The organism is Nocardia sp. NPDC057663, from assembly GCF_042799895.1.
GTDB lineage: Bacteria > Actinomycetota > Actinomycetes > Mycobacteriales > Mycobacteriaceae > Nocardia.
In genome coordinates this window covers 114,330-170,508 of record NZ_JBHVHX010000008.1, presented here as the reverse complement: position 1 = coordinate 170,508, position 56,179 = coordinate 114,330, and the positions used below count along the sequence as shown (strand labels likewise).

Here is a 56,179-nt window from a genome sequence, read left to right as displayed (position 1 = left end):
GCAGGTCATACAGCGGCGGCTTCTCGACACTGCCCGTGGCGAACAACAACTGCGCGACCGGCGAACAGATCAACGCCGTCTCCGACGACCCCGACCCACCCTTCGACGAACCGGTGCCGCCTTGCGCGGAGCCGGATTCGGCGACCGGTGCGGGCGCGACAGGAGCTGCGGAGGCGACGGCGGGCGCCGACAGCAGCGCACACGACAGAACGGCGACAGTAGCGATCTTCTTCATGCGCCAAGGGAACACGACAGAGGCCGTCCATAAGAGTGAAATCCAAATATTTCACCTACCTTCCGGCAGGCCGCTCGCCAACCGACGAGATTTGTCCTTCCCGAAACACGCGAAGGCACGGACTCCCTCGCGGAAGTCCGTGCCTTCGTTCGTTATTCGCCTAGGTGGCAGCGCTCACGAGGAGCGCGGGCTCACCAGGAGCTCTTGTGCACGCCCGGGAGCTCGCCACGGTGGGCCATCTCACGCAGGCACACGCGGCACAGGCCGAACTTGCGGTACACCGCGTGGGGGCGGCCGCAACGCTGGCAGCGGGTGTAGGCGCGGACCGCGAACTTCGGCTTGGCGTTGGCCTTGTTGACCAGTGCTTTCTTGGCCATGTGCTCAGTTCTCCTTGAACGGGAAGCCGAGGTGCTTGAGCAGCGCACGGCCTTCTTCGTTGTTGGTCGCAGTGGTCACCACGGTGATGTCCATACCGCGCGGGCGGTCGATGGAATCCACGTCGATCTCGTGGAACATCGACTGCTCGCTCAGGCCGAACGTGTAGTTGCCGTTGCCGTCGAACTGCTTCGGCGACAGACCGCGGAAGTCGCGGATACGCGGCAGCGCGATGGAGACCAGGCGGTCCAGGAACTCCCACATGCGGTCGCCACGGAGGGTGACCTTCGCGCCGATCGGCATGCCCTCACGGAGCTTGAACTGCGCGATCGACTTGGTGGCCTTGCGGATCTCCGGCTTCTGGCCGGTGATCAGCTCGAGGTCCTTGACGGCACCGTTGATCAGCTTCGCGTCGCGGGCGGCGTCACCGACACCCATGTTGACGACGACCTTGACGACGCCCGGGATCTGCATCACGTTGGCGTACTCGAACTCGCTGTTCAGCGCGTCCTTGATCTCGGCGCGGTAGCGCGCCTTCAGCCGGGGCTGAGTCTGCTCAGAGGTGGTCATGTCAGATGTCCTTCCCGTTCTTACGGGAGATCCGAACCCGCTTGCCGGTCTCTTCGTCGGTGCGGTAGCCGACGCGAGTCGGGTTACCGTCGGAGTCGACGACCATCACGTTGGAAACCTGGATGGGGGCTTCCTGGGTAACGATGCCACCCGAGGAGGCGCCACGCTGGTTCGCGGAATCCGCGACGTGCTTCTTGATGCGGTTCACGCCTTCGACGAGAACCTTGCCGGTCGCCGGGTAGGCCTGAATGACCTTGCCCTTGGCGCCCTTGTCCTTGCCCGAGATGACGAGGACGGTGTCACCCTTGTGCACCTTCATGGTCAGAGCACCTCCGGGGCCAGCGAAACGATCTTCATGAAGCGCTTGTCGCGCAGCTCACGGCCGACCGGGCCGAAGATGCGAGTGCCGCGAGGATCGTTGTCCGGCTTGATCAGCACGGCAGCGTTCTCGTCGAACTTGATGTAGGAACCGTCCGGACGGCGGCGCTCCTTGACGGTGCGCACGACGACAGCCTTGACGACGTCGCCCTTCTTGACGTTCGCGCCGGGGATGGCGTCCTTGACGGTGGCGACGATGATGTCACCGATACCGGCATAGCGACGCGACGAGCCACCGAGCACGCGGATGCAAAGGATTTCCTTCGCCCCGGTGTTGTCGGCGACGCGCAGTCGCGACTCCTGCTGAATCACTTCAGCACCTCCTGGACCTGGATGTATACGTACGCCGGATTGCCGACCCGACGCACATGGTCAGTCACCCACCGGACGCGCGCCTGCCAGCGGAAATACCTACCACTGGGGGTTCACTGCCGGATTGCGGGCGCAGAGCTCCCGCAGGCAACCGGTCTAGTGTAGGTGAATCCCCAGGTCGACCCAAATCGGGGTCGCTCCCACAAATCTGAAGCAGATATGTTTCAAACCTCTGTGGTCGCGGTCATGCCGTTGCTACGGTCCCGCGCATGAAGCTCTCCCAGCCGGCCACCCGCCGCCTCGCGACCACCACGAGCGCCTTCGCCGCCGTACTCGCGCTCGCCATGCCGCACGCCACCGCGGGCCCGATCATCGACATGCTCACCGACACCCTCACGGTCGGCTGCACCTCCAAGATCGACGTCGTCGGCCTCGACGACTATGTCGGCGCCCAGGTGGACTTCGTCGCCAACGGCAAGTTCTTCGCCAGCGACACCGTCGACCTGGAAATAACCGCAGGCGGCGTCACCGTGGCCAAGGCTACCGCCTACTACCACGTCGAAACCGAGGTCGAGGTGCAGCTCTCGCTGCTCCTGCACGCCACCGGCACCCCGCTGGTCACCAAGCGGGTCCCGACCGTCATGAAGATCGTGGACGCGGGCAGCGGACTGGCCTGCGACCTGGCGACCGGCAGCTCCGGAATCTCCGCCGACTGACCGGCCCCGATCGGCCGGTACCCCACCGACTCGGCGTCGCGCCGGTAGCCTGTGCGAGCTGGTTCGCAACGAGCACGGGTGCGGCTCCGCCGCATCGGGGAAGGAAAACCTGTGACATCGTCCGGTCGTCCGTCGGTCGTGGATCGCCGCGCATTCCTGATCGCCATGGGCCTGGTCCCCGTGGCGGCCGCGCTGGCCTCGTGCACGTCCGACACCACCGAAGTGCAGCTCACCGGCGTGGACATGGGCGGCGGCGACCCGGCGATCCGCCCACAGGACGACCTCTACCGCCACGTCAACGGCGCCTGGCTGCGCGACTACCAGCTGCCGCCGGACAAGGCCTCGGTCGGCGCGATCACCGACGCCAACGACCGCACGCTCGAGCAGCTGCGCGCGATCATCACGGGCATCAAGGACCCGAAGCAGGGATCCGAGGCCCAGCAGATCAAGGATCTCTACGACGCCAGGATGGACCTCGACGAGATCGAACGCCTCGGCATCACACCGCTGACCGGCCTGTTCACCGCGATCGACAACGCCGCGGGCAAGCCGGAACTGGCGAAGGTCATGGCCGAGGCGCCGATCGCCGGGTTGATCGGGATGGGCATCGGCATCGACCGCAAGAACTCCGAGGCCTATATCCCCAGCGTCAGCCAGGCTGGGCTCACCCTGGGCGAGCAGTACTACCGCAAGCCCGAGTTCGCGGCGCAGCTCGCCGGCTACCTGACCTACCTCGAGCAGCTGTCCAAGGGACTCGGTCTGCCCGACCCCGCCGGGGTGGCGCAGCGGATGCTGGACCTGGAGAAGCGGATCGCCGCGGCGCACTGGGACAGCGTGCGCCTGCGCAACACCGACGCCACCTACAACCTGATGAGCTGGCAGGAACTGACCGCGCTCGGCCCGCAGTTCGACTGGGAGCCGTGGCTGGCGGGCATGACCGACCGGCCCAAGTCGTTGTTCGACAAGATGGTGGTGGGTCAGCCGTCGTTCATCACCGCGGCCGCGCAGCTGTGGAGCGAGGTCGACATCGCCCAGTGGCGCGACTACCTCAAGCTGCACGTGGCCAACGCCTACGCGCGCTTCCTGCCCAAGGCCATCGCCGATGCCCGCTTCGACTTCTTCGGCAAGTTGCTGGCCGGACTGGAGGTGAAGCCGGAGATGTGGCGCTCCGCGGTGGGCGTGGTCGACGACAATCTCGGCGAACCGCTGGGAAAGCTGTACGTGGACAAGCACTTCCCGCCCGTGGCCAAGGAACGCGCGCTCGTGATGGTCGACGACCTGTTCGCCGCCTACCGCGACAACTTCACCAACTCGACCTGGATGTCGCAGCCGACCCGCGAGGCCTCGATCGCCAAGCTGGACAAGATCGTCACCCAGATCGGCTACCCCGACAAGTGGGTCGACTATTCCTCGGTGCAGATCACCCGCGGCAAGTTGATCGAATCCCTGCTGGCCATCAACACCTTCGAGTCCAAGCGCGCGTTCGCCCGTCTGGGCACCGAGGTGGACAAGTCGGAGTGGGGCATGTCGCCGCAGACGGTGAACGCCTACTACAGCGCGACCGCCAACCAGATCGTCTTCCCCGCGGCCTACTTGCAGCCGCCGTTCTTCGACAAGGACGCCCAGGCCGCGGTCAACTACGGCGCGGTCGGCTCGACCATCGGTCACGAGATCGGGCACGGCTTCGACGACCAGGGCTCCAAGTACGACGGTGACGGCAACCGCCGGGACTGGTGGACGCCCGAGGACCGCGCCGCCTTCGACGCCAAGACTCAGCAGATCATCGCGCAGTACGACGTGCTGGTGCCCGAGGGCGCGCCGGAGGGCCAGCATGTGAACGGCGCGCTCACCGTCGGCGAGAATCTGGCCGACCTGCGCGGGCTGCAGATCGCGCTGGCCGCGTACCAGAAGGTCGCGCAGCGCTCGGGCGAGCAGCCCGATTTCCAGACGATGTTCAAGTCATGGGCCCGGCAGTGGCGGGACAAGCAGACCGAGGAAGCGACCCTGCAGAGCTTGCAGGACACGCACTCCCCCAACGAGTTCCGCTGCAATCAGGTCGTCCGCAATATCGCCGAGTTCTACACGACCTTCGGCGTGCAGGAGGGCGACAAGCTGTTCATGCCGCAGGATCAGCGGGTCACTCTCTAGGGATGACTCCCCCTCCGAAACCGACGTAGGTTAGCCTAGGCTGACTTACGCTGGAACCGGCTCGACGAGCCGATCGAGGACCTTCCTCGATGAAGGAGGATGCAACGATGACGTCTGTTCGGACTTCGCGCGGTTGGCGGCGCGCGGCGGTGGCCGCACTCGCCGGCGCGCTCGCCTTCGGCGTCGCCGCCTGCGGTTCCACCGACGATGCCGCCGGCTCGGGCGAGCCGGTGTCCATCACCCACGCGCGCGGCGAGACCACCGTGACCGGAACGCCCGCGAAGATCGTCACCCTGGGCAACCAGTGGCTCGACACCTCGCTGGCGCTGGGCGTGGTCCCCGTCGGCTACATCGACAATGTGTCCGCGGTGTCGAAGAGCACCCCGCCGTGGCAGCCGGAGAGCCTGAAGTCGGCCAAGGCGCTCAACACCACCGGCAATATCGCCGAGCAGGTCGCCGCGCTGGAACCGGATCTGATCCTGGCCGACCCGTTCATCGCCGACCAGAAGACCTACGACGAGCTGTCCAAGATCGCGCCGACGCTGCCCGCGCTGACCAAGGACGCCGTCACCCCGTGGCAGGACCAGGTCACCGCGCTGGGCAAGGTGCTGCACAAGGAATCCGACGCGACCGCGGTGATCAAGAAGGTCGACGACAAGGTCTCGGCGATCACCACCGCCAACCCCGGCCTGAAGGGCAAGACCTTCGCCAGCACCTGGCTGGCCAGCCCCGCGCAGCTGATGGTGCTGACCGACCCCAACGACGGGTCGGCCAAGGTCTTCACCCAGCTCGGCATGGGCATTCCGGCCAACCTCACCGCGCAGCCGTCCAACCAGGGCCGCTTGGCGCTCTCGCCGGAGCGCGTCGACGAACTGACCGCCGACCTGCTGCTGGCCGGCTACTCCCCCGGCCTGGACGAGAAGTACCGCCAGCTGCCCGGCTACAGCGAGCTGCCGTCGGTGCGCAAGGGTTCGGTCGTCTTCCTGACCACCCAGGAGATCAGCGCCATCAACCAGCCCTCCGCGCTGTCGGTGCCCTACATCCTGGACAAGCTGGAGCCGTCCTTCGCCGCAGCGGCGAAATAGCCTCCGCATCATCGACGTTCGACCCGGCAAGGAACTCGCTGTGCTCGCCTCCCCGTACCCCGCCCAGACCCGATTCGCGCTGCGCGCCGGTGTCACCTGCCTCACCACCCCCGCGGGGGCGGTGCTGCTGAACCCGCCGCGCAATGTGAAATTGACCGGCCTGGGCGCCGGTGCGCTGCAGGCGCTGAAGACGCTCAACCAGGGCCCAGCGACGGCGGCCGAGATGTCGACCGCCGCCGCCGGTGACGACATCACGGCACTGATGCGCAAGCTCACCGACGGCGGCTGGCTGGCGGTGACGGTGCGCGACGGCGGCCGCGATCTCTACAGCATCCGCCCGTTCGCCGAGCCCGCGCCGCGTCCCGAGGTGGCCCTGCCGACCTGGTCGGCGACGCTGTCGAAGTTCGCTGTGCTGCACCGCGATGCCCAGGGTTTCGTGCTCGAGCATCCGCGGGCGTGGTGCGATCTGCGCATCCACGATCCGCGCCTGCTCGCCCTGCTCGACGGTCCGATGGCCGCCGATTCGCCGGTACCCGCCGCGGTGAAGTCGCAGTTCATGGCGGATCTGCAGTGGTGCGGGTTCCTGGTCGACGGTGACGAGGAGGAGCACGAGTTCGCCACCCGCTCCTGGAACGCCCCCGACCTGTGGTTCCACCGCCGCAGCACCCTCGGCGCCCGCACGGTGACCTGGGACGATTTCGGCCCGACCCGCTGGGCCGACGGCCGCTTCCCCGAATTGCCCGCCCGCCGTACGCCGTTCGCGGCCGACCCGATCGCGCTGGCCCGCCCCGACCTCGCCGGACTGCGCGACGCCGACCCCAGCCTCACCGCCACCCTCGAGGATCGCGTGTCGACCCGCGCGTTCGACGACGCGGCGCCGATCACCGCCGCCCAGCTGGGCGAGCTGCTGTTCCGCAGCGCCCGCACCCGCGAGGACGGCTCCCGCCCGTACCCGTCGGGCGGCGGCGCCTACGAACTCGAGGTCTACCCGGTCATCCGCAATGTCGCAGGCCTGGACAACGGCATGTACCACTACGACTCGACCGACCACGCCCTGCGCCTGGTCGCCCCCGCCGACGCCCCCGCCGTCCAGAAGCTGCTCAAAGCCACCTCGGCCACCCTGGCCGGCGGCGCGGAACCCCAAGTCCTGCTCCTGGTCTCGGCCCGCGCGGGCCGCGTCATGTGGAGCTACGAACAGGTCGCCTACGCCAACATCCTCAAGCACGTCGGCGTCTTCATGCAGACCGTCTACCTGGCCGCCACCGCCATGCACCTCGGCGTCGTCGCCCAGGGCTTCAGCGACACCTCCGCCTTCGCCGCCGCCACCGGCATCGACGAACTCGAGGAATGCAACGTGGGTAGCATCATCGTGGGCTCTCGAACCGCCTGATCCTCGGCGTGGACGAGATCCACGTCACCTCGATGGAACCTCCGGCGGGTTTCGCGCGTCCAATCGTTAGACGTGCTTCCTATCGGATCGGGGACTCATGAACGACTGGTCGGCGCCGACGCGGGCTGCCAATGACGCCTTGCGCGCGCAGATCGACTCGATGCTGGACTCGTTCACCGCCGAGAAGTCGGCACTGCTGGACGCACAGTCGCGGGCCACCGAGCAGGTGAGCGTGTGGTCGGCGGACAACCTGGTGCGTGTTTCCGGCACGATCGCAGGGATCTCGGAGGTGCACATCGCGCCGGAGGCCTTCAAACGCGCCACGCCGGAGTCGCTGGGCCGATCGGTCACCGAGGCCATCGCGAGCCTGGCGGCCGAGACGGCTCGTGTACGCGAGGACGCACTGGCACCGCTGACCTCGGGAATGCCCGACCTGCCCGACCTGATTCCGGGCGCTCCCAGCATGAAAGATCTGATCGCCCAGCTCATTCCGCCCCCTCCCCCCGAGCCGGAACCGGTCCCCGAACCGCGCCGCCTCGTCGAGGACACCGACGACGAAGAGGGCGAATACTTCCGCAACCGCGGATACCTGCGATGAGCTCACTGAACGTCGACCCCGCCGCGCTGCGGGGGACCCAGCCGTCGTTCGACTCCGTCGCGAACACGATCACCACCGGCGCCCAGGCGCTGGCCGCGGTGATCGCGGCAGAAGGTGAATGCTGGAGCAAAGACGAGGTCGGTGAGGCCTTCGCAAAGAACTACACGGAGCCACGCCGCACTCGGCGCACCCGTCTCCGTCATACGGATCGGTATCCACCTCACCGGCGCGGCGAACCTCGACGTAGGCTTGGGATCCCGCTCAGCGCAGCCCAGGTCGAGTTCGAAGCGCCGCGATGAGGGGGGATTAGGGATGGATTACTGGACCGGGATCGTTCAACGGATCTTCTACCGTATCCGGTTCGAACCAGAGTTGAGCCCGAAGCTGGCGGCTCGGATTGCTACCGCGCTGTTGGTCGAACCGATCGAGTATCTGACAGCGGCAGACGAATATCGATCGCTCGCCGACGGTTTGCGTCGCCGGGCACCGTTGCCAACCCCCGTTCAGATGCGCCAGCCGGAGGACGAGCTACGACACTTCCTGGCGCAAGTCGTCGAGAACATGGATTCGATGCGTCCATGGCCGACAATTCCCTACACCCCCTTGCCCGCCGACTACCTGAGCGAATTCGGGAATGCCCGACCGATAGCCAGACTCGCGCTCACGGTCAACCAGGTGGAGGGACGCCTTGCTCGCGGATTCAATCGCGACAGCGAGGATGGACCATTCCTGCTGCTGAGAATGAGTTCCGGAACGATCGTCGGATTCTTCTCTCCATACTGGAACGGAAGCGATGACGTCATCGTCTATGCCGCCGACCCAGCTCTTGACCCGGGCGAAGTTATCCGAGAATTGACCGACACCGGAAGAGTGAAACTGGGACGGATTTTCCAACTCGACGAACCAGGCATTCAGCCGAGCGCGACCCGCTATGAGACGACGCCAATACTTCCCACATTTCAAGGAGAACACCTTCCCGGGAACTCTGCATGGGATGGGAAACAGGTCCAATATCTGAACGATACAGCGCGGCAAGCTTTCCGCCTGCACAGCTACGACGGCCTCCTGCACGACCACAAGGGCGAGTTGTTCGACACCACGGCCGCACAGACGCTCTGGACTCCGCAGGGTGGGCGAGCAATCTTCATCATGGATCACGATGGATATTTCTACTCCGCGCCGTTTCATATTCTGGGCGAGTTTCATCATTCAAGTCTATCGGCAGGAGCACCGGTTGCGGGGGCCGGGGAAATTCAGGCGGCGGCCGGACAAGTTCTCCTCGTGAGCGATCAGAGTAGCCACTACCGGCCGACCCGAAAATATACACACCAAGTGGTGGGCAGCCTCCGACGGCAAGGAATAAGCATCGACGATAGCCAGATCGAGTACCACTCTGCCGAATGAAGACCCGATACCGCGGGCATCCGGGAACAACTATTTTCAGCCGAATGAAGGCGAGTGACGTGAGCTACTGGCGGCCTGTCGTGAATGCGATCCTGTACTCGGTGCAGTTCGAGAAGGAGCTCGACGACCATGTCGTCGGCAGGATCGCGTACTCGCTCCTGACAGAGCCGCTTACCACGCTGACCCCGGAGGGGCAGTATCAGGCACTCTCCGACGGCCTCGCGACGGGGGCACCCCTTCCAACACTCGTGCAGATGCCTCAGGATCCGGCAGAACTGCGGGAATTCTTGAGTCGAGTAGTTGCACGCATGGACGATATGCGCCCATGGCCGACGTTGCCTTATCTTCGATTGCCCAAAGAAAGCGTCTCAACTTTCAAGAATGCCATGCCGATCGCACGCATATCGGCACGTGTCGACGATATCCAGGCCCGGATATCCCGTGGATTCTATTGGGGAACCGAATACGGAATCTTCATCCCCTTGAAGATGAGCTCCGGGAGAATTATCGGCATGTTCACTCCGTTCTGGGACGGCAGCGACGATATTGTTCTCGTCGATGCGACACACGACACCGAACCGGGTGCCGTCATCGATGAATTGCTGTCCGCCACGCGAATCGATCCAGGAACGGTCACCCGCCTTACCGCGGAAGACCTGGAGCGGTTCACCGAAGAATATGCGACGACTCCGATTCAAGACAATTTTCGCGGCGAGCATGCACCCGGAAATCCCGTATGGGGCGGGAGTCAAGTCCCGAACCTGACGGGCGTAACGAGCCGAAATGATCCGGTTCGACTGACACACGGATTGACGATAATCGCTGCAGGCACCGATGAGGGGGCACCGATGACCAAGAATTGGGATGAAGTTGTCAGCGCGATCTACAACCGCATACAGTTCGAGCGAGTCCTGAGCGATAAGGTTGTCGATTGGATCACTCTCGCGCTGGTGCACAACCTGTGCAGGAACCTGACTCCGCCACAGGTGTATGACACCATCGCCCGCGGAGTACTGTTCAACGAACCTTTCCCGACGCCGATCCCTACGCGACACACTGCCGAGGCACTACGAAAATTTCTTTCGAGAGTCGTGCGCCGGATGGATGAATTGAGGCCGTGGCCAGAGCTTGCCGTCTCATCGGTACCCGATAGCGAACTCCCCCGGTTCTCGAGTATATCGCCGGCCGCACGGATAGAAACCACAGTTGATGAATTTCAATCACGGCTTTCCACCGTTTTCAGGAACCATCCCAAGGGCGGAACCTACCTGCTGCTCGATCTGCGAACCGGCGCCTTGCTGGGACTGTTCGCACCACCGGACCGTCAGCCCGTGTACGTGATGGTGACCGGCACCTACGGGAGCGATGAGCCCCATGTCCGCGAACTAGTATCGGCGGCAAACCTCGCTCCGAGTCGCGTGACGCGTCTGAATCCCACCGGCCACACAAAGGCGACTATCTCTGCGTGTTGGAGGGCCGGGACCCGCAACAGCCTCCGGCGCCTCCGTGGCTGGCAGAAGTGAACGATTCCATATCAGCAGCATCGGACCCCCGACTGCAGCGTGCGCCCGTGACGGCGCGAGAAGAAGCACAAGCGCTGTTGGAGAACGTGTTCGAGCGTGGCCGGGAATTTCAGGTGATGGAATGCAAACATGGGTGGGTCGCCCAGGCGATCTTGACGGATGAAGAAATCTCGCAGGGCGCCGGGCTGGGGCTCGGGCACTACGTGCTCAACAAGAGGACCGGTGCGGTGACGGCTCATGCGAGCCTGTCGTCGACGACGATCGGCGAGCAGTTCGATGCGGCGATCGAGGCCGGTGAACGGGTGGCCGGATATCAGGTCTACCCCCCGCTCCGGCGAATCCACTTGCAACGAGCGGCGGAAGACTCACGAAGCATCAGCTACCGCGTCGAGGTTGCCCGGTTGGACCGGCCTGGCGAGCGGATGACCACTCAACAGGTCAAGATCGTCAAAAGCCCCCTCGGCTACAACCCGACGGACAGCATCTCACGCTTCGTGGCAGCCTGGGCGGAGATGCGACACCGGACGACCGGGATCTGGCCTATGGAAGGAACGTTCGACCATTAGCGATCCCTAACCACCACACAACCTGACCGGAGGGTCGGTCGGCTTGTGGTCGATTCCCATCGACCCCCAAGGAGCGACACATGCCGGGCCCACCGCTACTCAGCAAGGAACAAGCGCGGGACTACCTGGCGGAAGCGTTCCCGACCCAGACATTCACACTGACCGAGTTCCAGCACGGGTGGGTGTGCCGACCAACGCTGACATCGGAGCAGACAGCGTCAGGCCAAGCCCTGGGACAGACCAGCTACGTGCTGAACAAGCAGACCGGAATAGTGACGGTTCACGACAGCCTGCATCCGTGGACGATCGGGGAGAACTACGACCGGGCTATCGAAGCGGGCCAACCGCCCCAAGGTCACCAGATCTATCCGAGACGCCGCAGGGCGACATTCCACCGCACGGCCGAGACGTCAGCGACGATCACCTACCAGGTAACAGCGACGTCGCTGGAGAACCCGGCGGAACCACCCCAGACCTACCCACTGACGTTCGACAAGCAGACCCTCAAACGGAACCAACGCGGACCGATGGACTCACTGGTGGTCTCGAAGGCGAAGTGGCTCAGCCGTCAGGGCCGGAGCTGGCCGGCGGAAGGGATGATCGAGGAGTAGACGACTCGGCTGGCTCAACCACAGCCGAGCAGAGCGCCCTCGATGACGATGGCCTTGAACGTGGACGACAGTTCCGACGACGACTCGACCGAACTGAGCAGCACCGACCCGACGGCGACCAACCCGGCCGCCACGACACCGACCGGGACCGGCCAGCCGACGGGTGACCAGCCCGCCGGAACCGGTGGTGGCTCCCCTGGTTCCGGCTCGCCCGGCGGCGGTATCGCCGGGGGCCCGACCGCGCCCGGTGCGGGTCGTAGCGTGCCGGGTTCACCGGTCGGCGCGAACCCGGCCGGGTCGGGCGCCCGCGCGGCGGCGGGCGGTGCCGCGGGTGGGCGTGGCATGAGCGGGATGCCCGGCATGATGGGCGGTGGACGGGGCGGCAACGGCAAAGACGACGAGAACGAGCACACCACTCCCGATTACCTCATCCAGGATCGGGAGAGCGAGCTCATCGGGCAGCTGCCACCGACACTTCCGCCGGGCGGGGTGATCGGCGGGTGAACTGGAACCAAGCACTGTCGGACGGCGAAACCGCGCAGCGCAGGCAAGTGCCTGTCGGCCGCTGGGTGCTCGACCCGCACGCGTTCGCCATCGGGCTCGAAGCGCATGGCCGGGACCGGCTGCCCTACCCGCTGACCTTTCAGCCCGAGTTCGCGGAAACCATCGAGATCCATAATGAGCGGCGCGAGGCCGCCGGACGCAGACTGCGGCAGATCTACGACCAGGGTCTGCACAAGGTGTTCGGGGCGCTGCTCGAACCTCAGGTTCGCGTCGAGATCGAGGGCCTGCACGGGCCCGGTCACACCGAGGTCGTGCGCGTGTTCGCCGGAATCATCGAAGACCACGCGGCATTGGCGGTTCAGGCTCCTGGCCCCACCCGCGAACAAGGCGGCGACGTCACCTCGAGCATTGTGCCGCTGGCCGACCTCGCCGCCGAGATCGTCGCGAAACTCCCGCACGCAGCGGGCGGAACCACGCCGCGCTTCCAAGGACGCCGCAGCGATCTCGACGCCGCCACATACGCCCGGCACCCCACCCGCCTGTCCCCCGTCGAACAGACGCAGCGATTCTTCCGCCGGCCACGCATCGGGACCGGTGAGATCACCGTCTACCCCGGATACCAGCTCGACGCCCGTCCCACCGATAACGGCAAGGCATTCCTCTGGCTGGACTATCCCGACGACGGGCGGTACCTGCTCCAGCATCACGACGCCGACAATTTCACCGTCATCCCCGGCCCACCCGCCGAACTGACGCATCGGCTCGCCAAGCACATCGCGATGTTCACCGACCGGCCGGCCCGAACGATTTGATGGCCATCTACCTGGTCTTCCGGCTGCGTTCGGAGACCGAGGACGAAGTCGTCTACGAGTACGCCGGTGTGGATCATCAGTTCGATCAGGTGGTCCTGATCAGGACCGCTGATTACGCGGTCAGCGTGCCGGACGGTGCGGTGGGCGGACTCGCCGCGCGGGTCGCCGGAAAGGCGATCCATGCCCACCGGACCTCCGGGGCGTGGATCCGGTTCGGTTCGCAGCAGTCATAGGCCAGCTCGGTTCGAGCTGAACGATGACCCGCACCGATAACAATTAGTTTGTTAATATAGGTCATGGCATCATCCCCGCTCCCCGGCGAAGGTCCTGTACGCCCCGTCTCGGTCTCGCTCCACGAGGGCACCATCGCGGCGCTGAAAGCTCGCACCGGTAAGCGCGGCATGTCCGCATACGTCGAAGCCCTTATCCAACGCCAGCTCGAACGCGATCGTCTTCGCGAGCTCATCGAGGACGCCGAGGCCGAACACGGGCCGGTCGACCGTGCGGCGGTCGACGCCAAGCGCGCATTGCTGCGTGACGATGCAATCGGCGCAGCGTGAGCGGCAGCCTGGTTCTCGATTGTGAAGGACTGTCCCAGCTCATTCAGCGCACGTCGGCGCTGACCGAATGGCTGGCGGCTGCCGAGGCGGAAGACAGTCGCGTAGTCGCGAGCACGATCACCCTTGTCGAAGCCCGCAACCCGAAGACCCCACAAGCCCGGTTCGACTATGCGGTCTCGCGGGTGAATCTCCTCCCACCGACTGAGGCGATCGCCCGCCACGCGAGCAAACTACTTGCTGCGCATGGGCTACACGGACATAAGTACGCGCTCGATGCAGTCGTGGCAGCAACCGCATTGTCAGCCTCCGGCCCTGTCGTGCTGCTGACCTCCGACCCCGAGGATCTGCGTGCACTCTGCGGGCCCGGAGTTCGCGTCGTAAAGATCTGAACGGCCCTGGCCGAACATCTCCTCAGCAGCAGCTTCAACGTCGGTATCCGTGAGCGGCTCGTGGCAGGACTCGAAATCCGCAACGATCTCCGCGAGACGATCCATCTCGAGGTGATGCCGCACCGCTTCGGCGACATAGACCGACAGACAACGCTTGCCCACGCTGTCGCCTACGCGCCTCGTAGACCGACTGGGTTTCCGTTGGGGTCTGTCAATACGCAGACCCGGACGCCCGGGGCCACTTCGCGTGGCGCGGACTGTTCGGCGGCACCTGCAGCGATCAAAGCCGCGCGGACGGCGTCCACGTCGTCGACGTCGTTGAATGCGACAGGGCCGACGGAGAGATCACCCTGGGGGCTGAGGCCGACCTCGAAGCCGTCGACCGAGTAGCCGACGTAATACGGCTGGTCGGTATGCGGTTCGCCGTAGAGCGCGGTATAGACCGACTTGGCGGACTCCAGATCGGACACGGGGATAACGATGGCGCCGATGGTGGGACTCATCTGGGCTTCCTTCCGGTGACAGCGGGACTGCGTCGGGCGGAGATCGTGATGTTCCTCCAGCCCAGGGTAGCCATCGGGAACGACGAACGCAGGCAGCCTGGGCTACCTGCGTTCGTCGGTGAAGTGTTCAGTTGTCGAGGGCGGCGGCGAGGGCGGCGATGGCCTCGGCCCAGAGTTCGGCGAAGCGTGCTGCCTCGGCTTCGGTGAACAGGGCGGTGCTCCAGCGGAAGTTGGTGGTCAGGGCGGGGCCGGCGGGGGTGGTGCCGATGCCCGCGATGACGTCTACCGCGTAGCGGAGGGGGAGGTCGGGTTCGGGGTCGAGTGGGAGGGCTTCGTCGTGGGCGCCGACCAGGAGGGACCAGGGGTCGCCTTCGGTGCCGGCGAGGTCGATGCGGCCCAGATAGTTGAACTCGACCTGCGGTTCGGCGGCGGTGCGGAGTTCGGGGACGCGGTCGACGTAGCGGAGGAGGCCGTAGTCGAGGCCCTGGTTGGGGATCTCGCGCAGGTGGGTCGCGACACCGGCGAGGAGCGAGCGGGCCGCGGTCGGATCCGCTTGGGCGCGAGCGACATCGACCGCGTGGTCGCCGACGCCGAGGCGGACGGGGAACACGCTGGTGAACCAGCCGAGGGTGTTGGCGGTGTCGGTGCCGAGTTCGGCGTCGGCGCGGCCGTGGCCTTCCAACGCGATCAATGCGCCTGCGGCGGGGTCGTTTCCGTTGCCGGCGTGGATCGAGGCCATGGTCATGGTGAGGGCGGTGAGCAGGAATTCGCGGACGCCCTCGTCCTTGCCGACGCGGTTGAGGAGACGTTCGGTCACCGCGACCGGGGTGGCGACCGAGCTGACGCGCAGGGTGGACCAGGTGTCGGTGGCCGGGGCGGGCACTCGGGCGCCGAGTGCCGCGTCGGGGGCGCTGACCTGGGCCGCCCAATAGTCGCGCTGGGCGAGGACTTCCGGTTCGCTCGCGCGCTGCCACATGGCTTCCGACCACTGCCGGTAGGAGGTGAACTCGGGCAGCATCTTCGGGGCCACACCCGACTGGACCTGCTGCCAGGCGGCAGCCAAGCCGTCGATCATGATGTGCCAGGAGACCACGTCTACAGCGAGGTGATGGATCGACAGCAGCAGCACATCGCCGTCACCTGTGACCACTTCCGCGTCGGCACCAGCGACGCCAGGCACTGAGGCAGAACCCGCGGGGGCAGGACCGGCGCCCCCACCGGCGAACCACACCGCCCGAACCATCTCGCCCGCAGGCGGATCGATGGCGTCGTTCGCGATGCGCGCGAATTCGGTAATGGCCGAATCGAGTTCGGCACCGGCGAGCCCGCGCGGCGCCTCGATCACGACATCGGCCGCGTTCACCACACCGGGCGCCCGGGTGACCATGCGCGGCCCGTCGGGCGTGTCGGTGAGGACGGCGCGCAAGGTGTCGTGCGCGTCGAGCAGGGCCTGGAGCGTGGCTGCCAGTCCGGCACGGTCGATTCCGGCGGGCAGGCGTAGCAGCGCGCTCTGGGTGAAGCGGCGGTAGTTGCCGTACTCGTACATCCAGGAGACGACCGGCAGCGGCGGCACCACACCGTAGGCGTCGGCGCCGGACTGGGCGGCGACAGCGGGACCGTCGTCGGCCGCGGCGGCGAGTTCGCGAATGGTGGGGCAGGCCAGCACCATTCGCGGGTTGAGCGCGATGCCGCGGCGGCGGGCCTTGTTGACCAGGGAGATCGCGACGATGCTGTCGACGCCGAGTTCGTAGAAGTCGGCGTCGACGCCGGGGGCGCGACCGTCGAACAGTTCGGCGAAGACCTCGCTCAGCGCGATCTCGGTGGGGGTCTCGGCGGCGGCATTGCCGTCGGCGGCCGAGAGGGTTTCCGCGGCGAGCTCGTGCAGGGCGTGGCCGTCGAGCTTGCCGTTGACGTTCACCGGGAGCTGTTCGAGGACGACGATCCGCGCGGGAATCATGTACGCGGGCAGGCGCTGTGCCAGGTCGGCGCGCACCCGGCTGACGACCACCGCGCGACCCGCCTTGCCGACGACGAAGCCGACCAGCGACGCACCACCGGCGCGGCGCACCACGGTCACCGCGGCGGTGTCGATATCGGCGGAACGGCGCAGCGCGGTCTCGATCTCGCCGACCTCGATGCGGTAGCCACGCACCTTGACCTGCGCGTCGGCGCGGCCCAGGTAGCCGAAGCGGCCGCCGGGCAGCCTGCGCACGAGGTCGCCGGTGCGGTACATGCGCTGTCCGGGGCGGTGTGGGTCGGCGCAGAAACGGTCGGCGGTGATGGCGGGCTTGCCGAGGTAACCGCGGGCCAGCTGCCCGCCGGACAGGTAGAGCTCGCCGACGATGCCGGGCGGCACCGGGCGCAGGCGCGAGTCGAGGACGTACCCGGCCATACCGCCGTTGGCGGTGCCGATGGTCGGGATCTCCGAGGTGGCGACCGGTGCGACCACGGCTTCGACGGTGGTCTCGGTGGGGCCGTAGCAGTTGTACACCGCCGTGCCGGGCAGGGCGCGCAGTCGCGCCCACAGGGCGGTGTCGATGGCCTCGCCGCCGAGGGCGAGCACGGGCAGGTCGCGTTCGAGCAGGCCGGCCGCCGCCAGCTGCGCCAGCATGGACGGGGTGGTGTCGATCATGTCGATGCCGAATTCGGCCATGCCGGAGACGATGCGGTGCGCGTCGCGCATCTCGTCGGCGTCGAACAGGTGCAGCGCCTGGCCGGCGAAGAAACCGACCATGGGCTGCCAGGATGCGTCGAATCCGAGGGACCAGGCATGCGCGATCCGCAGCGGGCGGCCGAGTTTCGCCATCGCGGGGCGGTAGAAGCGTTCGAGGTGGTCGGCGAAGTATCCGGCCAGTGCGGCATTGGTGCCGACGACGCCCTTGGGTTCGCCGGTCGAGCCGGAGGTGAAGATGATGTAGGCGCTGTGCTCGAGCTCGCGGCGGACCGCGGGAACCTGTGCGGGGCGGGCAGCGATCCGATCGACCACAACCGGGTCGTCGATAACCAGTGCCTGTACGGATCGCTGGTCGGGCAACGCCGAGCCGTCACCAGCGTTGCTCGAGGGCACAACCGCGTCGCCGAGCCGATCACCGGCGGCGGCCGCCACCTCGGCGGCCGACCCGGTGCTGTCCGGCACTACGGCGGCCGATCCCACACTGTCCGCCGGGTCGACGACCGAACCCGCGCTGTCCTCGGATCCTGGCGCATTCGCCGCGCCGAGCCGATCACCGGCACCCGCCGAACCGGCGGTGACACCGCCAAGCAGAGCGTGGTCCTTCTCGAGGACGACGGCGAGAGCCGGGTTCGACTGGCGCAGAATCGATTCGATGCGGCCAGCCGGGAGCGTGATATCGACCGGAACATAGGCGGCACCAGCGGCGAAGGTCGCCAGGATGGCGACGATCGACGCGGTGCCGCGCGGGAGCATCAGGGCGACAACAGTTTCCGGGCCGACGCCGAGCGCGGCGAACTCCCCCGCCATCCGGCAGGCCTGGTCGTGCAGCTCGCGGTAGGAGAACACCTCGCCCGAGGTGGTGGTGAGCGCGACCGCGTCCGGGGTCGCGGCGGTCTGCTGCTCGAACAGTTCCCAGGGGGTAGCCGTCGGTTCGGGCGCGATATCGGTTGCCGCCGAGCGCAGTTCGGCATGTTCGTCGGCGGTGAGCAGGTCGATCGCGTCGAGCATGGCCTCGGCGTCGAGCTGCGGCAGGGTGCGCAGCACCGTGACCAGGCGAGCGCCGAGGTCGGCGGGGTCGAGGTGGCCGAGCAGGGCCGGGATCGCCTCGACGAGGACGAGCAGGTCGCCCTCGCTCAGGTGCGAGACGACGGTGAGCGGATAGTGCGCGAGGCTTTCCATCTCGATCGGCCGGAACTGCGCGCCGTCGGGGGCGGTGACCGTCTGGATGGCGTCGTCGATGGGGGCGTTCTCGAAGACGAACAGGGTGTCGAACAGAGCGCCGTGACCGGCCGCGCGCTGCAGGGTCGACAGGCTGAGGTAGCCGATGTCGCGCATCGCGGACGAATCACGCTGCAGGCGTGCGCATTGCGCGACGACCGGCTCGGCGGGGTCGAGCCGGTGCACGACCGGCACGGTGTTGATGAACAGGCCGACCATGCCCTCCACGCCCGCGAGCTTCTCGGGGCGGCCGGAGATGGTGGTGCCGTAGACGACGTCGCGCCGGTCGGTGATCCGGCCGAGCAGCAGCGTCCAGGCGAACTGGACGGCGGTATTGAGCGTCATGCCGTTGGCGCGCGCCCACTGCTGCAACCGCTCGGTCTCGGTGGTGGACAGGCGGAGCCGGGTGGTCTGCGGCACGGCGGAACCGCGATCGCCGGTGCCGTCGGCGAGCACCAGCGGCGCGCTGACCTGCTGTAGGTAGTCGGCCCAGCGGCGGGCGGCGGCGTCGTGGTCCTGGGCGCCGAGCCAGCCGATGTAGTCGCGGTAGGGGCGCGGGGCGGGCAGGCCGTCGAGGCTGCCGCCCGCGCGGTAGACGGCGAGTAGTTCGGTGAAGAACACCGCGACCGCCCAGCCGTCCATCAGGATGTGATGCGCGGTGAGGATCATCCGCTTGCGCGGTGCGGGCGCGTCGGTGACGTTCAGCAGCAGCACCCGCAGCGCGGGGCCGCGGCTGAGCACGAACGGCACCCGGCGCTCGGACTCGGCGATCGCGTCGAATTCCGTTGTCCGCGCGTCCCGCTCGGTCCAGGGCAGTTCGGCGCGGGACGGGATGATCTGCACCGGCTTGGGCACGTCGGTGTCCCAGAACGCGGCGCGCAGGTTCGGATGCCGGTCGAGCATGGCCTGGGCGCTGCGGCGGAGCAGGTCGGCGTCCAGCGGTCCGTCGATGTCGACCACGAATTGCATCGTGTACAGGTCGATCTCGGTCCCGGCCAGCCGCGAGAGGGAGAACAGACCCTCCTGCAGCGGGCTCAGCGCGAGTACGTCTTCGATCTGCGGCGCACTCATGCTGCGTCCTCTCCTGGCTGATTGATCGTGCTGTGCGGAAGCCACAGCCGCCGGTCGGCCGCGCATCGGGCGCGGCTGGTGCCGAAATCCGCGCACCGCTCCACGCTCGATGCCGTGTTGTCGAATGGCATCGAGCGTTGGTGCGTGCGCGCCGAACTGCTCATCCCTGGGCGGACCAGGCGGCCGTCAGCGCGGACAAAGCGTCGGCTTCCAGACCCGAGGCGCTCATCGGCGCATGCGAGACCTGTTCGGGCTCTTCGGCTTGCGCCTGCTCCGAGGATCCGGCGGCGTCCACCGCGGCGGCGAGTTCGGTGATCGTGGCGCACTCGAACACCAGCTGCGGGGTCAGCGCCAGGCCGAGTTCCACGGCGCGGGCGGACCACTGGATGGAGATGACGCTGTCGCCGCCGAGACCGAAGAAGTTGTCCTCACCGGTGACCTCGTCGATCTCGAGGAGTTCCTCGATCAGCGTGATCAGAGTGCGCTCGGTGTCGGAGCCCGCCACCGCACCGGTGGCGGCGGCGGTCACGGTGACCGGCGCCGGGGCTGCCAGGAGACGCTCGAGGTCCGCCGCGGGCAGCACCCGCAGCTCGGCGACCGGCAGGTCCGGCGTCTCGGCGAAGGCGCGCAGGGTGGCGGCCAGCGCGTCGGCGATGAGCGCCGCGGTGGCCGGATCGTAGAGGTCGGCGTTGACGACGACGCGCACGTCCATGCCGCCGTCGGCAGTCACGTTCAGGCTCAGGTTCAGGTCCAGGAACGAGACGTCGAAGTCGGCGGGCAGCACGGTGACCGTCGACGCGCCCGAGGACGCGAACGGCAGTGTGGTGGGTGCCCAGTCGGCGCCACGGAAGTGGATCATGCTCTGGAACAGGGGGTTCCGGGATCGCGAACGGCGCGGGTTGAGCGCCTCGACGAGACGTTCGACCGGCAGTTCCTGGTGCGCGTTGGCGTCGAGCACCACATTGCGGGCACCGATCACGGTGTCGCGCAGGGTCGGTGCGCCCGACAGGTCGTTGCGCAGGACCACCATATTGGCGAACAGGCCGATCAGGTTCGTGGTCGCCGGATCGGTCCTGGCCGCAACGGGCGTGCCGAGCGTGATGTCGGTGCCGCCGTCGAGGGTGTGCAGCAGCGTGGCGACCGCGGCCTGGCACACCATGAATTCGGTAGCGCCGCTGCGCATCGCGAGCGATTCCAGACCGGACCGCACGGTGGCGGGCAGTGAGAAGGTGACCACCTCGCCGCGCTTGCCGAGCACCGGCGGACGTGGACGGTCGTGGGCGACCGCGATCTCCTCGGGCACACCGGCCAGCGCCGAACGCCAGAATTCGATCTGGGTCTGCGCGAACTCGCTCGGCTCGGCCTGATCGAACAGCTCACGCTGCCACAGGGCGTAGTCGGCGAACTGGATCGGCAGCGGGCTCCAGCCCGGCGCGTCACCCTGCTCGCTGCGCGCCCGGTAGGCGACGGTGAGGTCGTCGAGCAGCACGCCGAAGGACGCGTGGTCGGCGACGATGTGGTGCACCAGCAGCGACAGCACATGGGTGTCCGCGTCGAGCACCAGCAGCTCGGCGCGGATCAGCGGCTCACCGTCGAGGGTGAAGGCGTAGTCGGCGATGGCCGCCAGTTCCGCGGCGAGCTCGCCGGGCGCGATCTCCCTGATGGGCAGCGGCACCGCGGTGGCGGGGTGCACCACCTGGTAGGGCACGCCGTCGTGTTCGGGGAACGTGGTGCGCAGGGACTCGTGCCTGGCGACGACGTCATCGAGGGCCGAACGCAGCGCCGCGATGTCGAGCGCGCCGTCGAAGCGCATGGCCAGCGGCAGATTGCCGACCGAGCCCGCGCCTTCCATACGGTACTGGAACCACATGGCCAGCTGCGAGTACGACAGCGGAATCCGCTCGCCGCGCACGCGTCCACCGATCGCCGGGCGGCTCGACCGTGCGGCCGTGGCTCCCTCGGCGATGCCTGCCGGAGCCGTCTCGCCGTCGGGAACCGAGTCGGCGCTCGCGTCCGCGGTCACGGCAGGTTCGTCGGCGACATCGGAGTCGACAGCATCGAGGTCGATATCGAATTCGGCCAGGAACCGGGCGACCAGGTTGGCGGCCAGGGCTGCCGGGGTCGGGCTGTCGAAGACCACGCGCACGTCGAGCTCGACACCGAACTCCGCGCGCACCTGGGCGACCAGGCGGGCGGCCAGCAGCGAGTGCCCGCCGAGTTCGAAGAACGAGTCCTCCGCACCGACCTCGTCGAGGTTGAACAGGGCGCCGAACAGGGCGCACACTTTGCGCTCGGTGGCCGTCGCCGGGGCGCGATGGGTGCGCACCACCGCGGGGGTCGCCGCGGGCAGCGCGCGCTTGTCGAGTTTGCCGTTGACGGTCAGCGGGATCTCGGGGATCACCGCGAACGCGCTGGGCACCATGAATTCCGGCAGCGCGCCGGACGCGAAGGCGTGCACCTGTTCGAGGTCGATGGAGCCCTCGGCGGGCACCACGTAGGCGGCCAGCATGGCGCCGATGGCGGAATCCTCGGTCACCACGACGACGCAGTGCGCGACGGCGGGATGCGCGGCGATCGCGGCCTCGACCTCGCCGAGTTCGATGCGAAAACCGCGCACCTTCACCTGCTCGTCGGCGCGGCCGACGAAGTCGAGTTCACCGAAGCTGTTGCGGCGCACCAGGTCACCGGAGCGGTAGAGGCGGGCGCCCGGGGTGAACGGGTCGGCGACGAACCGCTGCGCGCTCAGTGCGGGGCGGTCGAGGTAGCCGCGGGCGAGCTGGTCGCCACCGAGGTACAGCTCACCGACGACACCGTCGGGCACCAGCTGCAGCGCCTCGTCGAGGACGTAGGTGTAGACGTTGCGGTTGGGGTAACCGATCGGCACCACACCGGTGCCCTGAGGGCCTTCGACCGGCATGTGCGTCGAGCAGACCACGGCCTCGGTCGGGCCGTAGTAGTTGCCCAGTTCGGCCTCGAGTGTGTTGGCGAACCGGTCGGCCACCTCGCCGGGCAGCGCCTCGCCGCCGACGGGAACCTGACGCAGCGACCGCCATTCGCTCACCTCCGGCATCAGCAGGAAGGTGCTGAGCATCGACGGCACCATGTGCAGCACCGTCACCTGGCGGCGGGTGATGAGATCGGCGACGTAGCGAATGTCACGGAAGGCGTTGGGCTTGGGCACGATCAGCTGCGCGCCGACCGTGAGCGTGATGGCGATATCGACCAGCGAGGCGTCGAAACTCACCGACGAGGACTGCATCAGCCGGTCCTCGGCGGTCATGTTCCAGTCGGCGGTGAAGCAGACGATGTGTTCGGCGATCGCCGAGTGCGGCACCGGAACACCCTTGGGCTTGCCGGTGGAGCCGGAGGTGTAGATGACATAGGCGAGGTTCGCGGGCAGCAGCGGGCGCAGCCGGTCCGCATCCGTCGGCGCGGTCGCGGGCAGCCCGGCGGCCGTCGACTCCGCGTCCGCCAATTCGACTGCGCCGAGCAGTAATCGGGGGTTCGCGTCCTCGACGAGGTAGTCGATCCGGTCCTCGGGATAGGCCGGGTCGATCGGCAGGTACGCGCCGCCCGCCTTCAGCACCGCGAGCACGGCGACGATGAACTCCACCGAGGTGCCCAGGCGCAGGCCGACGATGTCCTCGGTGCCGATGCCCTGCCCGATCAGCCAGTGCGCCAACCGGTTCGCGCGCGCGTGCAGCGCGCCGTAGCTGAGCTCGATGTCGTCGGAGGCCAGCGCGATCGCGTCGGGGGTGGCGGCAGCGGCGGTCTCCAACAGGGCGACCAGGGTGGTCGCGGGCTGGTCGACGAGCACGCCGTGCGACCGCTCCAGCAGCGCGGCACGGTCGGCGGCGCCGAGCATGTCGAGGTCGCCGAGCCTGCGCTGCGGGTCACGCAGCGCGGCGTCGAGGAGCTGCCCGAAGTGCACGAGCAGCTGGTCGACGAGGGCTTCGGTGAGCACGTCGGTCTGGTATTCGGCTTCCACCACCGCGGTGCCGTCGTCCTCGAGCACGATGGCCAGGGCCAGCGGCACCTGCGCGCTCGCGGCGCCCAGGTCGAGCTGGGTGGAGCTGACCCCATCGATGGCGAAGCCGTCGGCGCTCTTGCGCACGCTGAAGCCGAGCCGGACCAGCTGGTCCATGCCGTCGCGACCGGCGACCCGGTCCGGGTTGGCTTCGCGGACAACACGATCGATGCCGACGCCGCGTCGCGCGAAGGCGCCGGCGCAGGTGTCGCGCACGGCGGCGACGAGGTGGGCGAAGTCGTCGCGCGCGCCGAGAGTGGCGCGCAGCAGCAGGGTGTTGCCGAAGTAGCCGATGAGCTGTTCGGTGCCCGCGGGGCGGTCGGTCACCGGGATGGAGACCAGGAAGTCCTCGGCGGCGGTGTAGCGGTGCACGAGGGCGTCGAAACCGGCCAGCAGCACCATGAACGGGGTTGCGGCTTGTTCGCGCGCGAACTGCTCGGTGCGGGTGACCAGGTCGGCCGGGAGGCGGTGGGTGCGGCGCTGGGCGGTGCGGCCGGGGTTGGCGGCGGCGGAGCCGGGCAGCTCGAGCGGCTCGGGCAGCGGGCGCAAGGCGTCCCGCCAGTAGGCGACGTCGTCTTCGGCCGGTTCTGCGGTCGGTGCGATCGCGGCGAACTGCACGGTGTCGGCCGGGGCAGGACCGGCACTTCGATAGGCGGCGTTCAGCTCGGCGAAGAACACGGCCCAGGAGTCGTCGTCCCAGCAGATGTGGTGGATGGCGAAGAGCACCACGTGCTCGTCGGCGCCGGTGCGGATCAGGGTGGCGCGCAACGGCAGTTCGGTGCCGAGGGCGAAGGGGCGGCCGAACTCGCGCCGGGCCAGCACCTCCACCCGCAGGTCACGACCGGATTCGGCGAGGTCGGTCAGGTCGTGGGTCTGCCACTCGGCGCGCGCGTCGTCGGTGAACACCTGGAACGGCTCGCCGTCGGCGTCCGCGCCGTAGGTGCTGCGCAGGATGTCGTGGCGGGCCACCACCGTGTCGAAGGCGGCGTGCAGCCGGTCGGCGTCGAGCGGGCCGGTGAGCCGGTAGGCGACGCAGATGGTGAGGGCGGTGTCGTCGGCATCGCGGGTCTGCAGGAACCACATGCGGCGCTGGCCCGGCGTGAGCGGACGCCGCTCCCCCGCCGCGATCCGCGGCACCGCGACGGGTTCTGGGGTGGCGGCGGCCATGCCGCTCGCGCGCAGCTTCTGCTGCAGCAGCAGCTTGCGGCGTTCCGCGACGGACAGGGTGGCTTCGGTGTCTGACATGTTCTTGCGGCCCCTCAGCCCTGGTTGGTGTTCTGTGCCATCAGCAGCACGACATCGTCGAGCGACGCGCCGCCGAGAATCGCCGCGACCGGCAGATCGCGATCCAGTTCCGCCTTGACCCGCTTGCGGAAGTCCAAGGCCTGCAACGAGTCGAGGCCGAGGGCGACCAACGGCATGGTGGCGTCGATGGATTCGGCGCTGTCGCCGCCGATCACCTTGAGCAGTTCGGTCCGCATGCGAAGGTCGAGTGGTGCGCTGTCGGCCGGTGCGGCGGCCTGCGCCGCGACCTGCACGGTCGGCGCACTGTCGGCAACGGAGGCAGCAACCGGCGAGCTCGCCTGCCGCACAGGCGCACTGGATTCCAGACCGGTGAGCACGCTGTCCTGGCCGAAGGCGCCGAGCACCTCGCGCAGGAAGTCCCAGTCGGCGGCGATGATCATGCCGTCGCGGACGGGCTCGGCGAGCCCGGCTTCGATGGCGTCGGCGGGCACCATCGGGAACACGCCGGCCTCTTCCACGCGGGCGAAACCGGCGTCGTCGAGCGGACCCGCCACGCTCCACAGGCCCCACTGCAGGCTGGCCGCGGCGATGCCACGCGCGCGCAGTCTCCGGGCGGCGACGTCGAGCATGCGGTTGGTCACCGCGTACAGGATCTGGCCGCGGCCGCCCAGGGTCGCCGCCATGGACGAGCACAGCAGCACGCGCGCGTCATCGGCCAGCGGTGCGGCGTCGACGAGGTTGTCCAGGCCGCGCAGCTTGGCGCTGGCGGCGGTGTGGACGTCGTCTGCGGCGATTTGGTCGAGTTCGGCGTCGACGTAGTTGACGGCGGCGTGGATCACCAGGTCGACGGGGCGATCGGCGATCTCGGCCCCGAAGACGGCGGCCGCAGCGGCATCGCTGACGTCGCAGGCCCGCACCACGATCTCGGTGCTGCCGAGACCACGCAGGCGGGTCAGTTCCTTTGCCAGCGCCTCGGTTTCACCACTGCGGCTGAGCAGAGTGACGCGACCGGCGCCGGTCCGCGCGAGGTGGTCGGTGAAGCGCAGGCCCAGCTGGCCGGTGCCGCCGACGATCACCACATGATCGAGATCGGTTCCGAGCGCGCCCGTTTCGACTGCGGTATCGGGGACCAGGCGCTTCACGAACACCTTGCCCGACCGCAGCGCCAGCTCGGCCTCGCCCGTGGAGTGCACCGCGCCGACGATCTTGGCGGCCTGCGCGGACGCGGGTTCGTTCGCGGCGAGATCGAGATGCCGGAACAGGATGCCGGGGTGTTCGATACCGACACTGCGGAATCCGGCGGTGACGCCCGACTGGAACAGGCCGGGGGCCGGATCGCCGTCGTGCACGGTCTCGCCGCCGACGGTCAGCAGCCAGCACTCGCCGCCGGGACGGAGTGCGGACAGCACGGGGGCCCAGGCACGTTCGGCGAAGAACTCGGTGAGCGCGTCGACGGCGGTGGCGCTGTCGTCGTCCGCGGTGGCGGGCAGCAGGACGACCACGGTGTCGGGAGCCGACCCGTCACTCAGGGCGAACGCCGAGGTGTCGCCGTCGGAGCCGGCGAGGTCGGCGGGGCCGAGCACGCGCGCACCGGCACCGTGGCGATCAGCGGCCGCGAGCAATGCGGTGGCGAGGTCTGCGCAGTCACCGGTGTGGTCGACGAGGAGCAGGTTGCGCGGTGCGGTCAGCGACCGGCGCTGCAGCGGGGTCCACTGTTCCACCAGCCGTTGCGGTTTCGGCGTGGTGACCACGAGTTCGGCCGGGGTCTCGTGTGCGCCGAGCGGCGCCCAGAGGCGCTTGGGCGCGGTAATCGTGTGCGGGAAATCGCGCAGCGGGAAGGTGACAGAGTCGTCGACACGCAGTGCGTCCCAGCGGTAGTCGGCGTGGAGAACGGCGACCTGAGCCAGATTGCGGGTGAACTCGGACAAGCCCTCCGCAGTGCGCAGCGAGGTGCCGAGCACGCGGAAGTCGCGCGGGGGCAGGCCAGGACGGTTCGGGACTAGACCCAGGTTCTCCTGCAGGGCCAGTTGCAGCACCGGATGCTCGGCAACCTCGATCAGCAGGTCGACGCCGTCACTACCGGCGCTGACCACGGCCCGGTCGAACCGGACGCGGTTGCGCAGATTCCAGAACCAGTACTCCTCGTGCGTGAGGTCCGGCGTGATCGCCTCACCGAGAGTTGCGCCATAGCAGGCGATCTCGGAATCGACGAAATGGGTGCCGCTCATCTCGTCACCGAGGAAACCTTCGAAATCGGCCCGCACCTCGGCGACGATCGAGGTGTGTGCCGGGTAGGCGACCCGGATCTCCCTGGCGAACTGGCCGCGTGCGGTGGCCGCGGCCACCAGGTCGACGACGGTGTCACGGTCGCCGGAGATGGCGAGAATGTGCGGCGAGTTGACGACCGCGAGTTCGGCCCAGCCCGAATGCCGGGCCATCAGCGCTTCCACACCCTCGCGGTCCATGCCGAACACCGCCATGGAGTAGCCGCGCGGTGAGAGCCGCTCGACCAGCCTGGCACGGTGGGTCACCGCGAGCACCGAATCACGCAGCGTCATCACGCCCGAGACCGCGCCCGCGGCCAGCTCGCCCTGGCTGTGACCGATGGTCGCGTGCGGGTCGACGCCTGCCGCGCGCCACAGGGCGGCCAGGCCGGTCATGTGGAACATCAAGGCGGGCTGGACTTCCCAGACGGTGTCCTCGAACTGGCCTTCGTTGCCGAGCAGGTAGTGCAGCGGCTGGGAGTGACCGAACCGCTCCTCGTGGAGGGCGGCGCATTCGTCGACGACGGCGCGGTAAGCGGCCGACTGCTCGTAGAACAGCGCGCCCATACCGGGGCGCTGGCTGCCTTGACCGGGGAAGACGAAGCCGATCTTGCGCGCGCTCGCCGCGGTATCGGCCTGCACGACCAAGTCGTGATCGGCGCCGGTCGCGATCGCATCGAGGGCGGACAGCAGCTCGCTCGCCGCCTGTGTCCGCGGGACGGTCGGCTCACCTGCTCCTGCGGCAGTCAGGTGGTCGGCCGCGCCACCCGGCGCCGTCGTCGGAGCGGCCAGGATCAGCGCGCGACGGCGGCGGGGTACGCGCGTGCGGAACAGCATGTCCGCCAGGAGTTCCGCCGTGACCTCGGGGTGCGTTTCCAGGTAGCCGCGCAGGGCGGTGGCTTCGGCCCGCAGCCCGTCGACGCTGTCGGAGGACAGCAGGACGGGAACGGTGCCGTCGGGCAGACGGTACTCAGCCATGGTTGGTCTCCTCCAGCACCGGCAGGCCGACGATGGCGTGCGCATTGGTTCCCGCGACTCCGAACGAGGACACCGCGGCATAGCGCAGGCCGTCCGCGCGCGGCGCCCAGTCGGTGAGTTCGGCGGCGAGCCGCAGACTGGTCGCGTCCCAGTCGATGTCGGTGGTCGGGGCATCGGCCCACAGGCTCGGCGCGATCACGCCGTTGGCGCCGCACAGCAGCACCTTGATCAGCCCGAGCATGCCCGAGGCCGCCTGGGCGTGGCCTGCGTTGGACTTCACCGAGCCGAGCAGCGGTCCGTCGTCGCCGCGCGCCGGGTCGCCGTAAGTGGCTGCCAGCGCGGTCAATTCGAGCGGATCGCCGACGGCGGTGCCGGTACCGTGGCCTTCGATCAGGCCGATGTCGTTCGCGCTGATCCCGGCCGCGGCGACGGTGGCCTCGATGAGCCGCTGCTGCGCCGTCGCGCTGGGCACCGCGATCGGCGCACCCGCGCCGTTGTGGTTGACCCGCGACCCGAGCAGCTGCCCGTAGATCCGGTGCCCGAGCGCCTTCGCCCGCGATTCGCGTTCCAGCACGATGACACCCGCGCCTTCACCCCACAGGGTTCCGGTCGGGTCGGCGGCGTAGGAACGGCAGTGGCCGTCGGTGGCCAGGGCGTTGTTCTTGGAGAACTCGTAGAACGCGCCGGGCGAACCCATCACGCACACACCGCCCGCCAGCGCCCACTCGCATTCGCCCGCACGGATCGCCGAGGCGGCCTGGTGCACGGCGGTCAGCGACGAAGCGCACGCGGTGTCCACGCTGATCGACGGGCCGACCAGGCCGAGCCCGTGCGAGATGCGTCCGGCGACCGCGCCGAGTGCGGTGCCGGTGGCCCGGTAGCCGCTGTACTCGTTGACGCCCGCGACGCGCGGCCCGTATTCGACTGTCGACACGCCCATCCACACACCGGCCTGATCACCGTCGAGCGCACCGGGATTGATGCCCGCGTGCTCGAGCGCGCGCCACGCCACTCGCATGGCCACCCGCTGCTGCGGATCCATGGCGACTGCTTCGCGCGGGGTGATGCCGAAGAACTGCGCGTCGAACTCGGTGGCGCCGTCGAGGAAGCCGCCCGCGTCGCGCACCGGGGCCCAGCCGTCGAGCCTGCCGAGGGCGAACAGCTCGTCGAGCGGCCATTCGCGATCGCGCGGGAACGGGCCGATCAGCTCACGGCCGGTGGCCAGCGCCGACCAGAACCCGGGCAGGGTGTCGACGCCGCCGGGCGCCTCGACGCCCATGCCGACGATGACGATGGGATCGATCACGGTGCTCATCGAACGAGCGCCTGACCGGCGAGTACCTCGGCGATGCCGTCGATGTTCTCGTCGATGTAGAAGTGACCACCCGCGAACAGGTTCACCTCGATCCCGGCGCTGGTGCTGGTCTCCCAGGCGTAGAGGTCACGCGGGCCGACGAACGGATCGTCGTCGCCGCCGAGAACCAGCAGGGGCGCGGCGACCTGCACGTCGGTGCCGCAGGAGTAGGCGTCGAAGGCGCGGTAGTCGGCCTTGAGGACCGGCAGCGCCATCCGCATGACCTCGCGGCTGGCCATCACGTCCGCGCCGGTGCCGTTGAGGGCGGCCATGTGGTCGAGCAATTCCTCGTCCTCGGTGGGATGTCCGGGGAGCTCGGCGATCCGGTGCGGCGCGGCCGCCGCGGAGACGACCAGCAAACGCACGGACAACCCGGCGGCCTCGGCCAGCCGGACGAACTCGAACGCGGCGATCGAACCCATGCTGTGGCCGAAGACGGTCAGCGGAGCGCCGGTGTTGTGGGCGGAGTCACGGAAGGCGGCGAAGGCGCCCGCGGCGAGCTCGGGCAGGGTCTCGGCCGCGGCCTCACGCGCCCGGTCCTGACGGCCGGGGTACTGCAGGATGACGGTGTCGAAATCCTGGCCCATACGCTTGGCGAACACCCGATAGGCCGATGCGCCGGAACCCGCGTGCGGGAAGACGATCAGCGGCGGTAGGGAATCGGTCCGGGGGGCCTGGAATTGCCTGATCCAGCCGAGTTCTCTTGCCATGTCGCTCTCCCTCACCGGCCGCGCAGGGTCGCGCCGCCGTTTCACACTGTCCAACTCCGTACCGAGGCACGGACCGGCCCGGCACAGTTGTCCGGGACCGGGGCGAATCCTGTTGCACCCGAGGCCGACCCCCGGTTCTGCCGGGAACCGGCAACCACCGGGCGATCGGTCGGGCAACAGTAACACCCAGGCATTAGTATAGGCTAGCCTTACCAATCGAGGTGACCAAGATAACGATTGAACGGAGCACCGAGCAGATGAACCCCGCCGGGACCCCCTACGCGCTACCCCGCGAGCAGACCGATCTGCCCGCCGAGGTGGCGGCAGCACCGGCGCCGGCGCTGCCCGTCTTCGCGGCGCCCTTCGCCCTGCGCGTAGCCGACCCGGACGGCACCGATCCCGAACTGCTCGCCGAGTGGATGGCCCGCCCGCACCTGCTCGAGTCGTGGGAGCAGGACTGGGACGCCGACCGCCGCCGCACCGACTTCCTGGTCCAGCTGGCCGGAACCTATTCGCGGCCTTGCATTCTCAGCCTCGACTTCGCCGTGCTCGGCCGGCCCGAACTCGGCACCCGCGATATCGCCTACCTCGAGTTCTACCGCGCCGCCAAGGACGAGATCGGCCGCCTGTACGACTCGGCTCCCGGCGACATCGGCTTCCACATCGCCACCGCCGACACGACCGTGATCGGCAAGGGCATCATGACCGGCTGGATCGCCACGATGGTCACCGCGGTCTTCGCCGCGAACCCCGACTGCCGCCGCGTCCTCGGCGATCCCGACCACCGCAACCAGGCCATCTGCCGCAGCCTCACCAAGGCCGGCTTCCACCGAGTCGACGAATTCGACGTACGCCCCGGCCGCCGCATCGCGCTCTACGCGGCGCCGCGCACCCCGGACGACATGCCGGTCGCCCGCGCCTGAACCACCGACGACAACAGCCCCGCACCTTCCGGCGCGGGGCTGTTCTTCGTTCGGTACCTCAGCGCGCGGCGAGATGACTCGCACCGGCACGCGCCCTGGCGGGCTCGGTCCGCAGCACGCGGTCCGAGAGTTCGCCCAGGCAGCTGAGATTCGGGAAACCGGGGCCCTGGGCCATCGCGGCCATGTTCGGCAGGTACAGCTTGCCCGCCAGTCCGGTGACGGCCAGGTCGTAGCCGATCGCGGACTCGATGCGCTGCTGGGTCAGCGGGCCGCCCACCGCGAGCTCGAGCAGGTCGGCGGTCTGCTGGTCGAACATGTCGAGGAACCACAGCGGCTGACCGCCGGTGGCGTCGACGACCAGGTCGAAGTTGTGCACCTGGTCGGCGCGCATTTCGTTGGTCAGGGTCAGCGACAGCGACTCGCCCTGCGGCGCGATCTTGGTGACCCGGCCCTGCAGATGGTGCACCCGGTTGTCGCCGAGCAGGCTTTCCTGCACGCGCACCGAGAACACACCGCGATCGGTGCGCCGGATGACGTCGCGGCGCTCCTGGATGCTCAGCGCGTTCCACTTCACCGGGTCGCTGAACAGCGAGTTCTCGAAGAAGCTTTCGCCGCGGGTGTACAGCGTTGCCATCGGCGAGATCACCGAGATGGTGAGCATCTCGTGGCGAACCAGCTCGTCGAGCGCGGAGCCCGCGGTCTCGCCGCCGCCGATCACCGCGGCGCGGGAAGCGGCGGGCAGGCTGCGCTTGCCCGCGAGGTCCCAGAATTCGGCAATGCTGAGCACACGGGGGTGTTCGGCGAGCGCGCGGCTGCTGCGGCCGGGCCCGGTGATCATCAGGCCGTCGGCGGTGAGTTCGGTGCGGTTGCCGTCGGCGTCGACGACGCCGACCTGCCACTGGTCACCGACGGCGTTGCCGCCGTGGCGAATCCGCTCGACCCGGCCGAGCACGAGCTCGAGGTCGATGGACTTCGCGACCCACTGCAGATACTTGGCCCACACGTGGTGCTGCGGGCTCGGCCTGCCGCGGTCGATCCACTCGGCGTAGGTGCCGTGCTCGATCAGGAACGAGGTCCAGCTGAACGCGGCCATCGCCTGGTCGATGTCGCGGTTGCGCCCGCGCGCCCAGGTGGAGTGGTACGGGAAGCCGATGTCCTTTTCGGGGCTGGTGCCGAGCCGGTGCTGGCCGTCGGTCCAGCCGCCGCTGGGTAGCCAGTTGCCGCCGACCGCGTGCGACTCGACGACGACCACGCGTGGCGCGGGCAGGCCGAGAGTGCGCAGTACGTGCGATTTCGCTGCCACCGCAAGGGCTTTCGGCCCCGCGCCGACTACCAGGAGGGTTTCCACCGGTTCGTTCTCCACTCTCTCACGCATCTCGCGCCGGGACCGTCCACAGGGCGATTGCCCGGACACGGTCCCCATATTTGCATAGGCTTACCTTATCTGACCAATGCGCCCCGGGACGCCCATGCAGACAAACAAGTGACCTTAGGCTAACCTAACGACATGGGTAAGGGATTGAACGGCCTGATTACCAAGGCCTGGGGCGGCGCCGACTACAAGCTGACGGTGACATCCACCGAGCAGATCACCGACAAGTTCGTGCGGATCGGCTTCACCATGGGCGGACTGCTCGCGGACCACCCGGTGCACCCCACCCAGTGGGTCCGACTGTGGATCCCGGACGCCGAGAGCGACAAGCTGCACCACCGCGGCTACACCCTCGTCGACCCGAACCCGGAAGCCGACACCGCCAGCATCGACTTCGCGCTGCACAACGGCCCGGCCGCCGACTGGGCCCGCCGCGCCGAGCCGGGCGACCTTCTCGACGTCACCGTGCTCGGCTCGGACTTCCAGCTGCCGGAACAGACTCCCGGCGAGTACGTCGTCTTCGGCGACACCGCGTCGCTGCCCGCCATCAACTCCCTGCTGGACGCCATCGGCGACACCCCGGCGCGGGTCTGGCTGGAATGGCAGTACGAGTCCGACCAGACCATCCCGGTGCACAACAAGCCGCACCACCAGCTCACCTGGCTGCAGCGCGTCGACGACGGCCGCCTGATGCGCGAGGCCGCGCAGGAGATGAACTGCGCCGCGGACGCGTTCGCGTGGGTGGCCTGCTGCGGCCACACCACCCGCTCGATCGTGAAGACCCTCAAGGGCCAGCACGCGCTGCCCAAGACCTCGATCAAGTCGCAGGCTTACTGGAAGTGAGGCCGGGGGTCATCCCCCCGGCTGATCCGACTGCGCCTCGTGGCTGATGCGGGCGTAGCCGATGCTGCGGCATGCTGGTCTGACAAGTCGGGTACTCCCGAGCCGAGCAGATCGAATCGAGCGCCGTGTCTGCCATCGATGCCGTGTTGCTGATTTCCACCGTGACGCTCGCGATCGCGCTGGTCGCGGTGCCGCGGATCGGCAGACGGGTGGCGCCGTTCGCCCTGCCGGTGCTGATCATCGGCAGCCTGCTGCTGTGGGTGCTCGAAGGCTATTGGCACTGGTGGCCGCTCTACCTGCTGATCGTGCTGATGTTCGCGTTCGTGGTGACCGATGTCGCCGGTACGCGCCGCCGGGTGTGGTTCCGCGCCGGGATCGGGGTGCTCGCCGCGGTGTCGATCCTGCCGTGGGCGGTGCCGCCCGCACCGGAGCTGCCCGCACCCACCGGCCCGTACGCGGTCGGGTCGGAGATCTTCCGTTGGGTCGACGAACAGCGGCCCGAACCGATGACCGCGGCCGATGATCGGCGCAATGTCATCGTCCAGGCGTGGTATCCGACCGACGTGGTGTCCGGTCGGCAGTGGGAGTATCTCGACGGGCGGGAGCGGTTGCCGTCGCGGGTGTCCGGGATTCCGAGCTTCTTGCTGCCGGACCACATCAATACCCACGCGACGGCCGATGCTCCGGTGTCGCCGGCCAAGGACCGCTGGCCGGTGGTGCTGTTCTCCCCCGGCTACGGTGGGCCGCGCGCCTTCTACACCGGCCTGGTCGCCGACCTAGCCAGCCGCGGCTTCATCGTCCTCGCCGTCGACCATCCCTATGAATCGGCCGTGACCGAACTCGCCGACGGCACCATCGCCACAACCGTCGAGAACATCGCCGCCGACGACCCCGACGGCATTCGCTACGTCACCGAACGACTCGAAACCCGCACGGCCGACCTGCGATTCGTCCTCGACCAGCTGGCCCGCCCGGACACTCTCGGCCCACTCGAGGATCGGGTGGACCTCGGAAACCTCACCGTGATCGGACATTCTCTCGGCGGTGCCGCCGCACTGGGCACCCTGGCCGCCGACCAACGACTCACCGCCGCAGCCAATCTCGACGGCACCCTCTACGGCGAGCTGCCCGAGCGCGCGCTGAACCGGCCGGTTCTGCTGCTGGAGAGCGATCATTCCGAGACCGGCCACTCCCAGCGCTACTTCGACGGGAACCGCACTCTGCTGGAACGGTTGCAGGCGCCCGGCTTCCGGTACGAGCTCAGCAAGGCCGACCACTACAGCTTCACCGATGTGCCCCAGTTCCTCGCCGCACCGGTGCGTTTCGTGGTGACCAGGCTGATCGGCGGATCCAGGGGCGCGGCGAGTACGCAACGCGCCACCAACGACATCCTGACGCCGTTCCTGCTCGGCAGACACGGCGAGGTCGACCCCGCCGCTACCGGCCATGCCGGGGTCACGGGCGGGCCGATACCGCGCTAGCGAGGCGGGTGGCGCGCGGGGGCGATTTCGGCCATGGTGGACGGCAGAACGATGTACGGAACCCACCACTCGCGAGGAGTACGCCCGTGTCCGTTCTCGATGAAAACACCCCCTTCGGAGCCACGGTCGCCAAGCGACTGGCCGACGAGCACGTCATCTGGCTGACCACGCTCGGCGCCGGCGATACACCGCAGCCGAATCCCGTGTGGTTCCTGTGGGAGGACGGAACCTTCCTGATCTACACCGAGCCGACGGCGAAGCGACTGCGGCATCTCGCGCGCAACCCGCGGGTCGCGCTGAACTTCAACAGCTCGGCCGCCGGTGGCGAGGTGGTCGTGTTCACCGGCACGGCCCGGATCGGCGAGGCGGTGCGCGAGGACGTGCGCGCCGACTACGCGCGCAAATACGCCCAGGGCTTCGTCGAGATCAAGATGTCGGAGGCCGACTTCTTCGACACCTACTCGATCCCGCTCCACATCACCCCGGACCACCTGCGCGGCTTCTGAACACACGAACGGGCCGCCTCGCCGTGTCGGCGAGGCGGCCCGGTCGGTGCGGGTGAGGCGGGGACGTGCTCCAGCCCCCAGCCGGTCGCGCGCTCGCGTTCGTTCCAGAACGCGGCGTAGCGGCCGTCGAGATCCAGCAGTTCCTGATGGGTACCGCGTTCGGCGATGCGGCCCTGGTCCAGGAACAGGATCTGGTCGGCGTGGGCGATGGTCGACAGCCGATGTGCCACCACCAGCACCGTCTTGTCCTTGGTCAGTTCGTGGATGCCACGAACCACGACGGCCTCGCTGTGCGGGTCCAGCGCGCTGGTCGCCTCGTCGAGCAGGACGATCGGGGCGTCCTTGAGCAGGGCCCTGGCGATCGACACGCGCTGGCGTTCACCGCCGGACAGCGACGCGCCGCCCTCACCGACCGCGGTGTCGAAACCGTCGGGAAGCCGGTCGACGATCTCGTCGACCCTGGCGGCGACGGCCGCGCGGTCGAGTTCGGCGTCGGTGGCGTCGGGCTTGCCGATGCGGATGTTGTCGGCGACCGAGCGGTTGAACAGGTAGACGTTCTGGAAGACCAGCGAGAGCTGGTCGAGCAGGGTGTCCGAAGGCTGTTCGCGCACATCGTGTTCGCCGACCGAGACCGCGCCGGAGTCCACGTCGTAGAAGCGGGCGGCCAGCCGCAGCAGGGTGGTCTTGCCCGCGCCGCTGGGTCCGACGATGGCGGTGGTGGTGCCCGCGGGGACGGTGAAGGTCAGGTCCGACAGCACGGGTTCGCCGGGGCGGTATCCGAAGCTGACCTCGTCGAAGACCACGGCGGGCGCACCGGGCGTCACCGGTTCGGTGGGCGTGGGCAGCGGCTTCTCGGCCAGCAGGCCGGTGATCCGGTCGGCGGCCGCGGCGGCCGAGCGCAGCGCGGCGCCCAGCTGGGCGGCCTGGTTCACCGGCTCGATGAACCGCGAGCTCACCGCGATCAGCGCGATCGCCGCGGCGGCGGAGATCGAGCCGTCGGTCACCTGGACCACCGCGATATAGGCGAGCACCAGAAACACCGCCTGCACGAACAGCGCGAAGACGATCAGACCGGGCACGGTCGCGACCATCATCTTCCGCACCGCCGTCCGCTGACCGACCAGCGCGGCGTCCAGCGCCTTGTTGCCCGCGCCGACCGCGCCGAACGCCCGCAGCACCGGCTGCGCCTGCGCGAATTCCACCACCCGCGAATCGGCTTCGGCCGCCGCGGTGTGCAGGCGCGCGTCGGCGCCGGTGTAGGCGCGGTTCGCGAGATTGTTGACCAGGTAGAGCACCGGCGCGGCGAGCAGCATGGCCAGCCCGATCCGCCAGTCGATGAACAGCATGCCGATCGCGACGACCAGCGGCACGATGATGCCGGTGAGTACCTTGGTGAGCAGGTAGGCGATCAGACCCTGCGTCTCCCTGACCTGCTCGACCATGACCCGCGAGAGCGGACCGGCGTCGCGGTCGGAGAACCAGCCCAGCGGCAACGCGTTCAGCTGATCGCCGAGGCGGGTCTGCAGGCCACGCTGCATGCCGAGACCGATCCGCAGGCCGATCACGGCCTGCAGGTAGCCGAAGACGATCACCCCGGCCACGGCCGCGGCCATGCCGAGCGCCCACAGCCAGGCGCCGCCGAGGTCGTCACCGAAGAGGGCCTCCAGCACCGGAACCAACAGCAGATACGCAATGGCCTGGCACAGCGCCTGCACCACGATGGCGGCGAGCAAGCGTGGGATCAGCGGAGCGAACTCCGCGGGAACGAGGCGGAAAACCTTGCGAATCATCGTGTTTCCTCCACCAGGGCGAGCGTGCCGAGAGCGGCCTCGTTGATCTCCCACAGCCGCTGATACAGCCCACCGGCGGCGCGCAACTCGGTGTGCGTGCCCTGCTCGACGAGCGTTCCGTTCTCCAGCACCAGGATTCGGTCGACCCCGGTGATGGTGTGCAGCCGGTGCGCGATCACCAGCACGGTGCGGCCTGCGACGAGCGCGGCCAGCGCGTCCTGGACCGCGGCCTCGGATTCGGGGTCGGCGAAGGCGGTGGCCTCGTCGAGAACGAGCACCGGGGTGTCGGCCAGCAGCGCGCGGGCGATCGACAACCGCTGGGCCTCACCGCCGGACAGCGAGGCGTCGACACCGATCTCGGAGTCGTAGCCGCGCGGCAGGGCCATGATCCGGTCGTGGATCTGGGCGGCCCTGCTCGCCCGTTCGATGGCGACGTCGTCGGCGTCCGGGCGCGCGAGCAGCAGGTTCTCCCGGATCGAGCCGCGGATCAGGCGCACGTCCTGGAACACGAAGCCGACGGTGCGGTAGAGATCTTCGCTGGTGTACTCGCGAATATCGCGGCCGTCGATGGTGATCCGGCCCGCGCCGACGTCGTAGAAGCGGGGCAGCAGTTTGGCCAGGGTGGACTTGCCGGAGCCACTCGGGCCGACCAGCGCCGTGATGGTGCCCGGCATCAGTTCGAGATCGACGCCGCGCAGCACGTCATGGCCGGTGCGGTAGGCGAATTCGACGCCGTCGAAGCGGACGACACCCGCTTGGCTCGCGGGGCCGGTGCTCGTCGTCGGCGCGGTATCCAGCTCCGGCGTCTGCTGCAGTTCGTGCAGGCGCAGCGCCGCCGCGCCACCGGCCCGCAGCGCCTGCGAACCGTAGCCGAGGCCGAGCAGCGAGCTGCCGATACCCAGGCCGACCAGCAGGAACGGCAGCAGGTCGAGGGGATTCACCCAGTCGAGGCCGACGAAGGCGAGCCCGCCGACGACCACGATCAGCATCACGAAGACCGGCATGACCACGATGTCGGAGGCCGACTGCACGCGGATGATCGGCATCTTCATCCGATGCGCCGCCTGCACCTGACCGTCGACCGCGTTCTGGAACTCGGTGTGTGCCTTGCCCGCCTGACCGAACGCCCGCACGACCTGGATGCCGTCGACGAATTCGATCGTGGCCTCGGAGGTGCGCCGTTCCCAGCGGGTGTAGACGGCGAGGCGGTCGCGGCCGTCGCGGTCCATGATCTTGCCGAACAGGACGAAGTAGGCGATCAGCGGGATCAGCAGCACCAGGGTGAGCCGCCAGTCGACGGTGAACAGGTAACCGAGGGTGACCAGCGGGACCACCAGCGCGCCGACGAACTCCAGCCTGGCATGGGCGACGAGGTAGTGCAGTGCTTCCACGTCGTCGCGCAGATACGTCTTGACCTCGCCGGAGCTGCGTTCACCGAACCAGCCGAGCGGCACCCGGGTCAGTTTGTCCGCGAGCAACCTGCGCAGGGTCAGCTGGTAGCCGGCGTCGACGGCGTGCGACCAGGTCAGCGCCACCGCCTGCAGCAGGGCGCGCACGATCAGCACCACCACGGCCGCGCCGAACAGCCACCACACCCGATCGGTGTCGACCGGGGTTTCCAGCAGCTCCCGGCAGGCAGCCACGATCAGCAGGAACGGCACGACAGTGCAGACCGAGGCGATGGCGACGAGCAGGCTCGCCACCGTCAGCATCCCCGACACCGGTGCCAGAATCTCCTTGCGCGCCTGCGCTTCCTGTTGCTTCTGCGCCTTCGCGACCGCCTTGGGTGGCCGGTTGCCCGACTCCGCCCCCGGCGGCGGCGCTACCTGCACCGTCATAACTTCTCGCCCTCTCGACCTGTCCACGGCAAACGTGCCAAGGGTAGGTTAGCCTAAGTTGAGCGCTCGTGGCCGACCGGGGAAGCTTGTGTGAACTGCCAGTCAACCCCCTCGGCAATTCGACATTCCGGGCGTAATTTCCTCCCTACCTCTAATTCTCTTAGCGCGGCGGGAGAGCGAAAATGTTTGTCACATCAATAATTTCGGCGATTGCGGACTGCCAGACCGATCCGGGAAACCTGACACCCGACCAAGCGCACCGGGCCATGCAGATTCATCTCGAATGCAGCGTCGATCTGTGCCGGGTGCGCAGGCGGGCCCGGCGTACCCTCGTCGAAGCGAAATTGATGGTGCTCGATCAGCGCGCTGGTTAGGGCGCGAGAATTTCTTGCAGAGAGGGGTCGTTATCTCAGCGCCGGCGGCGGCCGTGAAGACTGTGTTCATGCGACGCAGGCAGCAGCCGCCGCTGCCCAAGCGGCACGGCCTCGATCCAGCCCGGCTCCGGCTCCCGGAGGACGGGCACTGGACGACGGTGCGTGACCACCTCGTCGAGCGGCTGCCGCGGGTCGATCCTGGGCGAATCGACGAGATGCTGCGCGCGGGCGAGATCGTCGACCTGACCGGGCCGCTGGGGCCGGAGGCTCCCTTCGTGCCGGGCGGGGCGGTGTGGTTTCACCGGGACCTACCGGTCGAGCAGACGGTGCCGTTCGAGATCGGGATCGTCCATCGCGACGACGACATCCTGGTGGTCGACAAGCCGCATTTCCTGGCGACGATCCCGCGTGGACAGCACATTCTGCAGACGGCCCTGGTTCGCCTGCGCCGCGAACTCGACCTGCCGGACCTGATCCCGGCGCACCGGCTGGACCGGGTGACCGCGGGGCTGGTGCTGTTCGTGGTGAACCCGGCGGCACGCGGGGCGTATCAGACGATGTTCCATCACCGGACCGTGCGCAAGGAGTACGAGGCCGTCGCGCCCTACGATCCGGCGCTGGAGCTGCCGCGGACCGTGCGCAGCCGGATCATCAAGGAGAAGCAGGTGCTCGCCGCGCAGGAGGTGGACGGCGAACCCAATACCGAGACCGAGGTGGAACTCGTCGAGCACCGCGACGGACTCGGTCGCTACCGGCTGCGGCCGCACACCGGCCGGACCCATCAGCTGCGCCTGCACATGAACAGCCTCGGTGTGCCGATTCTCGGTGATGATTTCTATCCGGCGATCACCGACAAATCCGTCGACGATTACACCCGGCCGCTGCAACTGCTGGCCGCCTCGCTGGAATTCACCGATCCGATCAGCGGGCAACCGCGGCGATTCGAGACGAGGCGCAGTTTGCGGGCGTGGACGGATCTGCCCGGATGGTCCGGATCGGCTGTCGAGTAGCTCACAGCGCGGCGATCTTGATCGATGTTCCGCGGGGCCGGTCGGCGCGGGTTTTCGCCTGAATCGGCCGCTGACCTGCACACGCCTGACCGTTTCCATTTCGTGATATTTCCGTACACTCGGTCGGGTGCCCGAATCCGCCGCCCTCGCCGATCCCCGGCCCAAGCTGCACGCCTATGTCGATATCGCCGTGGTCGTCGTCGTGCTGGCCGGGACCAATCTGATCGCGCATTTCACCACCGCGTGGGCCAATATCGTCATCGTGCCGGTCGCGGCGTTCGCACTGCTGGCGCTCATGCGCAAGCGCGGCCTCGGCTGGGCCGAACTCGGGCTCTCGCCACGGCACTGGCGACGCGGGACCATCTACGCGCTGGGCGCGGTCGGGATCGTGCTCACCGCCGTAGCGATCGGCGCGATCCTGCCGGTCACCCGGCCCTTCTTCCTCGCCGACCGCTACGCCACGATCTCCGGCGCGCTGATCGCGTCGATGATCGTCATCCCGCTGCAGACCGTGATCCCCGAAGAACTCGCCTTCCGCGGTGTCCTGCACGGCACCCTCGACCGGGTGCTCGGCGTCCGCGGGCTCTTCGCGGCCGGATCGCTGCTGTTCGGGTTCTGGCACATCGCGTCCTCGCTCGGCCTGACCAGCGGCAACAAGGGCCTGTCCGGCATCGTCGGCGGCGGACTCGCCGGCCAGATCATCGGCATCACCCTCGCCGTCGCCGCGACCGCCGCCGCGGGCGTGGTGTTCACCTGGCTGCGCAGGCGCAGCGGCAGCCTGCTCGCCCCGATCGCCCTGCACTGGTCGCTCAACGGCGCGGGCGCGCTCGCCGCGGCCATCGTCTGGCACACCGCGCTGCGCTGAGTCAGCGTTCGTTCGCGAGGGCTCCGCTCGGGGAGCGGTCGGGCAGCGGCCCATAGGTCGGCCACCAGTTCGGCGTAGTCGGGTATGACGCCGTGCCTGCGCTCCTCCCTGCGTGCGTGGAATACTGGGCCACAATTTCTGACATGACGACATGTCAGAAGCGACGTTCTCGCTGGACCGAAAGGCTTCGCCGATGAAACGCACCCATGCCGGACTGGTCGTCGCGGTGACCGGCGGCGCCGCAGGCATCGGCCGCGAGATCGCCCGGCAGTTCGCCGAGGCGGGTGCTCGCGTCTGCATCGGCGATCTGTCCGGCACGTCGGCGCGCACGACCGCGACGGAACTTCCCGGCACCGTGCACGGCTGCGAACTCGACGTCACCGATGAGCGGTCGTTCCACAATTTCCTCGCCGCGACCGAGGCATTGCTCGGGCCGATCGATGTGCTCGTCAACAATGCGGGAGTGATGTGGGTCGGCGCGTTCGACACCGAACCCGATACCGCGACGGCCCGGATGATCGCGGTGAATCTGCACGGGGTCATCCGCGGGGTGCGGCTGGCCGCGCCGGGGATGCGCACCCGTGGCCGCGGACATATCGTCACCATTGCCTCCGCGGCGTCGCGACTATCACCTCCCGGTGAATCCACTTACGCCGCAACGAAACACGGTGTTCTCGGTTATCTCACCGGTGTGCGGGAAGAACTCCGGGGCACCGGCGTCGAACTGTCGGTGATCATGCCGGGCGTTGTCGACACCGAACTGGCGGCCGGAACGGCAACGGGCGCCGCGAAACTCCTGCAGCCCGCCGATGTCGCGCGGGCGGTGCTCGAGGTGGTCGAACGGCCGCGTTTCGAGGTGTCCATTCCGGGCTATGTCGGCCCGCTGACCCATCTCGCCGGGCTGCTGCCGCAACGGCTCCGCGATATCGTGCTGCGCCGCGCCGTACCCGACCAGGTCGCCGCGGTCGCCGGATCCTCCGTGCGCGGGAAATACGAGAAGCGCACCCTGTCCTGATTTCACCGGCGAAGCCCGCTTGTCGTTGACCGCGGCGCGGACGGCGTTTACGCTCTCTGGCAATCACACATATGTTCGATAGTCCATATGTTCGAGTGACCGGAAGGCGCCAGATGTCCGACGATCGGTCGATGGAGGATGCCGTCAGCTCGCCGAACACCGAGATCACGGCACTCGCACAGCAGGTCGCGACAGCGCGCGGCAAGCTCCCGCTCCAGCACGACACGGCGCTCTACGACGCACTCTCCGACTCCGAGATCCGGGCCGAACGGGAACTCGCCGAATGGATACGCGCGCAACGGCGCAAACAGCGGCGCCGCGCCGTCGCCGACGAACTCGCCGCCGAACAGCGTGACCGGCGCACCGGCAGACTGATCCGCCGGACCGACGAAGCCGACGCGCGCTGGCATCGCAAGGCATTGGCCGCGCGGCGGCGGGTGTCGAGTGCCGATGCCCGGCTCGCCCAGCTGTACCGGCGGGCGGAATGGTCCTCGCGCGCGCTGATCGGCGTCGTCGTCCTCGGCATGGTGTGGGCCGGCGTCAACGTGCAGCACAATCTCGTGCCCAGCGGCGACATGAGCGACCCGCTGTACTGGCTCAGCTTCGGCATCGAGGCGATGATCTCGATCCCGATCATCACCATCATGGTCGCCGCCACCACCGCCGCCCGCTGGGGGCGCGAGCTCGAGCGCGGCAAGGTCCTGGTGTTCGAGCTGGCATTGCTCGGCACCACCGTCGCCCTGAACGCCGGGCCGCACCTGGCCTCCGGATCCTTCGGCCGCGCAGCCGAATACTCGATCGCGCCGGTGATGGTGGGTGTGGTGATCTGGCTGCACGCGTGGGTGTCGGCGCGGTACGCGCTGTTGATCGAGGGTGCTTCGGTGGAGTTGCCGGGGGATGCGAGCTACTCCCCTGCCGAGCGGGTCGTGTCGGAGGCTCGGGCTTCGGTCACAGGGCTCGCCGGAGCCGAGATCGAAGCTGCTCGACGTGTCAGCACGAACAGCATTGCGGGAGTCGGCGGGTCCTCGGCCATGCAACCGTCCGCCTCGACTATGCGGTCCGCCGCACCGCAGGCCGCCGCACCGGAACAGCCTGTGGCGCAGGCCGACCCGGCAGCAGTGGAAACCAAGGCGGCCGACCCCGTCGCGGCAGCGCGTCATATTGGACAGTCCGTGGTCGCCGACGTGCGCACCGAGGTTGTGGTCAGCGAACGTGCCGCGTCGGGCGAAGCAGGCTCGCCCGCAGGTGAATTCGAATCTCAGACCGCTGCTCTTGCAGCGACGGCACCCATCCGCTCGGCAACAGAGGATTTCGCCACCACGGTGCCGACACACGTGCTCGCACCGTCGGCAACCGACGCAGCCGGAACCGAGGCCGAGTCGCGGGCTGTTTCATCGGAACACATTGCAGCACAGGCCAGCACGATGTCTGCCCAGCCGGAGACTGCCGCAGGATGGAGCCAGCCCACCCACGGTGTCCGCCGTCCGTCCACCGACAAGTCGACCGCGCCCGGCACCCTCGAACTGATCCACAAGGCCGCGGCCGATCATCGGCGCAATGGTGTCGACCATGCCCGGGTCAACGGTGCCACCCCGGCCCTGCGGCGAATACCGGTCACCGCCGCCGCGCAGGCGACTGCCGGCGAAGCCACCGGTACCGACCCGGTTCCCGAGGCGACGGCGCACGCCGGCACCGTCGCCCGTGACCGCAACGGCGACACCGCGGCATCCACCGAATCGGTAGTGGTGCACAACGATCCACAGCCCCCGGCCGACGAGCCCGAGCAGCTCACCCTCACCGCCGAACTCGAGCCCGCTCCCGAGCGGCTGGCGCCCACCGGTGCGGGACCGGCCCCGAAACAGCAGCTCCCGGACCTCGATCCGACACCTTCCGCGAAGCAGCACCTCCCGAACGTCGAGTCGGCGCATGCCACGAAGCAGCAGGACCCTGAGCCGACGCCCGCGGCGAAGCAGCAGCTCGCGAACCCCGAGTCTGCGCCTGTCGCGAAGCAGCAGCGCACAATCCGTGAGTCGGCGACTGCTCCGAAACAGCAGCTCACTCGAACTGAGCCGACGCCGGCCACGGAACAGCAGCTCACTCAGCCCGAGCCGACCGCTACCCCGAAGAAGCAGCTCACGAAGGTCGAGGCGGCGAGTGCCGAGGACATGAGTCCCGCAAGTGATCGGGTGCCGGTGCAGTCCCCCGAACCGATCGAGCCGGACGTCGACGACGAGGACGACCTCGCCACCGACGACTACGACTTCGACGACGACACCGAGGTCCGCGCCCTGGCCCGCCAGATCGCCCACCGCAGTCCCCTGCGCCTGACCCTCGATCAGATCGAGGAAATCCTCGAGCTCACCGACCAATCCTGGTCGGCTCGCAGCATCGGCGCCGAGGTCGGCGTCTCCGGCAGCACCGTCACCAATATCGTCGAATTCGCGCGCAAGATCCGCCAGCCGTACGCGTTCACCGGCTGACCACCGACCGCGCCCCGGCCCCGGCTCGATCGGGGCCGGGGACGCTTCACCCCGGCGACGGGCCTGCGACCGCCTTCGGCTCTGACCGCATGCCGACCAGGAGGGCGAGCCCGATGCCCGCCACGATCCCGAAGACACCGGCGACCCCGAAACCGGCTCGCGCGCCGCCGATCTCGATCATCGACCCGCCCAGCACACTGCCGAAGGCGCCGCCCAGTGTCATCGCCGCACCATGCCAGCCGATCGCCTCGCCGCGACCGCCCTCGGGCACGATCCGGCTCAGCTGGTCGATCGCCGCGGTGAGCGCAGGGGCACACAGCAATCCGGCGACGAATCCGGTGATGCCGAGCGTCAGCGGCCCGACAGCGATCGCCATCGGCACCGTCACCACGCCGAGCGCGATCAGCAAGACGTCGGCCGGAATCGGCCGGCTCAGCGCACCGTAGAGCAGACCGCCGAGAAATGAACCCAGCCCCCACACCGCCAGGATCACGCCGAGCCAGCGGTCGGCGCCGAAACCGCGCACCGCCGAGACGAAGGTGAGTTCGGAGGCCGACACCACGCAGACCGCCGCCGCCGCGATACCGCACAGGGCGACGAAATCGACACGGAACCAGGTGCGCCGGGCCACCGGTCCGGCTCCGTCCGCCGATTCAGCGGAGCGCAGCTTGGGGTTCCACACCCACAGCAGGATCCCGGCGAGCACCATGCACATCTGATTGCCGAACAGCGCCGCCGTCGTCGACCAGTGCAGCGCGGCCGCCACCCCGAGCACCGGCCCGACCATGAACGCCGCCTCGACCGAGACCGCTTCCAGCGCGAGCGCGGGCTGCCGCTGATCCTCCGCCGTCGCGGCGATGATCGCCAGCCGCACCACGCTGAACACCGGGATGTCGTACAGCCCCGAGAGACCCGCGAGCAGCAGCAGCGGCAGATACCCGACGAACGGCGCGACCGACCAGCACACGGCACCGAGCGCGATCGCGGGCGCGATGGTCGCCCGCAGCCCGAACCGATCCACCAGCCGCCCGCGCCACGGCCCACTCGTCGCGACACACATGGTCACCACCATCGCGAGCGTCCCCGCCTGCAGGAACGACCCGTGCAATGTCTCCACGACATGCACCGCGAGCAGCACCGCCCCGGCGAAGTGCGGCACCCGCACCAACGCCCCGAGCAACAGAATATTGCGCACCGCCCCGATCGACAGCACGTCTCGATAGGCCCGCATCGTCAGAGCGTGACAGCCCGCCGGCCTCCACCGCCACCAATTTTCCCTGGACCGCGGAAGGCCATCCACGAACCCGGCCTTCGTCGCAACCGACTGGGTATGCGGCGATCGCTCTACGTCGACGTGCTGCCGCCGAGCAGCTCTTCCAACTGCATGCGACCTACTCGACCGTCCTCGGAAAGCTCAGAACCGAATTCTTGCGCGGACTCGAGGATCGGCAACTGATCGAACAACTCCAACTCCCGCAGCTGGTACGCGATGTAGTCGGCGTCCGGATCGTCAACTCGCCGCCCTAGCTCGGTCAGCACCGCTTCGAGGCCTTCCTTTCCACCGAATCGGACCAACTGTTCGGCAGCAGCGATTTGCACAGCAATGTCCCCATCGTTCAACGCTCCGACCAGGGACGAGAACACCTCCCGGTCCGGCAACCATCCCCCCAACGCCCGGGCCGCAGCGCATCGCACATCCCATTGCCGCGCCCGAATCCGCATCAGGGCCAGGTTCCTATCCGACCTCTCCACCTGAACACTCCCCATCGTCAGTCCGGATCGTATCCAGGTCGACTGACGACGAAGGCCCGCTTCCCCTGGCACTCAGATCGAGACATGCTCGAATTCATCGTCCAGTGCGGCGCCGGCCTGCAGCATCGGTGCCGAGGTCGGCATCTCCGGCAACCTCGTCACCAACGTCATAGGTTTCGCTCGCACGATCCGTCGGCCAAACGCCTTCACCGGCTGACGCCAGGACCACGTTTATGGCCGCCCGCATATCCGGGCGCCGAATCGGTCCACCCAGATCGAAGGTTTCAGAATCGAGCGCCGCCACTACCCGACCACCAGCCGCTCACCGCCGAAGTCCGCGATGATCTCCATGCGTCCACCGAGCGCTTCGATGTAGGCCGCGAGAGTGCGCAACTCAGCCGCAGTCACCGTAGCCCGCTCGATCGCGGACACTCGCTCCTGTCTGATCCGCATCCGCTTCGCGACCTCCGCCTGAGTCAGCCCCAAACGCTTACGCATCTCGGCGAGCCTCGTCGCCCTGCTCAACTCGACCATCCGCTGGGCGCCCGCCTCTACCTCTTCCCGATCACCTGCGTCCGGAAAGAACTCGGACAGAAAGCTTTCCCGGTCGTAGGAGTGCGTGCTGCTCATGAGCGCTCCTTCTCTTTCATGTACACGTCGTACCGGTACTCGGCCACCGGTATCGCCTGCCGGTACCAAGCCTTCCAGTTACCCGACTTGTCACCGGCCACCAGCAGGACCGCGTTTCGTTCCGGATCGAACACGAAAAAGAATCCTGATCTCGGTCGCACCTGCCGAACCCGGACGGAGCTCCTTGAGGTTGTGCACCGAGGAACCCTTGATCCGGTCGACCAGTGGTCGACCGAGCGCTGGGCCTTCGTCGAGCAGAGCCGTAATGGCCTGTCCAACGAGGAGTGCGGTCTCCTTGTCATCGCGTCGCAGTCGATGTAGCCACTCGCGGACTTCATCGACGATCTCCAGGCGAAAGTTCACCGGGCGATCGCAGATTCATAGTACCTCTACATACTGAAAGGTGCGATGGTCCCATTGGCGTGTCGCTGGTGGTACGACGAAGGCCCGCTTCCACAAGGGAAACGGGCCTTCGTACTGCAACGATCTCGATGGATCGAGGAGGGACCTTACTTGGCCTTCTCCAGGACCTCGACCAGACGCCAGCGCTTGGTGGCCGACAGCGGACGGGTCTCCATCAGCTGAACGCGGTCGCCGACGCCGGCGATCTCGTTCTCGTCATGCGCCTTCACCTTGGAGGTGGTGCGAATGATCTTGCCGTAGAGCTTGTGCCGGTGACGGTCTTCCAGCTCGACGACGATCGTCTTGTTCATCTTGTCCGAGACGACGTAGCCGCTGCGTACCTTGCGGCTGTTGCGCTCTTCCTGGTTCTCGCTCATGCCGCATCTCCCTTGCCAGCGGGTGCCGTGGCCAGGCCGAGCTCGCGCTCACGCATGACCGTGTAGATGCGCGCGATCTCGTGGCGGACGACGCGCAGACGACGGTTGTTGTCGAGCTGACCCGTCGCCATCTGGAAGCGCAGGTTGAAGAGCTCTTCCTTGCTCTCGCGCAGTTTGGCCACGAGCTCTTCTTCGTTGAGCTCGCGGAGCTCTGCGGCCGGTGTTCCGGTAGCCATCAGAACTGCTCCTCCCTGGTCACGATCCTGCACTTCATCGGGAGCTTGTGCATCGCGCGGCGCAGGGCCTCGCGAGCGGTCTCCTCGTTCGGGTAAGACATCTCGAACATGACCCGACCGGGCTTCACGTTCGCGACCCACCACTCCGGCGAACCCTTACCGGAACCCATGCGGGTTTCGGCCGGCTTCTTGGTGAGCGGGCGGTCGGGGTAGATGTTGATCCAGATCTTGCCGCCACGCTTGATGTGGCGGGTCATCGCGATACGCGCCGACTCGATCTGACGGTTGGTGACGTAGGCGGGCTCGAGAGCCTGGATGCCGTACTCACCGAACGCCACCGCGGTGCCGCCCTTGGACATGCCGGAGCGGGACGGGTGGTGCTGCTTGCGGTGCTTGACGCGACGGGGCATCAGCATGCGTCAGCCCTCCTGGTTCTCTGCCGGTGCGTCCGCCACAGCGGTGGCGGCGCGACCGACCTCGGTCGAGGTCGCGGTGGTGCCGGCGGAACCGGAACGACGCGGGCGGCTCGGACGCTCGCGGCGCGGGCGCTCCGGAGCAGCAGCGGCAGCGGTCAGCTCACGACGACCACCGACGATGTCACCCTTGTAGATCCAGACCTTCACGCCGATGCGACCGAAGGTGGTCTTGGCCTCGTAGAGGCCGTAGTCGATGTCCGCGCGCAGCGTGTGCAGCGGGACGCGACCCTCACGGTAGAACTCCGAGCGCGACATTTCGGCGCCACCGAGGCGGCCCGAGCACTGCACGCGGATGCCCTTGACGTTCGGCGAACGCATGGCCGACTGGATGGCCTTACGCATCGCGCGACGGAACGCCACACGGTTGGACAGCTGCTCGGCCACACCTTGGGCAACCAGCTGCGCATCCGACTCGGGGTTCTTGACCTCGAGGATGTTCAGCTGAACCTGCTTCTTGGTGAGCTTCTCCAGCTCGGCGCGGATGCGGTCGGCCTCCGCGCCACGGCGACCGATCACGATGCCGGGACGCGCGGTGTGGATATCCACACGGACGCGATCACGGGTGCGCTCGATCTCGACCTTCGAGATGCCTGCCCGCTCCATGCCGGTGGCGAGGAGCTTGCGGATCTGAACGTCTTCCTTCACGTATTCCGCGTACTGCTTGTCCGCGTACCAACGCGACTTCCAGTCGGTGGTGATACCGAGGCGGAAGCCATGGGGGTTGATTTTCTGTCCCATTTACTTTGCCCCTCCCTTCCGGCGGCTACGAGTGGCAGCGCCGGCGGTGGGCACGCTCTCGACCTCGATGGTGATGTGGCTGGTGCGCTTGCGGATCCGGAACGCGCGGCCCTGGGCCCGCGGCTGGAAACGCTTCATGGTGGCACCCTCGTCGACGAAAGCAGTCGAGATGACCAGGGTGGCCGGGTTGAGGCCGAGGTTGTTCTCGGCGTTCGCCGCGGCACTGGCCACGACCTTGGCAACCGGCTCGCTCGCGGCCTGCGGCGCGAACTTCAGGATCGCCAGGGCATCCTCGACACGCTTGCCGCGGACCAGGTCCACGACGCGACGCGCCTTCATCGGGGTGACCCGCACGTGCTTAGCGGTAGCGCGGGCAGTCGGGTTCTGAACCGTTTCGGTGTTGGTTTCAGTCATCGCCGCTTGCTCTTCCGGTCGTCCTTGACGTGGCTCTTGAACGTCCTGGTCGGCGCGAACTCACCGAGCTTGTGGCCGACCATGTTGTCCGACACGAACACCGGGACATGCTTGCGACCGTCGTGGACGGCGAAAGTGTGGCCGATGAAATCGGGGATGATGGTCGAGCGACGCGACCAGGTCTTGATGACCTGCTTCGTGCCCTTTTCGTTCTGCACGTCCACCTTCGCGAGGAGGTGGTCGTCGACGAACGGGCCCTTCTTGAGGCTGCGTGGCATTTCTTACCTCCTCCTTAGCGCTTCTTGCCGGTCTTGCGGCGGCGAACGATGAGCTTGTCGCTCGGGCGGTTGGGCTTGCGGGTGCGGCCCTCAGGCTGACCCCACGGGGAGACCGGGTGGCGACCACCGGAGGTCTTACCCTCACCACCACCGTGCGGGTGGTCGACCGGGTTCATGACGACACCACGGACGGTAGGACGACGGCCCTTCCAGCGCATACGGCCGGCCTTGCCCCAGTTGATGTTCGACTGCTCGGCGTTGCCGACCTCGCCGACGGTGGCGCGGCAGCGCACGTCGACACGGCGGATTTCACCGGAGGGCATACGCAGGGTCGCGTACGGCCCTTCCTTGCCCAGCAGCTGAATGCTCATGCCTGCGGCACGGGCCATCTTGGCGCCGCCGCCCGGACGCAGCTCCACGTTGTGGATCGTGGTACCGGTCGGGATGTTGCGCAGCGGCAGGTTGTTGCCCGGCTTGATGTCGGCCGTGGGGCCGGACTCGATCGGGCTGCCCTGCTGGATGCCCTTCGGCGCGATGATGTAGCGCTTCTCGCCGTCGGCGAAGTGCAGCAGTGCGATGTTGGCGGTGCGGTTGGGGTCGTACTCGATGTGAGCGACCTTGGCCGGGATGCCGTCCTTGTCCAGTCGACGGAAGTCGATGACACGGTAGGCACGCTTGTGACCGCCACCGCGGTGACGCGTGGTGATGCGACCGTGCGCGTTACGACCACCGGACTTGGTGAGCGGGCGCAGCAGCGACTTCTCCGGCGTCGACCGGGTGATCTCGGCGAAGTCCGAGACGCTGGAGCCACGACGGCCCGGCGTAGTCGGCTTGTATTTACGGATTGCCATGAGTTCTTCTCTACTTTCTGGATCGCCAGCCGCTTACGCGACCGGTCCTCCGAAGATCTCGATGGGCTTGCTGTCGGCCGAGAGGGTCACGAGCGCGCGCTTGGTGTCCTTGCGCTTGCCGTAACCGAAGCGGGTCCGCTTGCGCTTGCCCTGACGGTTGGCGGTGTTGACGCTGGTCACCTTGACGCCGAAAACCTTCTCGACGGCGATCTTGATCTGCGTCTTGTTCGAATCCGGGTGCACCAGGAAGGTGTAGGTGCCTTCCTCGATCAGCCCATAGGACTTCTCCGAGATGACCGGTGCGAGCAGGATGTCGCGGGGGTCGGCGATGGTGCTCACTTGCTCTCCTCCTGGGCCGCCTCGGCGGGACCGTGAACGAACGCGTTCAGGGCCTCGACGCTGAACACCAGTTCGTCGCTGTTGAGGACGTCGTAGGTGTTGAGCTGATCCGGGGCGATCGGCAGCACGTTCTGCAGGTTCGCCACGCTCTTCCACGCGGCGACGTCCTCGCGACCGACCACGACCAGGAACTTCTTGCGGTCCGACAGCTCGGCCAGGAAGTTCTTGGCGGACTTGGTCGACGGGGTCTGACCCGAGACCAGTTCGGTGATCACGTGGATGCGCTCGTTGCGGGCCCGGTCGGACAGGGCGCCACGCAGCGCGGCGGCCTTCATCTTCTTGGGGGTCCGCTGGCTGTAGTCACGCGGCTGCGGGCCGTGGACGGTGCCACCGCCGGCGAACTGCGGCGCACGGGTCGAACCCTGGCGGGCGCGGCCGGTGCCCTTCTGGCGGTACGGCTTCTTGCCACCACCGGAGACCTGACCACGAGTCTTCGTGGCGTGGGTGCCCTGGCGAGCGGCGGCCAGCTGCGCGATGACGACCTGGTGCATCAGCGCGACGTTGGCGGTCACGTCGAAGATCTCCGCGGGGAGTTCGACGGTGCCTTCGGTCTTGCCGCCTGCGGCCTTAACGGTCAGCGTCAGGTTGGCCTTCTTGTCGAGGCTGGTCATGCGTGCGCACCACCCTTCACGGCGCTCTTGACGATCACGACGTTGCCCTTGCGGCCAGGGATGGCACCCTTGACCAGGAGCAGGCCGTTCTCGGCGTCGACCTTGTGAACCGAGAGGTTCTGCGTGGTGACGCGGTCGTTACCCATACGGCCCGACATGCGCATGCCCTTGAACACGCGGCCGGGAGTGGCGCAGCCACCGATGGAACCCGGGCGACGGTGCACAGCCTGCGCACCGTGCGAGGCGCCCTGGCCCTTGAAGCCGTGGCGCTTCATGGTGCCGGCGAAGCCCTTGCCCTTGCTGATACCGGTCACGTCGACGTAGGTGCCCTCTTCGAAGACGTCGGCGGAGAGCTCCTGGCCGACCTCGAAGGTGGAGGCATCCGCGACGCGGATCTCGGTGACGTGGCGGCGCGGGGTGACACCGGCCTTGGCGAACTGGCCGGAAGTCGGCTTGTTCACCTTGCGCGGGTCGATGGCGCCGAAAGCGATCTGCACGGCCGAGTAGCCGTCGCGCTCCACGGTGCGAATCTGGGTGACCACGTTCGGGCCCGCCTTGATGACGGTGACCGGGACGACGCGGTTCTTCTCGTCGAAGACCTGGGTCATGCCGAGCTTGGTGCCCAGGATGCCGGCTGCGGGCCGGTTCTTGTTGTCAGTCATATCTCGAGTCCCCGTCACTGAATGTTGACGTCGACGCTGGCCGGCAGGTCGATGCGCATGAGCGCGTCAACCGTCTTCGGCGTCGGGTCGAGGATGTCGATGAGGCGTTTGTGGGTGCGCATCTCGAAGTGTTCGCGCGAGTCCTTGTACTTGTGCGGCGAACGGATGACGCAGTAGATGTTCTTCTCGGTGGGCAACGGCACAGGCCCGACCACACGGGCGCCAGTGCGGGTCACCGTCTCCACGATCTTGCGCGCAGACGCGTCGATCGCCTCGTGGTCATAGGCCTTGAGCCTGATGCGGATCTTTTGTCCCGCCACGCTAAGTGTCCTTTTCTCCGCTTTCCTTCGTGGTCACAGGAGCTGGCTCCTGCACCACCCTCATTTGCACAGCCCGAACACACGAAAGACGCCAGAACGCCACCGGGCACCGCCCAGTCCTCGCCGCTGTTCATCTGTCATGGTTCTCCGGTCCACGCGGTCGGGCGTGTCGCCCTTTCGCTCATTCTCCAGCCCTGGTCACTTACTCACCACTGGCCGGGAACGTGGTCCCGAACGTATCCACACCACCGAAGCGGCGGGATACAAACTACTGCTCGCCTCACTCCACCTCGCCCGCTCTGAAGAGAGGGCAATCCTGTGCAAGGCAACCCGAACAGTATGCACCATGCCGACGACGCTCTTCAAATCGGGGGTCCTGAGGTATCGATCACGCCCCAGCAGGGCATCTACCTGGACCGCACCGTCGGCTGGACTGTGCCGGACCATGGTAGCTGGCGCGACGCTCGCCCTGGTCGGCGGAGGGTTACACCTTATCTTACTTTTGAGTAAGATAAGGGAATGACACAGGAAACCCCGACGTACCGCGGCTGGAAGAAACTCCCCGACAACCGCATCGGGCACGCGCTGTTCTCGCTCGGCATGGTCGCCCGGGTCCCCTACTTCGGCACGGTGCTGCCGCAGGTGGTGCGGCTCGAGCCCGGCATCTGCGAGGTGACCTCGCCCAAGTGGTTCGGCATCCACAACCATCTGGGCACCTTCCACGCGATCGCGGCCTGCAATCTCGCCGAGGTAGCGATGGGCATGCTCAGCGAGGCCACCGTGCCCACCACCCACCGCTGGATTCCCAAGGCCATGAACGTGCAGTACCTGGCCAAGGCGGAAACCGGTCTGCGCGCGGTCGCGCGGCTGACCGAGATCCCGGATTTCGCGTCGATCACCGAGGGCGTGAATCTGGTCGTCCCCGTGTCGATCTACGACAAGGACGGCATCGAGGTCGTCCATGCCGACATCACCACCTGGGTCACGCCGCGCTGACCTGACCTCGCCGAAGTCGCTGTACCGGTACGGTTGTGGGCGAGACGACAGACGGGGAGGGGGGATTCCGATGTTGGAAGTCGCGCACTTGGTCCGCCGGTTCGGCGACAACGTGGCGGTCGACGATGTGTCGTTCGCGGTGGCGCCCGGGGTGCTGACCGGGTTCGTCGGCGGAAACGGGGCGGGCAAGACCACCACCATGCGAATGATCATGGGGGTCTTGGCCGTTCATTCCGGCGAGGTCAGGTGGGACGGCCGGGCGGTGACCGCGCAGGACCGGCGCTCGTTCGGGTACATGCCCGAGGAGCGCGGGTTGTATCCGAAGCAGCCGGTGGCCGATCAGCTCGTGTATCTGGCGCGGTTGCGTGGGATCGCGGCGAGCGAGGCCAAGGCGCGCACCAGGGAACTGCTCGACCGGTTCGGGTTGGCCGATCGGAGCAAGGACAAGCTCGAGTCGCTGTCGCTGGGTAATCAGCAGCGCGTGCAGATCGCGGCGGCGGTGATCGCGCAGCCGTCGGCCCTGATCCTGGACGAACCATTCTCCGGGCTCGATCCCGTCGCGGTGGATTCGATGGCGGAGTTGTTGCGCGAGTACGCCGAGCTGGGCGTGCCGGTGCTGTTCTCCTCGCATCAGCTGGATCTGGTGGAGCGATTGTGCGATCGGCTGGTGATTCTCGCGGCGGGACGAGTGGTCGGGCAGGGATCGGTCGACGAGCTGCGGTCGGCAGGCGGATCGCGGTATCGGCTGGTGGTCGAGGGTGATCCGGGGTGGTTGCGGGAGTATCCCGGGGCGCGGGCGGTCGAGATCGACGGGGCGCGGGCGCTGTTCGAATTCGACGGTGCCGACACCGACGGGGTGTTGAAGGAGGCGCTGTCGCGGGGATCGGTGCAGGAGTCCGCCGAGGTGCGGCCCACGGTCGCCGAGATCTACCGGGAGGTGACGGCATGAGAGGTCAGCGCCTGGCGGCGGTAGCTCGCGTGACCACGGAAGGCGCCCGATCATGCCGAGAGGTCGCAGCATGAAGGGCGTGTGGCGCATTGTCGCTGCCCGGGAGATCGTGGTGAAGCTGCGTGATCGCAACTTCGTCATCTCCACGGTGGTGACGGTCGTGGCGATCATCGCGTCGCTGGCGGTGAGCGGATTCCTCAGTAGCAGGCCCGACAAGATCGACGTCGCGATCGCGGGGCCGGAGGCCGCGGTGGTGGTCGAGACGGCGAACAGCCTGGCCTCGGCCGCCGACACCGACACCACCTTCACCGGACATACCGTCGCCGACCGCGCCGCTGTCGAACAGCTGGTGCGCGACGACGCGGTCGAGGTTGGCCTCGTTCCCGCCCAGCCCACCGGCTGGCAGCTCATCGGGAAGACCTCGGAGAACGACGACGCCACCACCTACATCACCGCCGCCGCACAGCAGATCGCGTTGCAGCGCAATGCCGCCGAGGCCGGGGTCTCGCTCGAGGAGCTGGCCCGTGGCGCGGCGGTGAGTTATGAGCTGCTCGCACAGGGCGCTGTCGACCCCGGTTTGAGCAAGATCGTGGCGTTCGTTTTCGCGTTCCTGTTCTACCTGGCGTCGGTGCTGTTCGGAATGTCCATCGCGCAGAGTGTGGTGGAGGAGAAGCAGAATCGCATCGTCGAGATCCTCGCCAGCGCAATGCCGCTGCGGCAGTTGCTGATCGGCAAGGTCGCGGGCAATACGGTGCTGGCGTTCATGCAGCTGGCGCTGTTCGTCGGGGCCGGACTGGCCGGCTTGGCGGCCACCGGAAAGGGCGCTCAGCTGGGCCAGATCGCCGGGGCCGCCGGCTGGTTCATCGTCTTCTTCCTCGTGGGATTCCTTGCGCTGGCCAGCCTGTGGGCGGTCGCCGGTTCACTGTCCACCCGCAGCGAAGACCTCCAGTCCACCGCCACTCCCCTGTCGATGCTCATCATGATCGTGCTGTTCGCCGGCATCTTCCTCGACGGCACCGGCCGCGTGATCGCCTCCTACATCCCGATCACCTCCATCGTCGCCATGCCGAGCCGCCTCGCCGAAGGCACCGCCGCCTGGTGGGAACCCTTCCTGGCCCTGGCCCTGATGGCCGTGGCCACCTACGGCATCGTGATCGTCGCCGAAAAGATCTATCGCCGCTCCCTGATGCAAACCCAGGGCCGCCTGACAATGCGCCAGGCCCTGGCCTTGGAGGAATAGCAGGCCGCGCCGGGCACGTCACACTCCGGTTGGTTGCGCGGGGGTGCGGGCAGCGGATTGAATGCGGGCGTGAGCGTTGCGCGGGAATTCGATATCTGTGTGGTCGGGTTGGGGCCGACCGGGCGGGGGTT

At 67.9% G+C, this 56,179-nt stretch carries 57 protein-coding genes (2 of these 57 only partly in view); 27 read left to right on the top strand and 30 right to left on the bottom strand.

Annotated features, from left to right (window positions below; translation table 11 throughout):
• The 5 genes from ACFVAV_RS19605 to rplN all read right to left on the bottom strand — a co-directional run.
• On the bottom strand, positions 1-235 hold the 5' portion of the coding sequence (locus tag ACFVAV_RS19605) for a hypothetical protein (protein WP_379036381.1). It extends 17 nt beyond the left edge of the window; only the first 235 of its 252 coding nucleotides appear in the window; its start codon is at positions 233-235; the stop codon falls past the left edge of the window.
• A 191-nt stretch (positions 236-426) separates the two neighbouring features.
• Positions 427-612: a type Z 30S ribosomal protein S14 gene (locus tag ACFVAV_RS19600; protein ID WP_014981705.1), complete on the bottom strand. Its 186-nt coding sequence runs from the start codon at positions 610-612 to the stop codon at positions 427-429.
• 4 nt (positions 613-616) lie between these two features.
• Positions 617-1,180 carry a 50S ribosomal protein L5 gene (rplE, locus tag ACFVAV_RS19595; protein WP_067491083.1) on the bottom strand — a complete coding sequence of 188 codons (564 nt, stop codon included), beginning with the start codon at positions 1,178-1,180 and terminating at the stop codon, positions 617-619.
• 1 nt (position 1,181) lies between these two features.
• The gene (gene rplX / locus ACFVAV_RS19590) at positions 1,182-1,499 is read right to left on the bottom strand and encodes a 50S ribosomal protein L24 (RefSeq protein ID WP_019045061.1); all 318 of its coding nucleotides are present in this window, start codon (positions 1,497-1,499) and stop codon (positions 1,182-1,184) included.
• Positions 1,500-1,501: 2 nt separating this feature from the next.
• The gene (gene rplN / locus ACFVAV_RS19585; protein ID WP_043647623.1) at positions 1,502-1,870 is read right to left on the bottom strand and encodes a 50S ribosomal protein L14; all 369 of its coding nucleotides are present in this window, start codon (positions 1,868-1,870) and stop codon (positions 1,502-1,504) included.
• Positions 1,871-2,139: 269 nt separating this feature from the next.
• On the opposite strand from rplN, the gene ACFVAV_RS19580 reads away from it, so the two are divergent.
• From ACFVAV_RS19580 to ACFVAV_RS19510, 15 genes are all read left to right on the top strand, one after another.
• Complete coding sequence (locus ACFVAV_RS19580) at positions 2,140-2,586, top strand: hypothetical protein (RefSeq protein WP_379036380.1); 447 nt, start codon at positions 2,140-2,142, stop codon at positions 2,584-2,586.
• 111 nt (positions 2,587-2,697) lie between these two features.
• The gene (locus ACFVAV_RS19575; protein WP_379036379.1) at positions 2,698-4,734 is read left to right on the top strand and encodes a M13 family metallopeptidase; all 2,037 of its coding nucleotides are present in this window, start codon (positions 2,698-2,700) and stop codon (positions 4,732-4,734) included.
• Between the two features lie 107 nt (positions 4,735-4,841).
• Complete coding sequence (locus ACFVAV_RS19570) at positions 4,842-5,819, top strand: ABC transporter substrate-binding protein (RefSeq protein ID WP_379036378.1); 978 nt, start codon at positions 4,842-4,844, stop codon at positions 5,817-5,819.
• A gap of 40 nt (positions 5,820-5,859) precedes the next feature.
• A complete protein-coding gene (locus ACFVAV_RS19565; protein ID WP_379036377.1) occupies positions 5,860-7,209 on the top strand; it encodes a SagB family peptide dehydrogenase in 1,350 nt (449 codons plus the stop codon).
• A 97-nt stretch (positions 7,210-7,306) separates the two neighbouring features.
• On the top strand, positions 7,307-7,807 hold the full coding sequence (locus ACFVAV_RS19560; protein ID WP_379036375.1) for a YbaB/EbfC family nucleoid-associated protein: 501 nt from the start codon (positions 7,307-7,309) through the stop codon (positions 7,805-7,807).
• Entirely contained in the window at positions 7,804-8,106 is a 303-nt protein-coding gene (locus ACFVAV_RS19555; protein ID WP_379036374.1) for a hypothetical protein, read from the top strand. The genes ACFVAV_RS19560 and ACFVAV_RS19555 overlap by 4 nt, the downstream gene beginning before the upstream one ends.
• Positions 8,107-8,119: 13 nt before the next feature.
• The gene (locus ACFVAV_RS19550; protein ID WP_379036373.1) at positions 8,120-9,211 is read left to right on the top strand and encodes a hypothetical protein; all 1,092 of its coding nucleotides are present in this window, start codon (positions 8,120-8,122) and stop codon (positions 9,209-9,211) included.
• Positions 9,212-9,270: 59 nt separating this feature from the next.
• Positions 9,271-10,734, top strand: a complete 1,464-nt coding sequence (locus ACFVAV_RS19545; protein ID WP_379036372.1) for a hypothetical protein — start codon at positions 9,271-9,273, stop codon at positions 10,732-10,734.
• 47 nt (positions 10,735-10,781) lie between these two features.
• The gene (locus tag ACFVAV_RS19540; protein ID WP_379036370.1) at positions 10,782-11,300 is read left to right on the top strand and encodes a hypothetical protein; all 519 of its coding nucleotides are present in this window, start codon (positions 10,782-10,784) and stop codon (positions 11,298-11,300) included.
• Positions 11,301-11,380: 80 nt separating this feature from the next.
• The gene (locus ACFVAV_RS19535) at positions 11,381-11,911 is read left to right on the top strand and encodes a hypothetical protein (protein ID WP_379036369.1); all 531 of its coding nucleotides are present in this window, start codon (positions 11,381-11,383) and stop codon (positions 11,909-11,911) included.
• A 42-nt stretch (positions 11,912-11,953) separates the two neighbouring features.
• Positions 11,954-12,415, top strand: coding sequence for a hypothetical protein (locus ACFVAV_RS19530; RefSeq protein WP_379036368.1), 462 nt, complete (start codon positions 11,954-11,956; stop codon positions 12,413-12,415).
• Positions 12,412-13,227: an ESX secretion-associated protein EspG gene (locus tag ACFVAV_RS19525; RefSeq protein ID WP_379036367.1), complete on the top strand. Its 816-nt coding sequence runs from the start codon at positions 12,412-12,414 to the stop codon at positions 13,225-13,227. Before ACFVAV_RS19530 ends, ACFVAV_RS19525 begins: the two co-directional genes overlap by 4 nt.
• Positions 13,227-13,460, top strand: a complete 234-nt coding sequence (locus ACFVAV_RS19520) for a hypothetical protein (protein ID WP_379036366.1) — start codon at positions 13,227-13,229, stop codon at positions 13,458-13,460. Before ACFVAV_RS19525 ends, ACFVAV_RS19520 begins: the two co-directional genes overlap by 1 nt.
• Before the next feature lie 63 nt (positions 13,461-13,523).
• On the top strand, positions 13,524-13,787 hold the full coding sequence (locus ACFVAV_RS19515) for a hypothetical protein (protein WP_379036365.1): 264 nt from the start codon (positions 13,524-13,526) through the stop codon (positions 13,785-13,787).
• Positions 13,784-14,176: a type II toxin-antitoxin system VapC family toxin gene (locus ACFVAV_RS19510; RefSeq protein ID WP_379036364.1), complete on the top strand. Its 393-nt coding sequence runs from the start codon at positions 13,784-13,786 to the stop codon at positions 14,174-14,176. The genes ACFVAV_RS19515 and ACFVAV_RS19510 overlap by 4 nt, the downstream gene beginning before the upstream one ends.
• A 170-nt stretch (positions 14,177-14,346) precedes the next feature.
• Here the strand turns inward: ACFVAV_RS19510 and ACFVAV_RS19505 are convergent, their stop codons facing one another.
• From ACFVAV_RS19505 to ACFVAV_RS19480, 6 genes are all read right to left on the bottom strand, one after another.
• Positions 14,347-14,679: a VOC family protein gene (locus tag ACFVAV_RS19505; protein WP_379036363.1), complete on the bottom strand. Its 333-nt coding sequence runs from the start codon at positions 14,677-14,679 to the stop codon at positions 14,347-14,349.
• A gap of 127 nt (positions 14,680-14,806) precedes the next feature.
• On the bottom strand, positions 14,807-19,642 hold the full coding sequence (locus tag ACFVAV_RS19500; protein WP_379036362.1) for a condensation domain-containing protein: 4,836 nt from the start codon (positions 19,640-19,642) through the stop codon (positions 14,807-14,809).
• A gap of 160 nt (positions 19,643-19,802) precedes the next feature.
• Positions 19,803-24,914, bottom strand: a complete 5,112-nt coding sequence (locus ACFVAV_RS19495) for an amino acid adenylation domain-containing protein (RefSeq protein WP_379036361.1) — start codon at positions 24,912-24,914, stop codon at positions 19,803-19,805.
• A 14-nt stretch (positions 24,915-24,928) separates the two neighbouring features.
• Positions 24,929-28,156: a nocobactin polyketide synthase NbtC gene (gene nbtC / locus ACFVAV_RS19490; protein WP_379036360.1), complete on the bottom strand. Its 3,228-nt coding sequence runs from the start codon at positions 28,154-28,156 to the stop codon at positions 24,929-24,931.
• Positions 28,149-29,471 carry a polyketide synthase gene (locus ACFVAV_RS19485; RefSeq protein ID WP_379036359.1) on the bottom strand — a complete coding sequence of 441 codons (1,323 nt, stop codon included), beginning with the start codon at positions 29,469-29,471 and terminating at the stop codon, positions 28,149-28,151. Before ACFVAV_RS19485 ends, nbtC begins: the two co-directional genes overlap by 8 nt.
• Positions 29,468-30,220, bottom strand: a complete 753-nt coding sequence (locus ACFVAV_RS19480; protein WP_379036358.1) for a thioesterase II family protein — start codon at positions 30,218-30,220, stop codon at positions 29,468-29,470. Before ACFVAV_RS19480 ends, ACFVAV_RS19485 begins: the two co-directional genes overlap by 4 nt.
• A 257-nt stretch (positions 30,221-30,477) precedes the next feature.
• On the opposite strand from ACFVAV_RS19480, the gene ACFVAV_RS19475 reads away from it, so the two are divergent.
• Entirely contained in the window at positions 30,478-31,143 is a 666-nt protein-coding gene (locus tag ACFVAV_RS19475) for a GNAT family N-acetyltransferase (RefSeq protein ID WP_379036357.1), read from the top strand.
• 58 nt (positions 31,144-31,201) lie between these two features.
• Here ACFVAV_RS19475 and ACFVAV_RS19470 read toward each other — a convergent pair whose 3' ends face one another.
• Entirely contained in the window at positions 31,202-32,518 is a 1,317-nt protein-coding gene (locus ACFVAV_RS19470; protein WP_379036356.1) for a SidA/IucD/PvdA family monooxygenase, read from the bottom strand.
• A 132-nt stretch (positions 32,519-32,650) separates the two neighbouring features.
• Between ACFVAV_RS19470 and ACFVAV_RS19465 the strand changes: the two genes are divergently transcribed.
• The 3 genes from ACFVAV_RS19465 (at position 32,651) to ACFVAV_RS19455 (ending at position 35,345) form a co-directional block, all read left to right on the top strand.
• Entirely contained in the window at positions 32,651-33,358 is a 708-nt protein-coding gene (locus tag ACFVAV_RS19465) for a siderophore-interacting protein (protein WP_379036355.1), read from the top strand.
• A 125-nt stretch (positions 33,359-33,483) separates the two neighbouring features.
• A complete protein-coding gene (locus ACFVAV_RS19460) occupies positions 33,484-34,839 on the top strand; it encodes an alpha/beta hydrolase family protein (RefSeq protein ID WP_379036354.1) in 1,356 nt (451 codons plus the stop codon).
• Between the two features lie 86 nt (positions 34,840-34,925).
• Positions 34,926-35,345, top strand: coding sequence for a TIGR03667 family PPOX class F420-dependent oxidoreductase (locus ACFVAV_RS19455; RefSeq protein WP_379036353.1), 420 nt, complete (start codon positions 34,926-34,928; stop codon positions 35,343-35,345).
• Here ACFVAV_RS19455 and ACFVAV_RS19450 read toward each other — a convergent pair.
• On the bottom strand, positions 35,297-37,135 hold the full coding sequence (locus ACFVAV_RS19450; protein WP_379036351.1) for an ABC transporter ATP-binding protein: 1,839 nt from the start codon (positions 37,133-37,135) through the stop codon (positions 35,297-35,299). The two genes, ACFVAV_RS19455 and ACFVAV_RS19450, sit on opposite strands and share 49 nt — an antisense overlap.
• Positions 37,132-38,973 carry an ABC transporter ATP-binding protein gene (locus tag ACFVAV_RS19445; RefSeq protein WP_379036350.1) on the bottom strand — a complete coding sequence of 614 codons (1,842 nt, stop codon included), beginning with the start codon at positions 38,971-38,973 and terminating at the stop codon, positions 37,132-37,134. Before ACFVAV_RS19445 ends, ACFVAV_RS19450 begins: the two co-directional genes overlap by 4 nt.
• A gap of 442 nt (positions 38,974-39,415) precedes the next feature.
• Between ACFVAV_RS19445 and ACFVAV_RS19440 the strand changes: the two genes are divergently transcribed.
• The 4 genes from ACFVAV_RS19440 (at position 39,416) to ACFVAV_RS19425 (ending at position 44,717) form a co-directional block, all read left to right on the top strand.
• A complete protein-coding gene (locus ACFVAV_RS19440; protein ID WP_379036349.1) occupies positions 39,416-40,357 on the top strand; it encodes an RluA family pseudouridine synthase in 942 nt (313 codons plus the stop codon).
• Between the two features lie 127 nt (positions 40,358-40,484).
• Positions 40,485-41,222, top strand: a complete 738-nt coding sequence (locus ACFVAV_RS19435; protein ID WP_379036348.1) for a type II CAAX prenyl endopeptidase Rce1 family protein — start codon at positions 40,485-40,487, stop codon at positions 41,220-41,222.
• Between the two features lie 193 nt (positions 41,223-41,415).
• Complete coding sequence (locus ACFVAV_RS19430) at positions 41,416-42,237, top strand: SDR family oxidoreductase (RefSeq protein ID WP_379036347.1); 822 nt, start codon at positions 41,416-41,418, stop codon at positions 42,235-42,237.
• Positions 42,238-42,350: 113 nt separating this feature from the next.
• Positions 42,351-44,717 carry a hypothetical protein gene (locus ACFVAV_RS19425; protein ID WP_379036345.1) on the top strand — a complete coding sequence of 789 codons (2,367 nt, stop codon included), beginning with the start codon at positions 42,351-42,353 and terminating at the stop codon, positions 44,715-44,717.
• Positions 44,718-44,763: 46 nt separating this feature from the next.
• On the opposite strand, the gene ACFVAV_RS19420 is transcribed toward ACFVAV_RS19425, so the two are convergent.
• The 16 genes from ACFVAV_RS19420 to rpsJ form a co-directional block, all read right to left on the bottom strand.
• Positions 44,764-45,948, bottom strand: a complete 1,185-nt coding sequence (locus ACFVAV_RS19420; protein ID WP_379036343.1) for an MFS transporter — start codon at positions 45,946-45,948, stop codon at positions 44,764-44,766.
• Positions 45,949-46,061: 113 nt separating this feature from the next.
• Entirely contained in the window at positions 46,062-46,439 is a 378-nt protein-coding gene (locus ACFVAV_RS19415; RefSeq protein WP_379036342.1) for a HEAT repeat domain-containing protein, read from the bottom strand.
• Between the two features lie 333 nt (positions 46,440-46,772).
• Complete coding sequence (locus ACFVAV_RS19410; protein ID WP_379036341.1) at positions 46,773-47,099, bottom strand: helix-turn-helix domain-containing protein; 327 nt, start codon at positions 47,097-47,099, stop codon at positions 46,773-46,775.
• Positions 47,096-47,233, bottom strand: coding sequence for an addiction module toxin RelE (locus ACFVAV_RS19405; RefSeq protein WP_379036340.1), 138 nt, complete (start codon positions 47,231-47,233; stop codon positions 47,096-47,098). Before ACFVAV_RS19405 ends, ACFVAV_RS19410 begins: the two co-directional genes overlap by 4 nt.
• The gene (locus ACFVAV_RS19400; protein ID WP_379036339.1) at positions 47,190-47,462 is read right to left on the bottom strand and encodes a type II toxin-antitoxin system RelE/ParE family toxin; all 273 of its coding nucleotides are present in this window, start codon (positions 47,460-47,462) and stop codon (positions 47,190-47,192) included. The genes ACFVAV_RS19405 and ACFVAV_RS19400 overlap by 44 nt, the downstream gene beginning before the upstream one ends.
• A gap of 146 nt (positions 47,463-47,608) precedes the next feature.
• Positions 47,609-47,878 carry a 30S ribosomal protein S17 gene (gene rpsQ / locus ACFVAV_RS19395; protein ID WP_189030375.1) on the bottom strand — a complete coding sequence of 90 codons (270 nt, stop codon included), beginning with the start codon at positions 47,876-47,878 and terminating at the stop codon, positions 47,609-47,611.
• The gene (gene rpmC / locus ACFVAV_RS19390; RefSeq protein ID WP_019045024.1) at positions 47,875-48,114 is read right to left on the bottom strand and encodes a 50S ribosomal protein L29; all 240 of its coding nucleotides are present in this window, start codon (positions 48,112-48,114) and stop codon (positions 47,875-47,877) included. The genes rpsQ and rpmC overlap by 4 nt, the downstream gene beginning before the upstream one ends.
• The gene (gene rplP / locus ACFVAV_RS19385) at positions 48,114-48,530 is read right to left on the bottom strand and encodes a 50S ribosomal protein L16 (RefSeq protein ID WP_043647584.1); all 417 of its coding nucleotides are present in this window, start codon (positions 48,528-48,530) and stop codon (positions 48,114-48,116) included. Before rplP ends, rpmC begins: the two co-directional genes overlap by 1 nt.
• A gap of 3 nt (positions 48,531-48,533) precedes the next feature.
• Positions 48,534-49,328 carry a 30S ribosomal protein S3 gene (gene rpsC, locus ACFVAV_RS19380; protein WP_019045022.1) on the bottom strand — a complete coding sequence of 265 codons (795 nt, stop codon included), beginning with the start codon at positions 49,326-49,328 and terminating at the stop codon, positions 48,534-48,536.
• Positions 49,329-49,742, bottom strand: coding sequence for a 50S ribosomal protein L22 (gene rplV, locus ACFVAV_RS19375; RefSeq protein WP_019045021.1), 414 nt, complete (start codon positions 49,740-49,742; stop codon positions 49,329-49,331).
• A complete protein-coding gene (gene rpsS / locus ACFVAV_RS19370; RefSeq protein ID WP_019045020.1) occupies positions 49,739-50,020 on the bottom strand; it encodes a 30S ribosomal protein S19 in 282 nt (93 codons plus the stop codon). The genes rplV and rpsS overlap by 4 nt, the downstream gene beginning before the upstream one ends.
• 14 nt (positions 50,021-50,034) lie before the next feature.
• Positions 50,035-50,871: a 50S ribosomal protein L2 gene (gene rplB, locus ACFVAV_RS19365; protein WP_019045019.1), complete on the bottom strand. Its 837-nt coding sequence runs from the start codon at positions 50,869-50,871 to the stop codon at positions 50,035-50,037.
• Between the two features lie 33 nt (positions 50,872-50,904).
• The gene (rplW, locus tag ACFVAV_RS19360) at positions 50,905-51,210 is read right to left on the bottom strand and encodes a 50S ribosomal protein L23 (RefSeq protein ID WP_003940990.1); all 306 of its coding nucleotides are present in this window, start codon (positions 51,208-51,210) and stop codon (positions 50,905-50,907) included.
• The gene (gene rplD, locus ACFVAV_RS19355; RefSeq protein ID WP_379036338.1) at positions 51,207-51,881 is read right to left on the bottom strand and encodes a 50S ribosomal protein L4; all 675 of its coding nucleotides are present in this window, start codon (positions 51,879-51,881) and stop codon (positions 51,207-51,209) included. Before rplD ends, rplW begins: the two co-directional genes overlap by 4 nt.
• Positions 51,878-52,543 carry a 50S ribosomal protein L3 gene (gene rplC, locus ACFVAV_RS19350; protein WP_019045016.1) on the bottom strand — a complete coding sequence of 222 codons (666 nt, stop codon included), beginning with the start codon at positions 52,541-52,543 and terminating at the stop codon, positions 51,878-51,880. Before rplC ends, rplD begins: the two co-directional genes overlap by 4 nt.
• Positions 52,544-52,557: 14 nt before the next feature.
• Positions 52,558-52,863, bottom strand: a complete 306-nt coding sequence (rpsJ, locus tag ACFVAV_RS19345) for a 30S ribosomal protein S10 (RefSeq protein ID WP_040804197.1) — start codon at positions 52,861-52,863, stop codon at positions 52,558-52,560.
• 519 nt (positions 52,864-53,382) lie between these two features.
• On the opposite strand from rpsJ, the gene ACFVAV_RS19340 reads away from it, so the two are divergent.
• From ACFVAV_RS19340 to ACFVAV_RS19325, 4 genes are all read left to right on the top strand, one after another.
• Positions 53,383-53,859, top strand: coding sequence for a hotdog fold domain-containing protein (locus ACFVAV_RS19340; protein WP_379036336.1), 477 nt, complete (start codon positions 53,383-53,385; stop codon positions 53,857-53,859).
• 70 nt (positions 53,860-53,929) lie between these two features.
• Positions 53,930-54,808 (top strand): ABC transporter ATP-binding protein, encoded by an 879-nt coding sequence (locus ACFVAV_RS19335; RefSeq protein ID WP_379036335.1) that lies wholly within the window; start codon positions 53,930-53,932, stop codon positions 54,806-54,808.
• A 52-nt stretch (positions 54,809-54,860) separates the two neighbouring features.
• Complete coding sequence (locus tag ACFVAV_RS19330; RefSeq protein WP_379036334.1) at positions 54,861-56,048, top strand: ABC transporter permease; 1,188 nt, start codon at positions 54,861-54,863, stop codon at positions 56,046-56,048.
• 69 nt (positions 56,049-56,117) lie between these two features.
• A protein-coding gene (locus ACFVAV_RS19325; RefSeq protein WP_379036333.1) for a lycopene cyclase family protein crosses the window boundary here: on the top strand, positions 56,118-56,179 show its 5' end (the start). The gene runs 1,123 nt beyond the window's last position; only the first 62 of its 1,185 coding nucleotides appear in the window; its start codon is at positions 56,118-56,120; its stop codon lies off the right edge, out of view.

Coding starts and splice junctions, on each gene's coding strand:
- ACFVAV_RS19600 (WP_014981705.1), bottom strand. CDS start 612: ATGGCCAAGAAAGCACTGGTCAACAAGGCCAACGCCAAGCCGAAGTTC.
- rplE (WP_067491083.1), bottom strand. CDS start 1,180: ATGACCACCTCTGAGCAGACTCAGCCCCGGCTGAAGGCGCGCTACCGC.
- rplX (WP_019045061.1), bottom strand. CDS start 1,499: ATGAAGGTGCACAAGGGTGACACCGTCCTCGTCATCTCGGGCAAGGAC.
- ACFVAV_RS19580 (WP_379036380.1), top strand. CDS start 2,140: ATGAAGCTCTCCCAGCCGGCCACCCGCCGCCTCGCGACCACCACGAGC.
- ACFVAV_RS19570 (WP_379036378.1), top strand. CDS start 4,842: ATGACGTCTGTTCGGACTTCGCGCGGTTGGCGGCGCGCGGCGGTGGCC.
- ACFVAV_RS19560 (WP_379036375.1), top strand. CDS start 7,307: ATGAACGACTGGTCGGCGCCGACGCGGGCTGCCAATGACGCCTTGCGC.
- ACFVAV_RS19555 (WP_379036374.1), top strand. CDS start 7,804: ATGAGCTCACTGAACGTCGACCCCGCCGCGCTGCGGGGGACCCAGCCG.
- ACFVAV_RS19550 (WP_379036373.1), top strand. CDS start 8,120: ATGGATTACTGGACCGGGATCGTTCAACGGATCTTCTACCGTATCCGG.
- ACFVAV_RS19535 (WP_379036369.1), top strand. CDS start 11,381: ATGCCGGGCCCACCGCTACTCAGCAAGGAACAAGCGCGGGACTACCTG.
- ACFVAV_RS19530 (WP_379036368.1), top strand. CDS start 11,954: ATGACGATGGCCTTGAACGTGGACGACAGTTCCGACGACGACTCGACC.
- ACFVAV_RS19520 (WP_379036366.1), top strand. CDS start 13,227: ATGGCCATCTACCTGGTCTTCCGGCTGCGTTCGGAGACCGAGGACGAA.
- ACFVAV_RS19515 (WP_379036365.1), top strand. CDS start 13,524: ATGGCATCATCCCCGCTCCCCGGCGAAGGTCCTGTACGCCCCGTCTCG.
- ACFVAV_RS19505 (WP_379036363.1), bottom strand. CDS start 14,679: ATGAGTCCCACCATCGGCGCCATCGTTATCCCCGTGTCCGATCTGGAG.
- ACFVAV_RS19500 (WP_379036362.1), bottom strand. CDS start 19,642: ATGAGTGCGCCGCAGATCGAAGACGTACTCGCGCTGAGCCCGCTGCAG.
- ACFVAV_RS19495 (WP_379036361.1), bottom strand. CDS start 24,914: ATGTCAGACACCGAAGCCACCCTGTCCGTCGCGGAACGCCGCAAGCTG.
- nbtC (WP_379036360.1), bottom strand. CDS start 28,156: ATGGCTGAGTACCGTCTGCCCGACGGCACCGTTCCCGTCCTGCTGTCC.
- ACFVAV_RS19485 (WP_379036359.1), bottom strand. CDS start 29,471: ATGAGCACCGTGATCGATCCCATCGTCATCGTCGGCATGGGCGTCGAG.
- ACFVAV_RS19480 (WP_379036358.1), bottom strand. CDS start 30,220: ATGGCAAGAGAACTCGGCTGGATCAGGCAATTCCAGGCCCCCCGGACC.
- ACFVAV_RS19475 (WP_379036357.1), top strand. CDS start 30,478: ATGAACCCCGCCGGGACCCCCTACGCGCTACCCCGCGAGCAGACCGAT.
- ACFVAV_RS19470 (WP_379036356.1), bottom strand. CDS start 32,518: ATGCGTGAGAGAGTGGAGAACGAACCGGTGGAAACCCTCCTGGTAGTC.
- ACFVAV_RS19465 (WP_379036355.1), top strand. CDS start 32,651: ATGGGTAAGGGATTGAACGGCCTGATTACCAAGGCCTGGGGCGGCGCC.
- ACFVAV_RS19450 (WP_379036351.1), bottom strand. CDS start 37,135: ATGATTCGCAAGGTTTTCCGCCTCGTTCCCGCGGAGTTCGCTCCGCTG.
- ACFVAV_RS19445 (WP_379036350.1), bottom strand. CDS start 38,973: ATGACGGTGCAGGTAGCGCCGCCGCCGGGGGCGGAGTCGGGCAACCGG.
- ACFVAV_RS19440 (WP_379036349.1), top strand. CDS start 39,416: ATGCGACGCAGGCAGCAGCCGCCGCTGCCCAAGCGGCACGGCCTCGAT.
- ACFVAV_RS19430 (WP_379036347.1), top strand. CDS start 41,416: ATGAAACGCACCCATGCCGGACTGGTCGTCGCGGTGACCGGCGGCGCC.
- ACFVAV_RS19425 (WP_379036345.1), top strand. CDS start 42,351: ATGTCCGACGATCGGTCGATGGAGGATGCCGTCAGCTCGCCGAACACC.
- ACFVAV_RS19420 (WP_379036343.1), bottom strand. CDS start 45,948: ATGCGGGCCTATCGAGACGTGCTGTCGATCGGGGCGGTGCGCAATATT.
- ACFVAV_RS19415 (WP_379036342.1), bottom strand. CDS start 46,439: ATGCGGATTCGGGCGCGGCAATGGGATGTGCGATGCGCTGCGGCCCGG.
- ACFVAV_RS19410 (WP_379036341.1), bottom strand. CDS start 47,099: ATGAGCAGCACGCACTCCTACGACCGGGAAAGCTTTCTGTCCGAGTTC.
- rpsQ (WP_189030375.1), bottom strand. CDS start 47,878: ATGAGCGAGAACCAGGAAGAGCGCAACAGCCGCAAGGTACGCAGCGGC.
- rpmC (WP_019045024.1), bottom strand. CDS start 48,114: ATGGCTACCGGAACACCGGCCGCAGAGCTCCGCGAGCTCAACGAAGAA.
- rplP (WP_043647584.1), bottom strand. CDS start 48,530: ATGCTGATGCCCCGTCGCGTCAAGCACCGCAAGCAGCACCACCCGTCC.
- rpsC (WP_019045022.1), bottom strand. CDS start 49,328: ATGGGACAGAAAATCAACCCCCATGGCTTCCGCCTCGGTATCACCACC.
- rplV (WP_019045021.1), bottom strand. CDS start 49,742: ATGACTGAAACCAACACCGAAACGGTTCAGAACCCGACTGCCCGCGCT.
- rpsS (WP_019045020.1), bottom strand. CDS start 50,020: ATGCCACGCAGCCTCAAGAAGGGCCCGTTCGTCGACGACCACCTCCTC.
- rplB (WP_019045019.1), bottom strand. CDS start 50,871: ATGGCAATCCGTAAATACAAGCCGACTACGCCGGGCCGTCGTGGCTCC.
- rplD (WP_379036338.1), bottom strand. CDS start 51,881: ATGACCAGCCTCGACAAGAAGGCCAACCTGACGCTGACCGTTAAGGCC.
- rplC (WP_019045016.1), bottom strand. CDS start 52,543: ATGACTGACAACAAGAACCGGCCCGCAGCCGGCATCCTGGGCACCAAG.
- ACFVAV_RS19340 (WP_379036336.1), top strand. CDS start 53,383: ATGACACAGGAAACCCCGACGTACCGCGGCTGGAAGAAACTCCCCGAC.
- ACFVAV_RS19335 (WP_379036335.1), top strand. CDS start 53,930: ATGTTGGAAGTCGCGCACTTGGTCCGCCGGTTCGGCGACAACGTGGCG.
- ACFVAV_RS19330 (WP_379036334.1), top strand. CDS start 54,861: ATGCCGAGAGGTCGCAGCATGAAGGGCGTGTGGCGCATTGTCGCTGCC.